We start from the raw sequence: 51,408 nt of genomic DNA, 5'->3' as shown, positions 1-51,408 counted from the left end.
TGTAGACCTTCCGCACGCAGCCGAACGTGCGCGACAGCTCGGCTGCCTGCGCGTCGGTCGGATAGAAGCGGTACTTGAACGCCCGCTTCACGTGGGTGGTCTTCACGGCTCACATACTACTGCATCAGTTTGTGACGGAGTGCGGGCGGTTGAGGGTGGACACCGGTCCACCCGCGGCGAACCGGCTTTTCCTTCCCTGCTCCGCAGGAGCTTCGTTTCTCCCCCGCAAGCGGGAGGTACCCCCACCCCTGCCTGAAGGCAGGGGTATCCACGAAGGAGAGACCCGATGAACGGCCGAATCTCCACCCCGGGTGTACACCCCCGGCGTCGACGTCGAATCCGCCCGTCCCGGCCCGTCTCAGCGGCGTACGGGGAGCGTGATGCCGTAGGCCCGCATCTTGCGGTAGATCGTCGTACGGGAGATGCCGAGCCGCTGGGCCGCGAGCAGTTTGTTGCCGTCCGCCTCCAGCAGGGCCTGGACCAGGGTGTCGCGCTCGGACGCCTCCCAGGCGCTCAGGGACCGGCCGCCCGTGCTGTGCAGGGACGGCGGCAGGTCGTGCAGCTCGATCCGGTACGTACGGCGGCCCGCTGCGGCCTTGCTCAGGACGGAACCCAGTTGACGGACGTTGCCGGGCCAGTCGTGCCGGCGCAGCAGCGGCAGGACCTCCGGGGCGCATTCCACGCCCGCGCCGACGCGTCGCAGCAGGCAGTCGATCAGGGCCGGGAGGTCCGTGAGGCGGTGCCGCAGGGCGGGTACCGCCGCCGCTTCGAGGAAGCAGTGCCGCAGCGGCTCCGGTACGCCCGGTGCGCGGTGGAGCGTGCCCACGACCCAGGTGCCCTGTGTCGCCGCGGCGTCCAGCGCCCGGGCGACGGCGGGCCCCTGCCCGGGGGCCACCGCGTCCACGTTCCGCAGGACCAGGGCGCGGCCCGGTCCGGTGGGCGCCGCGCGCAGGGCGGCCGACAGGTCGTCCCCGGTCTCGGCGGCGCCGGGGGCCGCGGCGTCCACGACGACGGGTGCCGAGGCCGCCCCGGTCAGCGCGTGCGCGGCACGGACCAGCGCGGACTTCCCCGTCCCGGTCTCGCCGTGGATCAGGAGCGGCGTCCGCTCGCGGGCGCAGCGCGACACCGTGCGGGAGACGGCGTTCCACGCCGGGTGTGTGCCGGCCAGGCCCGGCAGCGGCCACGGCCGGGTCGCGTCCCGGTCCTCACGGGAGCGGGGGCCGGCGCCGGTGGGGTTCTGGGCGCAGGGGCGGTCGGTGAAGGCCAGCTCCAGCAGGTATCCGGCCGCACCCGCCGGGCTGTCGACCTGGCGGCACCGCATGAGGACGGTCTCCCCGCCGGTCAACCGCACCTCCTTCCGGGCGCGTGGCGCGTGCCCGAGCTCGGCGGCGGCCTCGTGCAGCAGCCGGTGGTCGTCGCCGTCGAGCCTGGCCGAGGCCGCGGTGTTGGCGAGTACGAGGTCCTGGCCGAGGCACAGCACCGGCCGGTCGCCGTAGTGGGTGACCTGCTGGAACGCCTCCAGTAGGGCGCGCTGGTGCGCGCTGCTGGACTCGTACATCACGCGCTCGACGTCGTCGACGGCTTCCTGCACCAGGGCTGCCATGAGGGCGCGTGCCGGGCCGTTCCAGCAGGTCAGGTTCATGGCTCCCTCGACCCGTCCGGTGACCGGGTTGCGGATCGGGGCGGCGGCGCAGGAGACGTTCTGCAGGCGTTCGTTGAAGTGCTCGGTGCCCAGCACCACGTTGGGCCGGCGCTCCTCGAGGGCGACCCCGATGCCGTTCGTGCCGACGAACTGTTCGGCGTAGTTGAAGCCGGGCGCCAGATGGACCCGGTCCAGGTGCGCCGAGAGCCGTTCCTCGCCGACGCGGCGATCGCGTACCCAGCCGTTGCGGTCCGTCACGATCACACAGGCGTCCGAGCCCGCCAGTGCCTGCTCCAGCCGGTCCAGGACCGGCGTGGCGGCGCGTACCAGGCGGCTCTCCCGGTCGTAGTCCGGCTGGTAGGGGACGACCACCTCGTCCGTGCCGATCCCCAGGTACTTGGAACGCTGCCAGGAGTTGAGGATGCCCTCGGGCACGATCGCCGCGGGCAGTTCCGCGTCCTCGAGGAACCTCAGGCGCGCCTGCGCGATGGTCCGGTCCCGCGCTGTGCCGTCACTGAGCATGGCGCCTCCGATGAGCGTGTTTCCGCCATATTACGAAGGCGTTTGCGCCTGTCAACGGGTGGTTACCCACGACTTTCCCGTGGGTTTCCCGCGTCCTGGCCGAGGTCGGACCGGGTGTGTTCCACATTGAAAAACTCGACGGCACCCCCTGCCTCCACGCTGTTGGGCAGCGCCGCACGAAGGGTGCGGCTGCTCAGCGTCGAGCACAGGAGGACCCATGACGTCCGACCGGAACGAAGCCCGTATCGCCATCGTCACCGGCGCCGCCCGGGGTATCGGCCGCGGCATCGCGGAGCGGCTGGCCGCGGACGGGCTGGACGTGGCCGTCGCCGACCTCCCCGGCATGGGCGAGGAGCTGGGCGAGGTGGCGGCCGGCATCGAGAAGACGGGCCGCCGGGCCCTGGCCGTGCACGCCGACGTGACCAGCAAGGAGCAGACCGACGCCCTCGTCGAGGAGGTCGCGGGCCGTTTCGGCAGGGTCGACGTCTTCGTGGCCAACGCCGGCATCGCCCGGGTCACTCCGCTGCTGGAGACCGGGGTCGACGAGTTCGAGCAGATCATGGCGGTGAACCTGCGCGGTGTCTTCCTCTCCTACCAGGCCGCGGCCCGGCAGATGATCGCCCAGGGCGGCGGCGGCAAGATCATCGGTGCCGCCTCGATCGTCGCGTACCGCCCGTTCGCGCTGCTCGGCACCTACTCGGCGTCGAAGTGGGGCGTACGCGGGCTGACCCAGGCCGCGGCCATGGAGTGGGCGCGGCACGGCATCACCGTCAACGCGTACTGCCCGGGCATCGTCGGCACCGACATGTGGGACCTGATCGACGAGCGGCTGGCCGAGGAGGCGGGCATCCAGAAGGGCCAGGCCATCAAGAAGCACGCCGAGGCGATCGCGCTCGGCCGGGTCGAGGAGCCCGCGGACGTCGCGTCCTTCGTCTCCTACCTGGCCTCGCCGGACTCGGACTACATGACCGGCCAGTCCGTCATGATCGACGGCGGCATCCAGTTCTCCTGATCCGGGGCGCCGGGCACCCGCCCGGCCCGCCCGTCGTCGCGCACCGATCCGGCCGGCCACCCACCGCGAACCGAGGAGAGAGATGTATTCCAAGGACGGCGAGAACTACTTCATCGTGGACGCGCACGTCGCGCTCTGGGACGCGCGTCCCGAGAACCAGCTCAACATCCACGGCAAGCAGTTCATCGACTGCTTCTACGACTACCACCGGAACCTGAGCCCGGAATCGGAGCTCTGGCCGTACGAGGAGTACCTCTACTACGGCGGCGAGCGTCTGATGAAGGACCTCTTCGTCGACGGGTACGTCGACCACGCGATCTTCCAGCCCGCGCGGCTGGGCGCGTTCTACCGCAACGGCTTCGGGCAGACCGAGGAGGCCTTCGCACTCGCACAGCGGCACCCGGACAAGCTGACGTACAACCACTCGTGGGACCCCCGCTACGAGCAGAAGGGACTCGACCGGCTGCGGCGGGACGCCGAACGGTTCCAGCTCAAGGGCGTCAAGCTGTACACCGCCGAGTGGAAGGGCGACAGCCGCGGCTACAAGCTCGACGATCCGTGGACGTACCGCTACCTCGAGGTGTGCCAGGAACTCGGGATCGACAACATCCACATCCACAAGGGGCCGACCATCCGGCCGCTGGACCGGGACGCCTTCGACGTGGCGGACGTCGACAAGGCGGCCACGCGGTTCCCCGAGCTGAACTTCGTCGTCGAGCACTGCGGCCTGCCCCGGCTCGAGGACTTCTGCTGGATCGCCACGCAGGAGCCCAACGTGCACGCGGGTCTCGCGGTCGCGATGCCCTTCATCCACAGCCGGCCGCGCTATTTCGCGCAGATCATCGGCGAACTGCTGTACTGGCTGGACGAGAACCGCATCCAGTTCTCCAGCGACTACGCGCTGTGGACGCCCCGCTGGCTGATCGAGCGGTTCGTCGACTTCCAGATCCCCGAGGACATGACGGAGTACGCGCCGGTCACCGTGGCGCAGAAGAAGAAGATCCTCGGCCTGAACGCGGCCGCCATGTACGGCATCGAGGTCCCGGCCGGGCTGCGCCTGCGCGAACCGGCGGTGGCCTGAGATGCCCGCCGGCACACCGCGGACGCCGACTGCGCGGGAACGGTCCGCCCGCGCGGCGCTGGACACGGTGTACGACCCGGAGCTGGACGAGCCGATCACCGACCTCGGGTTCGTGCGCTCCGTGACGGTGGCCCCCGACGGGGCGCTCACCGTCCGTCTGCGGCTCCCCACCTCGTTCTGTTCGCCGAACTTCGCCTACCTGATGGCCTCGGACTCCAAGGACGCGCTGACCGCGCTGCCCTGGACCCGTCAGGTCGTGGTGCTGCTCGACGACCACCACGACTCGGACCTGATCAACCGCGGCCTGGCCGCGGACGCGGGCTACCGGGGGACGTTCGGGGCCGAGGCGGAGAAGGACCTCGAGGCGCTCCGGCTGACGTTCCGCCGCAAGGCGCACGCCGCGGCGATGGAGAGGGTGCTGACCCTGCTGCTCCGGGCGAGCCCGGACCTCACCGAGGAGGACCTCCACGACGTGGTGATCGGCGACCTGCCCGAGTCGGCGGCCACCGGCGCGCTGTTGCGGCGGCGGGCGGCGCTGGGCCTCGGGGTGGCACCGTCCGACCCGGTCCTGGTGGACGGGGACGGGCGGCGCTACGCGCCGGACGAGATCCCGCTCCGTCTCCGCTTCGCCCGCTCGGTGCGGGTGTCCATCGACGGCAACGCGCACTTCTGCCGGGGTCTGCTGCGCACCCGCTATCCGCGGTCCGCGGCCGACCAGAGTCCGCGCGAGGAGGAGTTCGCGGCAGCGGCGCCGCCCGCGCACGCCGGGGACCTCCGCCACCTCACCGTTCCACCGAAGGAGAACGTCTCGTGAAAGCAGTCCAGGTCGTCGGCTACGGCAAGAACCTCGAGCTGGCCGAGGTCCCGGCCCCGGAGGTCACCGGCCCGTACGACGTGATCGTCAGGATCGGCGGAGCCGGCGTGTGCCGCACCGACCTCCACATCCTGGAGGGGCAGTGGGCGGAGAAATCCGGCGTGGAGCTGCCCTACACGATCGGTCACGAGAACGCCGGCTGGGTCCACGCGGTCGGCGCCGCCGTCACCAACGTCCGCGAGGGCGACAAGGTCATCGTGCATCCGCTGATCACCTGCGGGCTGTGCCGGGCGTGCCGGGCGGGTGACGACGTGCACTGCGAGAGCAGCCTCTTCCCCGGCATCGACACGGCCGGCGGCTACGCCGAGTACCTGAAGACCTCCGCGCGCAGTGTCGTGCGGATCGACGACTCCCTGGAACCTGCCGATGTGGCGGCCCTCGCCGACGCGGGTCTGACGGCGTACCACGCGGCGGCCAAGGCCGCCCGGAGGCTGCGGCCGGGCGACCGGTGCGTGGTGATCGGCGCGGGCGGCCTCGGGCACATCGGCGTGCAGGTGCTCAAGGCCCTGACCGCCGCCGAGATCGTCGTCGTCGACCGCAATCCCGACGCGGTGGCCCTGGCCGTCTCCATCGGCGCCGACCACGGCGTCGTCGCGGACGGCGACCACGTGGAGCGGGTGCGCGACCTGTCCGGCGGGCAGGGGGCGGAGGCGGTCATCGACTTCGTCGGCGAGGGCGGTTCCACCGGGGACGGCGTCGGCATGCTGCGCCGGGCGGGCGATTACCACGTGGTCGGCTACGGTGAGAACATCGACGTCGCGACCATCGACATCATCTCCGCCGAGATCAACTTCATCGGTAACCTCGTGGGCTCCTACAACGACCTGTGTGAGTTGATGGTCCTGGCGGCGCAGGGCCGCGTACGCCTGCACACCGCCAGGTACTCTCTCGACCGTTTCCAGGACGCCCTGGACGATCTCGAGAGCGGCCGCATCCGGGGCCGGGCGATCCTCACCCCGTGACCCCACACCGAACGACGAAGGGAACACCCCCTTGATCTTCATCACCGCGAAGTTCCGTGTCCTTCCCGAGCACGCCGACCGATGGCCCGAGGTGGTGGCGGAGTTCACCCGCGCGACGCGCGCCGAGCCGGGCTGCCTGTGGTTCGACTGGTCCCGCAGCATCGAGGATCCGACGGAGTACGTCCTGGTGGAGGCCTTCCGGGACGACGAGGCCGGTGCGGCGCACGTGGGCTCGGCGCACTTCAAGGCGGCGCAGCAGACCTTGCCACCCCATCTCGCCGCGACGCCCAGGATCGTCAATGCGCAGGTGCCCCAGGACGACTGGTCCCTGCTCGGCGAGATGGCGGTCGGCGAAGGCTGACGCGGGGCGCGGGACGCGGCGGCAGGGAGGGGGCCGAAGCCGGCGTACGGGCTTCGGCCCCCTCCCCTGCCTGCCGCCTGCCGCCGGGTCGGGGGTGAACGGAGGAGGCGCCGTGCGGCCGGCTTCCGGCCGTCAGCGCGCATCGACGCCGCTCGGGGCGGGCGTGGCCGCCGTCGGAGACGCCTCGGCGGATGCCCGGGGCGTGCGCAGGCCGACGACGCTCAGCGCCGCGCTGACGGCGAGGGTCGCCACGGCCGAGAGCAGGGCGGCCCGCAGTCCTGACGGGAACTGGTCGGAGGCCGCCTCGCCGACGAGCAGGCCCATCACCGCGACCCCGATGAGTCCGCCCAACTGGCGGGAGGCGTTGAGGACTCCGGAGGCGATGCCGGCGTTGGCCGGGTCCACCGAGCCGAGCATGGCGTTCGTCATGGACGGGACGACCAGGCCGATACCGAACCCGGCGACGACGAACGGGACGGTCATCTGCGCGTACGCCCCGGAACCGACGACCGGCACGGTGGCCAGGTAGCCGAGGGCGGCCAGGGTGTTGCCGGTGATCAGCACGGTCCGGGCGCCGAAGCGCCTGACGAGCGGCCCGCATGCCAGGTTCGCGGCCATGATGGCGGCCGTCATCGGCAGGAACGCGAGTCCGGCGACGAGGGGTGAGTAGTCCCGGACCTGCTGGAAGAAGAGGCTGAAGACGAAGATCAGGCCGTAGAAGGCGAAGTTGAGCAGCACGCCGATGAGGGACGTGGAGGTGAACGCCTTCCGGCCGAACAGGTGCGGCGGAAGCATCGGGTCACCACTGCGGCGCTCCACCATGACGAAAGCGACGAGCGCGACGAGGAAGACGGCCCAGCAGGTGAGGACGACGGCCGAGGTCCAGCCCTGCGCGTTGGCCTCCACGACCGCCCCGGTGAAGGCGCCCAGGCCGACCACGGCGAGCACCTGACCGGGCAGGTCCAGCGAGCGTCGGACCGAGGTGTCGCGGGCGGGGGCGGGCCTGGCGTAGGCGCGGACGAGGACGATGCCGAGGGCGGCGACGGGAACGTTGACGTAGAAGATGGAGCGCCAGCCGAGCGAGTCCACCAGCAGTCCGCCCACGACCGGACCGAGCGCGAGGGCGAGTCCGCCGGCCGCCGCCCACAGGCTCACGGCGCGGGTGCGCTCGGCGGGGTCGGGGAAGTTGGTGTTCACGATCGACAGGGACGACGGCACGATCAGCGCGGCGCCGACGCCCTGGGCCACGCGGGCCGCGATCAGGGCGACCAGGGAGGGGGCGGCTCCGCAGGCCAGCGACGTCACGGCGAAGAGCGTGAAGCCCGTGACGAAGATGCGCTCGGGGTCGTACCGGTCGCCCATGGCGCCGGCGGTCAGGAGGAAGGCGGCGAAGGTGAGCGTGTAGCCGTTGATCACCCACTCCAGACCGGACAGACCGCCGCCGAAGTCCACGACGAGGACCTTGGTGGCCACGTTCACGACGCTGACGTCCAGGATGACGACCACGAAACCGAGACAGGCCGCGAAGAGCGTCGGTCCGGGCCGGGTCTTGTCGGGTCGGGCCTGTGGCACGGGGTCGTCCTCCTTGGCGCCCGAGGGCAGTGCGGGTGCGGAATGCGGGATGCGGGAGCGCCCGGCCATGGGCCACCGGCCCGCCGACCCCGATAGACTGTTCGCCCGCAAGCGAACACTCGGAGTGTACGCAGATCATCAAACACTCTGCAATCCGTGCGCGGCGCCCGTCGGGGACCGCGCGCGTACAGGACGGAGCAACCAGCCATGACGGCACCGCACCGGCAGTCGACGGCATCCACGGGCAGCACGGGCAGCCACCGCACGCCTCCGGTCCACACGCATCCCGGTGACGTCCCGCTGGAGACGGCGCTGCTCGCCCTCGCCGACCCGGTCCGGCAGACCCTCGTACGCGAGCTCGCCGGGGCCGGGGACTGGGAGCGCGCATGCGGCAGCTTCGACGTGCCGGTCACCAAGGCGACCCTCAGCCGCCATTTCGCGGTGCTGCGTGAGGCCGGGCTGCTGGAACAGCGCGACGCCGGCCCCAAGCGGCTCAACCGGCTGCGGCGCGCCGAGTTCGACGAGCGCTTCCCCGGCCTGCTCGACCTGGTTCTGCGGCAGGACGGCTGACGGGCCTACGGCTGGACCGCCCCGGGCGTCGCCGAGACGCGCCGTGGCCGGTTCGGTACGCGGCGCCGAAGGCAAGGCCGACAATCAGGGCATGACCTCCACAAGCTTCAACCCCCATGTGCTGCTCGCGAAGAGCCGGATCGGTGTGCTCGCGACCATCAAGGCGGACGGGCGGCCCCAGCTCTCCCCCGTCCAGCCGTTCTACGACGCGTCGGCGAACGTCATCCACGTGTCCACCGGCGCCGGAACGGCCAAGGTGGCGAACCTGCGGCGGGACGCCCGGGCCACGCTGGAGGTGACCAGCGCCGACGGGATGTCGTGGGCCACCGCCGAGGGCATCGCCACGATCACCGGACCGGGCGCCGACCCCCACGGACCCGAGGTCGAGGCGCTGGTGAACTACTACCGGGCCGCCGCCGGGGAGCACCCGGACTGGGACGAGTACCGGGCGGTGATGGTCTCCGACCGCCGCGTGCTCATCACGATGACGGTCGACCACGTCTACGGGGCCGACATCGGTTGACGGAACGGCGGGCACGGGAACGAGGGCGTGGCCGGCGGCCACGCCGGCAGCGGCTACGCGGCGATGATCGAGCAGTTCCGCAGGCCCGCCGCCTGACGGACGCGCCCCGCTGCCGCACGGACGGCGTTTCGCCCGTACCCGCGCGGTTACCCCTGAAGAGTCGTGCCCTCGCGCGTCCGCCGTGCACGGTCCGGACGCCGGAGGGCTGTGGATCGTCGACGGGATCGGGACGGAGCTCGCATGGCCAGCACCAAGGTGTCCGACTACATCCTCCAGCGGCTGCGCGAATGGGATGTCGACCACGTCTTCGGTTACGCGGGCGACGGCATCAACGGTCTGCTGGCGGCCTGGGGACGGGCGGACAACACGCCGAAGTTCGTCCAGTCCCGGCACGAGGAGATGTCCGCGTTCCAGGCCGTCGGCTACGCGAAGTTCTCCGGCAGGGCCGGCGTGTGCGCGGCCACCTCCGGCCCCGGCGCCATCCACCTGCTGAACGGGCTGTACGACGCCAAGCTCGACCACGTTCCCGTCGTGGCCCTGGTGGGGCAGACCAACCGCAGTGCCATGGGCGGCTCCTACCAGCAGGAAGTGGATCTCGCGAGTCTCTACAAGGACGTCGCCTCCGACTTCTGCGAGACGGCGACCGTCCCCGAGCAGCTGCCGAACCTGATCGACCGGGCGTTCCGCACCGCCTACGCCAAGCGCACCGTGACGGCGATCATCGTGCCCGCCGACGTGCAGGAACTGGACTACAGCCCGCCGACGCACGCCTTCAAGATGGTGCCCTCCAGCCTCGGTCTGGGCCGCTACGCGCCGGTGCCGGCCGACGAGGACCTCCAGCGGGCCGCCGACGTGCTGAACGCGGGCGAGAAGGTCGCCGTGCTGATCGGGCAGGGTGCCCGCGGTGCACGTGAGGAGGTCGAGCGGCTCGCGGACGTCCTCGGTGCCGGGGTGGCCAAGGCCCTGCTCGGCAAGGACGCCCTGCCCGACGACCTGCCCTACGTCACCGGCTCCATCGGACTGCTGGGCACCCGCCCCTCCTACGAGCTGATGCGGGAGTGCGACACCCTGCTGATGATCGGCTCCAGCTTCCCGTACACGCAGTTCCTGCCGGAACTGGACCAGGCGCGGGCCGTGCAGATCGACATCGACCCGCACATGATCGGCCTGCGGTACCCGAACGAGGTGAACCTCGTCGGTGACGCCCGCGAGACGCTCCGGCGGCTCCTGCCCAAGCTGCACCGCAAGCAGGACCGGGCCTGGCGGGAAGAGATCGAGAAGAATGTCGCCCGCTGGTGGGAGGTCATGCAGCGGCGCGCCGCCGTCGGCGCTGACCCCGTCAACCCCGAGTACGTCGTCCACGCCCTGGACGGCAAGCTGCCCGACGACGTGATCCTCGCCGCCGACTCCGGTTCCGCCGCGAACTGGTACGCCCGGCACCTCAGGCTGCGCGGCCGGATGCGCGGCTCCCTGTCCGGCACCCTGGCGACGATGGGCCCCGGCGTGCCGTACGCCATCGGCGCGAAGTTCGCCCACCCCGACCGGCCGGCGATCGCCCTGGTCGGCGACGGGGCCATGCAGATGAACGGCATGATGGAGATGGTCACCGCCGCCAAGTACTACCGCGAGTGGTCCGACCCCCGGCTGATCGTCGCCGTACTGAACAACGGCGACCTCAACCAGGTCACCTGGGAGATGCGCGCCATGTCCGGCGCCCCGCAGTTCGAGGAGTCGCAGCACATTCCGGACCTGCCGTACGCGGACATCGCCCGGCGCATCGGTCTGGACGGCGTGCGGGTGGAGAAGCCCAAGCAGGTCGAGGCCGCCTGGGACCGGGCCCTGGCCGCCGACCGGCCGTTCGTCATCGACTTCCGCACCGACCCGGCCGTGCCGCCCGTCCCGCCGCACGCCTCCCTGGACCAGATCGAGGCCGCGGCCACCGCGATCCTCAAGGGCGACAGCGACCGCGCCTCCGTGGTGAAGCAGGGACTGAAGGCCAAGGTGCAGGAGATGCTGCCCGGCAGCCGCCACCGCGACGACCGCCCCGGCGCGGGCAGGCACGACAGCACCGAAGAGAACAGGTGACCCGGAGGACACCGCACGGCCGGGCGCTCCACGACGGGCCCGTCGTGGAGCGCCCGGCCGTCTCCGTGTACCGGGTCCCCACCGATCTGCCCGGCGGCGACGCGACCCTGACCTGGGACGCGACGACCTTGGTGCTGGTGGAGGCCACCGCGGCCGACGTGACGGGCCTCGGTTTCACCTACGGCTCGTCCGCCGCCGCCCCCGTCGTCGCGCACGAGCTGGCGGACCTCGTCGTCGGACACGACGCCTTCGACGTGCCCGCCGCCAACGACCGGATGAGCCGGGCCCTGCGCAACGCGGGCAGGCCCGGCATCGCCGCCGGGGCCGTCTCCGCCGTCGACACCGCCCTGTGGGACCTCAAGGCGCGCCTGCTGGACCTGCCCCTGGTACGTCTGCTGGGCGCGGCCCGCGAGGAGGTCGCGGTGTACGGCAGCGGCGGCCTCACCCCCTACGACGACGCACAGCTCGAAGAGCAGCTGCGCGGCTGGAGCGGCCAGGGCATCGACCGCGTGAAGATCAAGGTCGCCGAGTCCTGGGGGCGCGACGAGTCCCGCGACCTGCACCGCACCGTGCTGGCCCGCCGTACCGTGGGCGACACCGCCGAACTGTACGTCGACGCGAACGGCGGCTACACCCGCAAACAGGCCGTGCGCATGGCGGCGTCCCTGGCCGGCCTCGGCGTCACCTGGCTGGAGGAGCCGGTCTCCTCCGACGACCTGACCGGGCTGCGCGCGGTGCGCGACGCGGTCACCCCCGATGTCGCGGCCGGTGAGTACGGCTACGACCTGCCGTATCTCACGCGGATGGCCGCCTCGGGAGCCGTCGACTGTCTCCAGGCCGACGTCACCCGCTGCGGCGGCGTCACGGTGTGGCTCCGCGCCGCGGCCGTGGCCGAGGGACTGGGGCTGCACATCTCGGGCCACTGCGCCCCGCACCTGCACGCCCACGTCGCCGCCGCCGTACCCAACACCCGGCACCTGGAGTGGTTCCACGACCACGTCCGCATCGAGACCATGCTGTTCCACGGCACCCTGGACCCGCGGGGCGGCACCGTCTCCCCCGGCGCCTCCGGTGAGCCGGGCCACGGTCTCACCCTGGACCGGGCGGCCGCCGACCCCTACCGCATCGCATGACCCGGCCCGGCACGCCCGACGACGCGGCCACGGCCGCCGGGGCGGACAGCCCCTGGGCACTGCGCGACTACGCCCTGATCGCCGACGGGGAGCGCGGGGCCCTCGTCGATCCGCGCGGAGGGATCGCCTGGCTGTGCGCGCCCGCCTGGCACGACGGCGCCGTCTTCAACGGCCTCCTGGGCGGCCCCGGCCGGTTCCGGGTCCGTCCCGCCGACCGGTGGAACGTGTGGGGCGGCTCCTACGAGGACGGCACGCTCATCCGGGTCAGCCGGTGGGTCACCGCCGACGGCATCGTCTCCTGCCGGGAGGCCCTGGCGGTCCCGGCCGACACCGGCCGCGTGGTGCTGCTCCGGCAGATCCGTGCCGTCCGGGGCGCCGCCGTCGTCGACGTCGACCTCGACGTGCGCGCCGACTACGGGGAGCGGCCCATGACCGGGCTGCGGCAGGAGAGCGACGGCACCTGGCGGGCGCGCTCCGGTGCCCTGCACGTGAGGCTCGCCGGAGCCGGGGAGGCCCGGCCGGCTCCGGGCGGCGGGCTGCACGCCCGGCTGCGCCTGCCGGAGGGCGGCACCCACGACCTGGTCCTGGACCTCGCCACCCGGCCGCAGAGCGCTCCCCTCGCCGCGCCGGCCCTGTGGAACGCCACCGAACGGTGGTGGGGGCGGGCCGTGCCGGACTGCTCGGACACCGCCGCCCCCCGCGACACCCGCATGGCGTACGCGGTATTGAACGGGCTGACCAGTACCACCGGGGGCATGGTCGCCGCGGCCACCACCTCGCTGCCCGAACGCGCCGACACCGGACGCGACTACGACTACCGGTACGCCTGGGTCCGCGACCAGTGCTACGCCGGCCTCGCGGTCGCCGCACACGGCCCGCACCCCCTGCTGGAGCGCGCGGTGCGCTTCGTCGCCGACCGCCTCCTGGAGGACGGCGGCGACCTGCGTCCCGCCTACACGGTGGACGGCGGGCCGTTGCCGTCCGAACGCCGCCTGCCCTACGCGGGCTACCCCGGCGGCATCGACCGGACCGGCAACCGTGCGGGCCGCCAGTTCCAGCTCGACGTCTTCGGGGAGGCACTCCAGCTGTTCGCCGCGGCCGCCCGTCACGGCGTCCTGGACGCCCGGGCGGCCGAGGCCGCCGCCCTGGCCGCCGAAGCGGTCGCGGACCGCTGGACGCAGCCGGACGCCGGGCTGTGGGAGCTGGAGAACCGCTGGTGGACCCACTCCCGCCTCTGCTGCGTCACCGGGTTGCGCGAGCTGTCCCGGGAGCTGCGCACTCCCGCGTCGGCCGACTGGGCGCGCCTGGCCGACCGCATCCTGGACGCCACCAGGTCACGCTGCCTCCATCCCGACGGCCACTGGCAGCGCGCCGAGGACGACACCGGGCCGGAGGCGGCGCTTCTGCTGCCGTTGGCCCGGGGAGCGGTGCCGCGTGACGATCCCAGCTTCTCCCGCACCCGCTCGCAGGTCGTGCGCCGGCTGGCGGAGGACGGCTACGTCTACCGCTTCCGGCACGGGGACGAGCCGCTGGGCGACGCGGAGGGCGCGTTCCTGCTGTGCGGCTTCACGATGGCGCTGGCCGCCCACGCACAGGGTGCGCACACCGAGGCGGCGCGGTGGTTCGAGCGGACCCGTTCGGCCTGTGGGCCCACCGGGCTGTTCGCCGAGGAGTACGACGTGGCGCAGCGCCAGTTGCGCGGCAATCTGCCGCAGGGGTTCGTCCACGCGCTGCTGCTGGAGTGCTCGGCACGGTTCGGCCGCGGCCCTCAGGCGCCGTCGTCCGACGGCTGGTGAACGTCACGCCCGGAGACGTCGGGCCACGAAGCCGGCCACGAGCAGGGCGGCGCCCGCGGCCGCCGGCGGCAGCAGTGCGCGTCGTCGTGGAGGAGCGGGCCGGTCCGCCACGGGCTCCCTCCCGTGCAGGCCGGCCGCGAGGACCTCCGCGAGGTGCAGGGGGGTGCGTCCGGTGCCGGCCTGATCGACCTGCGTACGGCAGCTGAAACCGTCGGCGAGGACCAGGGTCGAGTCGTCGGCCTGGCGCACGGCGGGCAGCAGCCCGGCCTCGGCACAGGCCATGGACACGTCGTAATGGCCTTTCTCGAAGCCGAAGTTGCCGGCCAGCCCGCAGCATCCGGCGTCCAGGACGTCGGCGTCGACCCCGGCACGCTGGAGTATCTCGCGGTCGGCGTCGAAGCCCATGACGGCGTACTGGTGGCAGTGGCGCTGGACGACCGCCCGGGCGTCGACCCGGGGCAGCCGCCAGTCGTCGGCGCGTTCCAGGAGGAGTTCGGCGAGCGTCCTGGTCCGGTCGCGCAGCCGCTCCACGTCCGGGTCCTTCGGCAGCAGTTCCACGGCGTCGGCACGGAAGACGGCGGTGCAGCTCGGTTCCAGACCGACGACGGGGGTGCCCCGGCGCAGGTCCTCGCGGAGCACGTCGAGGGTGTGGCGCAGAACCCGTCGCGCGACGGCCAGTTGCCCCGTGGAGATCCATGTCAGCCCGCAGCAGACCGCACGGTCGGGGACCTTGACCCGGAATCCGGCCGCTTCCAGGATTTCGACGGCGGCACGGCCGACGGCGGGGTGGAAGTGGTCGGTGAAGGTGTCGGGCCAGACCACGACCTCGCCCCGCCGCCCGTCACCGCGCGGCCCGCCCCGCTCACGCCACCAGTCGGTGAAGCGTTGTTCGGCGAAGACCGGCACGTCCCGCTCGGGCGCCACCCCGCCCAGCGCCTTCGCCGCCCGCGCCGTCCAGGGCACGGACGCCAAGGCGTTGACGGTGCGCGGAGCGAGCGCGACGGCTCGTGCGAGGGCGGGCAGCCAGCCCATCGAGTAGTGGGCGAGCGGCCGCAGCCGCCCCTTGTAGTGGTGGTGCAGGAACTCGGCCTTGTAGGTGGCCATGTCGACGTTGACCGGACAGTCCGTCTTGCAGCCCTTGCAGGCGAGGCACAGGTCGAGGGCGTCGTGCACCGCGTCGGAGCGCCAGCCGTCCGTCACCGGGGAGTCGCCCTCATTGTTGACCATCTCGAACAGCAGGCGGGCGCGGCCCCGGGTGGAGTGCTCCTCCTCGCGGGTGGCCCGGTAGCTGGGGCACATCACCCCGCCTTCCGAGGAACGGCACTTGCCCACGCCGACGCAGCGGGTGGCGGCCCGGCTGAACTTGCCGTCGTCGTGCGGGTAGGAGAAGACGGTGCCGGGTTCCCAGGGCAGGTGGTGGGCGCCGAGGCGCAGGTTCTCGTCGAGCCGGTAGGGCACGACGATCTTTCCCGGGTTCATGCGGTTGTCCGGGTCGAACAGGCCCTTCAGCCGCTCGAACCCCTCGATGAGTTCCGGCCCGAACATCTTCTCCAGCAGCTCGCCCCGGGCCTGGCCGTCCCCGTGCTCGCCGGACAGCGACCCGCCGTAGGAGACGACGAGGTCGGCGGCGCGTTCCACGAACGCCCGCATCCGGGCGATCCCCTCCTCCGATTCCAGGTCGAAGGGGATGCGGGTGTGGACGCAGCCGTGGCCGAAGTGGCCGTAGACCGAGGGGTGCCCGTAGTCGAACTCCTCGTACAGACGCTTGAGGTCGCGCAGGTAGTCGCCGAGGCGGTCCACCGGCACGGCCGAGTCCTCCCAGCCCTCCCAGGTGTCCGGCTGCCCGGGGACGTGCGCGGTCGCGCCGAGCCCGGACTCGCGCACCCTCCACAGTTCTCCGATGTGCCGCGGGTCGTCGTACCAGGTGTGGTCGACGTCGTCGGGTTTCGCGGCGATGAGCGCCCTGGCCCGCTCCTCCACCTCCTCGCGGGTGTCTCCGTTCAGCTGCACCATCAAATAGGCCCGTCCGTCGGGGAGTTCCTTCAGCGCGTCGGGGTTGAGGTGCTTCTTCTGCTCGAAGTGGATCAGTTGGTGGTCGACGCCCTCCAGTGCCGCCGGTTCGTGCCGGAGGACGGCCGGTACGTGGTCGGCGGCCTGGCAGATGTCCTCGTAGCCGAGGACGACCAGCGCGCTGTGCTGCGGGACGGGGACGAGTGCGAGTTCGGCGTGCAGGACGGTGACGAGGGTGGACTCGGATCCGGTGAGCAGCCCGGCGACGTCGAATCCGTGCTCGGGCAGGAGCGAGTCGAGGTTGTAGCCGGAGACCCGGCGCGGGATGTCGGGGTAGCGTTCGCGGACGAGGCCGGCGTACCGGTCGCGCAGTGCGGTCATGCCGCGGTACAGCTCCCCCACGCGCCCGTCGGTGGCCGTCAGCCGTCGCAGTTCGCCGTCGTCCGTCCGGCCCACCCACATGCGGACGCCGTCGTAGGTGAGGACCTCGAGGCGGTGCAGGTTGTCGACGACCTTGCCGTACGCCTGGGCGGTCGATCCGCACGAGTTGTTGCCGATCATCCCGCCGATCGTGCAGTTGGGATGGGTGGCCGGCTTGGGGCCGTACATCAGGCCGTGTGCGGCGAGCCGGCGGTTCAGGTCGTCCAGGACGATGCCCGGCTCGACCACGCAGCGACGGCTCCGCACATCGACGGAGACCAGTCGGTCGCAGTACTTCGTCCAGTCCAGGACCACGGCGGTGTTGCAGCACTCGCCGGCGAGGCTGGTGCCGCCGCCCCGTGACAGCAGCGGCGCACCGTGTTCCCGGCACACCGCCACCGCCTCCCGGGCCGCCTCGACCGTACGGGGGACGACCACGCCGACGGGCACCTGCCGGTAGTTGGAGGCGTCCGTCGAGTACGCCGCCCGGGTGCCCGCGTCGAACCGCACCTCGCCGTCGACGCGGGAGCGCAGGTCCCGCTCCAGAGCCGCCGCATCCGGCCGCTGCCGCGGGCGCCTGACGACGGGGAGGGGCAGATCGACCGGGTCCATCAACGACTCCCACCGGGTGACGAGGGGTGCGCCGGTATGCCACGGGCGGTCACCGGCCGTGTTGCCCCGGCCGGGTATCCAAAGCTCGGCCCGCACAAACCGGGAGACCCGTTCGGCCGGGGCGAGTGACGTGCCTCAGCTCCCGCCACGGCGGCGCAGCAGCGCGTACGTCGCGCCGGCCAGCCCCGCGACGGCCGCCGCCGTGCCCGCGTGGCGGCTCGCCCACACCTGCGGGTCGAAGGAGTGGGCCCGGTCGTCGAACACGCCGTGGGCCCCATAGTCCTCCGTGCCGTCCGCCGGCGTGAAGAGATTGCCGTCCCCTTCGGGCCGCGGGTGCGCGTCGGTCTGCTGGGAGTCGATCCCGGTACGGGCCAGATAGCGGTCGAGCAGGCCGGGTACGACGGCGTTGGCCAGCAGCGTCAGCGCGGTGGACGTCCCGACCCAGTACTCGCGCCGCTGAGGGTGGTCGGCGGCGCGCAGTACGGCGCGGGCGGCCAGCTCGGGCTGGTAGATCGGCGGCACCGGCTGGGCGTGGCGGGGCAGGTGGGTGCGCAGCCAGGTGAACTGCGGGGTGTTCACGGCCGGCATCTGCACCATGGTGACCCGCACCCGGGACCTGTCGTGCAGCAGCTCGCAGCGCACGGACTCGGTGAAACCCTGGATGGCGTGCTTGGCGCCGCAGTACGCGCTCTGCAGCGGGATGCCCCGGTAGGCGAGCGCGGAGCCCACCTGCACCACCGCGCCGCTGTCCCTCGGCAGCATGTGGTCCAGCGCCGCCCGGGTGCCGTGCACATAGCCGAGGTACGTCGACCGCGTGGCGTGCAGGAACTCCTCCGGTGTGACGTCGGTGAACTTGCCGAAGGCCGCCGTGAAGGCGTTGTTCACCCAGACGTCCACCGGCCCGAGCTCCTCCTCTGCACGGCGGGCGGCCGTCTTCACCTGGTCCCATTCCGCCATGTCGGTGACGATCGGCAGCGCCTGCCCGCCGGCCGCCCGCACGTCGGCCGCGGCGGCGTCCAGGCCCGCGCGTCCCCGGGCCAGCAGGGCGACCCTGGCGCCACGGGCGGCGAACATCGTGGCGGTCGCCCGGCCGATCCCGGCGCTCGCCCCGGTCACCACGACCGTCTGCCGTGCAGTGCCGTTCATCGCTCCTCCACATCGGTCGGGCACCCGACAGCGGCGTGCGGCCGGTGCCGCCGTTTCGGACACCTCATGAGTCGTCGCGGAGGCCGGAGTACCCGGCAAAAAGCTTTCCGCACCCCCGGTCGGCCCGCGGAGCCCCCGCGGAAGCAGTCGAACGGGGAACCAGGCCGACAGGAGCTCGGCAAGGGACCGGTACGCCATCGGTCAGCGTGACCGCGGGCGGTCGGACCCCGTCGACTTCGCCACATGCCCCGTGATGACCGGCGCGGCGAGCACGGCGAGCACAACATGATCAGGGCCCGCTCGGCTCCGGAAGTCGAGATGCCTGCCGCCATACGCGTCAACCCGCTGAACGGACGCCCCGCAGGACTGGACCGGCCCGCCCGGCGGATTGCCGGAAGCCGGCACCGCACACGGAGCCTCGTTCCGCCCCGAGCCTCACGACGTCGGACGTCAGAGCACTGGAAACCAGGCCGACAGGTGCTTCGCGATGACCGGTACATCGACGTTGTCCTGCGCGACGTCCTCGACGAACGGTCCGGCAACGGAGACGGGCGGCGGGACGGTACCGGCGCTCACGCCGTTGAACCGCAGGAAGACACGCATGGCGAGCCAGGCGGTGCGCTTGTTGCCGTCGATCAACGCGTGATTGCGGGCGACGGAGTGCAGCAGCGCCGCGGCCTTCTCGTGCAGCGTGGGATACAGCTCGGCTCCGAACACATTCGTCCGGGGCCGCTCGATCGCAGACACCAGGAGGCCCATGTCGCGCACGCTGTGCTCGGTGCCGTTGACCGCGCGGGCGATGGCCAGGATCTCGTCGATCTGGACGTAGCGCACGTTCGTCACTTCAAGTAGTCCAGAATCTCCGCATCGCTGTCCATCAGCTCGGCCAGAACGTCATCGACCTTCAGCTCGGCCCGGTCCTGGGCCTCACGGATGGCCTCGATGGCAAGTTCCTGCTTGCTGCGGCCCTCCCGACGAGCTCGCTCGGTGAGCTTCGCGTCAAGGTCGTCGGGAAGTCGGAGTGTCATCGCCATGCAGCCATGATACCTGTCTGGTATCAAACGGCGCGGTCGAGTGGCGTCCCCACTTTTCGAAGACGGCATGGTTACGCGGGCTCGGGTCGCCGTCGGGACCGGTCGCCCGCCCCGTCCGCGGCCCGCGCACTGGGTCACGATCCGGCACAGGGCCGCGGATGTGAGACTACGGGGATGCTCCTACAGTTCGTGACCGCCCTCGGTGTCCTGGCGGTGCTGACCATGGTGCCCGGGCCGGACATGGCCGTCGCGACCAAGCGGGCGGTGGCCGCCGGCCGGCGGGACGGACTCCGTACGGTGGGTGGCATCACCGCGGGACTGCTGGTGTGGGGCGTGCTCGCGGCGGCCGGCACGCGCATCTCGCCCGGCGGCTCGGCCGGGCCGCCACCTGTGCCACCGGAGTGACGACGTTCTCCTCCGTGCCCGCCGATCCGGACGCGGAGGACTGGGCCGGCTTCGACGTTCTGAACGCCGTCGCCGCCGTCCTGGTGCTGCCCGTGCTCGCCTTCTGAGCGGTCCTCATGCGCGCACGCTGAATCGGCCTTGAGCGTCAGCGTCCGGATGGTGCCGCGCCCGCGGCCGGCCGCCGCCGCGCCCTCGCCCGGCCGCGTGCGGCCCGCAGACGGCCGGTCGTCTGGTACCAGGAGGCGGCCAGCACGACGGCGAGAGCCGCTTCGACCAGGTCACCGCCGTAGTACATGATCTGGGCGCCGGTGTGCAGGTCGGCGGCCGTGAAGGCGGTGCCGGGCGGTCCGGCCGCATACAGGGACTTGGCGAGGACGGCGTGCGCGGCGCCGGCGACCAGCAGGGTCGCCCCGCGCGTGGTCGGGCTCCAGCGGCGGCGTACCGGGTCGAGCCGGCAGACCGCGAAGGTGAACAGCAGTCCGGCCGCCAGGACGTGCACATGCACCGCCGCGTGCAGCCACGCATCGTGCCGCATACCGGCGAAGATGCCGGTCCGGTACAGCAGCCACAGCCCTCCGACGTCGAGCAGAGCCGCCAGCGGTGGGCAGACGAGCCAGCCCGCGGCGCGGGAGTGGGCCAGCGCCAGCAGCCCCCGGCGCGCGCTTCCCGGGGCCAGGGAGCGCAGAGCCAGAGTGAGGGGACGGGCCAGGACGAACAGCAGGGGAGCCGCCATGCCGACGATCAGGTGCTGGACCATGTGGGCGGTGAACGCACCGCCCGGCAGCGAGCCCACCACCGCCCAGGCCAGGCTCGTGCCTCCGGCCGTGAACGACGCGTCGCGCCACCGGGGCCAGGCGTCGCCGCGGCGCCGCAAGCGGGCTGCGGCCGCCACGTAGACGACGGCCGCCGACAGCGAGGCCGCCGCGGTGAGCAGCGCGAACGGGCCCGGGCCGGGATGGACGTGCGCGAGCGTCACGATGCCGTCGAGGCCCGGCCGTGGCGGGCCGCGCGGACAGCCAGCCCGACGCCGATCAGCAACAGCACCAGTCCGGCGAGATTCCACGCCCAGTCGTAGGGGGTGACGTCCACGCCGTACCGGATCTGGTGCAGGCGCAGCAGTTTGTGGTCCACGATCCCGTCGTACAGCTGGAAGACGCCCAGGCCCAGGAAGAACCCGGCCCGGGCGTGGGCCGCGGCCAGGGCGCGGCGGCGGCGCAGATCGGCGAAGAGGAAGAATCCCACGACCAGGGCGAGCAGCTCGGCGGTGTGGAGCAGGCCGTCCGAGAGCAGTCCGACGCCGGAAGTGGAACGGTCGTAGAAGTGGTGCCAGCCCAGGATCTGGTGAAAGACGATCTCGTCGACCGCGGCCATCACCGCTGCCCCGATCACCCCGCACACCACCATCGACCTGCGCGGCTCGGGCCGTGCGCCAGGGACCTCGGACGGGTGGACCGGTGCGCTCATGAGTCTGCCTCCTGCCACGGACACGTCTGCTGCTTCGTACGCCTACCCGTCGCACCGGACACGAGCCCGCCACGCACCGCGTCGGATGGTATGCCGCAGAACCCGGCTGGAGCCGGCATCCACCCTGGGCGATCCAAGGGCCCGGCAGCGCCATCGACGCCTGACCGTCGCCTGGAGTGCCCTGCGGGTCGCCCACCTGGTGCCGTTCGCCTACGTCTATGCGAGGGACTCGGTCGTCGGACTGACCCTGCTCGGCACCTTCTTCAACAAGCCGACGCTGCTGATGATGATCGTCCTCACCGTTGTGGTCGTACGCCGCGGCGCGCGGCCCCGCCTGGACGCCACCGGCGCGATGCCGTGAGGGTGAGTCCGGCTGCGGCGAGGCATCCGTCGACGGTCTCGCCGGCCGCCGGGCTCGTGCGGGTCACACACCATCGGAAAGAGGCGGGTCTGGGCCAGCCACAGAAAAGACCAGGCCAGAGCCGGATTATCACCTCTTTGTCCCTACGGGCGCCCAGAGCGTCAAATGAGCGTCATGATCAACGGTCCATCCCTCCTCCTCGTGCGGAAGAGGCCGGCGCTACCAGCCCACCTGCACGAGCCCGCTCCCGCTCACTCCGGACGCAGGCTCGCACATCATGCCCCTCACCGCTTCTCCAACCGCCATAATGAGGTCCCTCCACACCCATGACGAGCGACCTCTTGAGCGCGGTCGCCGAGGACCTCGTGCTGTACCGGGAGAAGTTCCGGCGGCGTCTGCCGAAGTCGCCGGACGAGTTGCACGGCCCACCCCAGGGGGACAGTGGAGCTGCCACTTCGCGTGGTCTGGTCGGAGATGACCTCGTACGGCCCGGGCAAGCCCCGCCGGCGCATGGGCCTGTACCGCACCTCCTGCACAAAGGCCTGTGCGATGACCCGCCCCGGAACCTCGACCGGGACGTGTTCCTCCAACTGTGGCCGGTGCTGCGCACTCTCGTCGGTCGCACCGTGCGGGAGGACGCCTTCCCTCGGCTCGCCTCCTGCACCCTGGTGGCCGCGTGACGGACATGCCGGGGCTGCACACGTGGCTCCCGGCGGACGTGACCGCCCCCGGCCCCCGTACCCTTCGGTTCTCACCGGGGGTACGCCGTACGGGCGCACCGCCTCGTGAACCGCCCAAGCCAGGACCATCCGTTGTCAGAGACCCTCCCGGCGCTTCGTCGCCTCCGCATGAATCACGGGGGCGTCAAGGAAGCCGGCCCGTTCGTGGAGGATCGCCTGGGCGAACAAGGCACTGGTCAGGGCCGCTTCGTAGCGGCCCCCGAGCGCCGCGGCCTGCTCTCGCCGCAGTTCCACAGAGGCGTCGATGGCTTCGATCATTCGGTCGGTGGCCCCTTCGACATGACTCGCCGCCGCCGCTCGGGTGTGCAGCGCCCCCGCCAAGGACTCGACATGCGCCTGCTCATCGAGGTCCCCGATCGAGCGGTACACCGCCACAGCGTCGGCGGCGGTCTCCTCGGCACGGACCCACTGCTTTGCCCGTGCCAGCAGCGCCGCGAGATTGCCCAACGCGTGCGCGAGGTCCGCCGGGCGGCCCTCCGGGTCGGACCGACGGATACGGACCGCCTCGGCTGCTGCCTCCAGTGCCTCCTTGAGGTTGCCGGCCGCGCCGTGCCTGGCGGCCAGCGTGGTAAGCGCCACAGCCAGGCGCGGCCGGTAGACGCCGTGCAGGATCTCGGCCAAGGGCCGGTGGGCCTCTACCGCCTCCTCCGCGGAGGCCAGCGCCTCGGGGTGGAGACCGTTCGCAGCCTGCACAATCGACAGGTTGATGAGTGCCGAAGCCAGCCGGACGCCTGGATTGGAGGCGTCCTGGGCAAGTCCCGGATCCGTCTCGACGAGGCCGCGCAGCAGCCCCACCGCCTCGACTACAGGGGCGAGCGCCGCTGCGGGCCGGCCCGCCCTGACCAGGGCGGACGCCTGGTGGTTCAGGGCCTCGCCGTACTTGAGCAGGTGTGCGTCCGGGTTCTGGTCGGACAGGCGGCGCAGCACGTCCACGCAGCGCTCGGAGACCGCGCACGCCCCATCGAAATCGCCGAAACGTTCCCACTGGAGCGCCAGGTTGCCGAGGGCAGTGGCCAGTTGCGCCTCGTACAGCACCGGGCGCGCGACGGCGAGTTCTTCGAAGATCTGTACGGCCTCCTGGCCGGCCGCGAGACCCTCGGCCCTGTGCCCCCGCTCGGCAAGGTCGGCCCCGAGGACATCGAGCGAGAGCGCCAGCTCGGGCAGGTAGGCGTCGCTCTGCTCGCACAGTTCCCTACGTACCTCGACAGCGCGGCGGATCGTGCTCAGGCCACGCTCACGCTCGCCCGTCTCGTCGAGCATGACGGCGAGGCTGTGCAGGGCTCGGCCGAGGTCGGCCAGATGTGTCTGGCGGCTGTCCGCCACGAGCTGATCGAAGAGCCCGGCCGCCTCCTCGGCCGCTTCCAGCGCCTCCGGGCGGCGCCCGCTGCTCTTGAGGTGATAGGTGTAGCGCAGCAGCAAGCGGGCGGTGACGGCCGGGTTGACGGACGCGTGCCGCTTCGCGCTGTGCAGGGTGAGCTCGCTGGCGAGCACCGCCAAGTCGGCGAGAGCGACGCTCTCATCAGGCAGATGGTTGAGGACCAGGCCCACGGTGTGATCGTCGTCGTGCGTCTGCAGGCTGTTCAGCAGGGTCCGGGCGAAGGCACGCGGGTTCTCCAGCTGGGGCGCGACCTCCATGCCCAGGGGGAGCATGCGGCCGATGTCGTGGGCAAGCAGCGCGGTGACGGCGTCGACGGCGACCGGATGACGCACGGCTGCGCGGCCGAGGACGGTCAGAGCCCGGCGCGCCTGGCCGTCGTCCAGCCTCGGCAGCGGGGCGGTGACCACCTCGGGGAGGGAGGCCAGGACGTGCGAGACGTGTTCCTCGCCGAGCCGGTCGGGGCGCAGGGGGTGAAGTCCGTGGCCACTGTGGAGAACTGCCGAGGCCCAGCGGAGATGGCGGCGCAGGAACGACACGGACGCACCCTCGAACGTGGGGGTGTCCGACAGCAGTGCGAGCGCCCCCTCTTCGGTGTCGGCACCGAAGAGGGTTGCGACCGCGACGAGTGCGTCCGCGTGCAACGAAGTGTCCTCGGGGAGCCGGTGAACCGCCAACAACCTTTTCCAGTAACGGCGTTCATGGGCAAGCACCCGGGCCACCGGGTCGGAGGAAGTCGAGGATGCACTGTCTGGCGGCTCGTTCTGTTCGAGTAGCGCGACCACGGCGGCAGCGTGGACGTCCAGGATCCGGTCGTAGCGGGCAGCGCGCAGGTCGGCGGGAATCACTGCGGCCTCGGGGCGGGTACCGGTCAGGTGTGCCGAGAACTCCCGGGCCGCGCTGACGAACTCGGCCTGCCTCTGCGTCTCGGACGGCACCAGTGGGGCGAGCCGGTGCTCCGGCATGGCGGCGAACAGGACAGCGACTCGGTCGTCGGCGTCCTCGGCGAGCGGGCGCTGCCACTCCCCGCCGGCCCGACTGAGCAGCAGCAGACGCACCGGTCCGGCGCTGGGGTCGCGGCGTACGCACTCGGCGGCAAGGACGAGCAGTTGCTCGGCGCGGGCCTCGGCATAGTCGAGGACCAGCAGAAGGGGCGCGGTGCAGCGGGCCAGCACTGCGAGGTCGTCCGGCGCGCAGAACTCGTCGACGAACCCCGCCAGCCAGCCCCGCTCGGCGGCCTGTTGGCACAGATGCAGGGCGAAACGGGTCTTGCCCTGGCCGCCGGGCCCGGTGACCAGACGTACGGCCGATCCGGTCGGTTCCTCGCACCACGCATGAAACTCCTCCTGCTCGGTCTCCCGGCCGTGGAAGGGGACGACGCCGTACTCGGCGCGCAGCAGCATGCTGGGACCGGGCTCGGGGGGCAACTCTTCGGGGGGCAGCAGAACACGGTGGGCGAAGGTCTGCGGGGTCAGCACCGCGAGTTCCGCGAAGAGACGCTCCAGCCGCAGGTTCTGGTAGTGCATCCGCAGGTACTGGCAGCGTTCCAGCCGGGCGAGGTCGTCGGGCAGGTCGGCGGCCGAGGGTATCCGGATGCGTCGTCCCCGGTCGACCAGAACGGGGACGACGCTGATGTCGTGCTGGAAGGCGTAGGCGAGTTCACGCCGGACCCAGTCCTCCTCCAGCTGGATCCGCGGGGTGCCGTGAGCGTCGGTGACGGCCAGCCACTCCGGTCCGATCACGGCGATCAGCACGGAGGAGCGGGCGAGGCCCTCGGGGATGGCCTCGGTGAAGTCGGCGGACAACTGGATGGAACTACTGGCGAAGAACACCTGCTCGTCGCCGAACCGGTCAGCCAGCAGGCGGTGCAGCAGGGCAGCTTCCGTCTCGCAGTCACCTACCCGGTAGTTGACGAAGATGCCGGTGGACACAGGGGCGGTCATGCGGACGTACGCCGGGACGCATGGCTGGTGACGAGAGGCAGCAGCTCCGCGACGGCCGGATGCCGACGGTGCCGCGACAGGGCCCTGACACAGCCGCGCAGATCGGTGCGCAGGGTGGCGGAGTCGATGCCCGGCGCGACCGTGAGGACCTCGCGCAGCGTCGCACACGCGCGGTCGACGTCGTTGGCGCCGAGCGCGGCGAGCACGACCCTGACCTCGAACCGGGCCCGCGCGCGGTGCGCGTGGGCCGGGATGCGCTGCGCCTCGGCACCCAACAGGCTGAGCGCCTCGTCGTGGTGGCCGAGCACCTGGAGGCACCAGCCTCTCGCCATGGCGGCGGGATCAGCGACGTGCCGGGTGCCGTAGTGGCCGCTCCCATGACCGGCGGCGTAGGCGGTACCCGACGTGGTGCCGAGGGCAGCCCCGTCGTGAACCGAACTCAGGGCAGGCACCGGAGACGAGCCATGAGACACAGCCGTGCCCGGACCTGCGGCCGGACCGGAGAACGACGGGGAGGAGAGCAGGTTGTACGCGTCGTCGAGCGCCCGGCGGCAACGGAGGTCGTCGCCACTGAGAGCATGCCCCTGGGCCAGACGCAGCAGCGCCCGCACCCGGGTGGCCGGGAAGGCCGGGAAGGCGGCTGCCGCGGAGGCGAGTTCGACCGTGGCGGCGCCGTCGTCGCAGTAGAGGGCGAGCAGCGAGCGTCGCAGGATGGCGTTGGCTTCCATGTCCGGTGAGCCGACATGCCGGGCGAGGGAGGCCGTGGTGCGCGCCCAGCCGAGGGCGGACCGTTCGTCGTCGGCCTCCTGGCACATCCAGGCGATGAACTCCGCGTAGCGGCCGGCCAGGGACAGCAGGTGTCCTGCCTCAGGGTCGCGGGCGTGAGCCGCCATGCCACACAGGGCCCGCACCTGTGCGGACGCGCTTTCCAATACGGCCCCTGGGCCGGCGCTCTGCGCGGTCGCCCGCAGCCCGTCCAGGACGGTGGTCAGCGCCGCAATGATCGAAGCAGCCGCGCCATGAGTCAAGGTGGCGGGTGGTGCGGGCAGGCCGGTGTCATCCGGTAACTCCGCCGTGGGCGAACCTGCGGCCCTGTCCTCTCCTCGCGCCGCGTCGCCGGACCGCCCTGCGCCGAGCGCCGCGAGGAGATCACCCCGGGCGCCCAGCGCCGCATCACAACTCGCCGCCAGTTCCCGGGTCGGCGCGCGCAGGCCGTTCTCCACCTTGCTCAGGTGCCCCGCTGAGTAGTGCGTCCGGGCGGAAAGGGCTGACAAGGAGCACTGTTGTTCGCCCCGGTACCGGCGCAGTCGCGTGCCAAAGGATTCCACGGTGCGCTCCAAGGTGTTGCCTGTTGCCGGACGACAAGGCTAGCGGGCAACCCCTGGGCACGCGTCCGGTATCGCCCCATCCTGGAAGAACTGTCGATCATGGCGGCGGATCGCCCGGGCAGGAGCCTGTGAGATGCCGGAAACCAACGGTGAGGACTTCCTCCACCACAAGAAGGGCGCAGGTGGCATGCGAACCGGAACGCTCACCCTGGGCATCGCCGCTTCGGAGGGCGCTGGGGGGAACAGGATGCTCATCCGGGACCAGGACTACGTCTTGCTGAAGGACGGCCGGATCCTGGCGGTTCACGGCCACTGCCACCCGCCCGGACACCTGGTCGGGGAACTGGCCTTCGTGCCGTCCACCGCGGGCGGGTACGTGATGCTCGGGTCACGGTACCGCAAGGCATATGTGGCGAACGGACGGGGGATTTCCGAGCGAGAGCGGGAGCTGGTCCGCTTCCCGACGGGCACCTGCTTCGACCACGCGCACCCCTTCTCGGCGAAGTCGATCGTGCCACTCTCCCAGGTGGACCTGCATCTGTCCGCTGCCGTCGACCCGCGCACCGACACGGTGCCCGGCTCCTTCCTTCGCCGCTACGCCGAATCCCACCTCACCGAACTGGCCCGGGTCCTGGGCGGCACTCTGCCCACCGGCCCGCTCGGGCTCACGGGATCGGCCCGCCTGCTGCTCGGGGACCCCACCGTACGGAGCATGCACGACTACGACGTGGTGTTCGACGTGGGCCCGCAGACGGCCGTCCGTATCGCCCAGTGCCTGTGGTCCCACGGACGCTCCCATCCCGAAGCCCGTCTGCGCGAGCACGGCAAGGACTGGCGCATCCGGCTGCGCACCCGCGCCGGCATCCTGTGCCCCTTCTTCCGCTACGAGAACCCCACCGACGCGCCCCTCGCCGACCTCACCGCAGCCCGCACTCTGCTGCGGAAGGTGACGGTGAGCGGCCGGGTGGTGGCGGACGCGCACGGCGCGTACCTGCCGACCCTGCTCGGCATCGTCCCCGAACAGGTGTCGGCCGCGCTCCCCGGTGAGGTGGCACGTCGGCTCCCGGTCCTCGTCAGTCACCTGCGTGACCGCGGCGACTTCCACCGGGGAGACCGGGGCACGTTCACCGGGGATCTGTGCCATCTCAGCACTTCGGCAGGCGACTTGGTGGTCCTGTCGGTGGTGGACGGGGCGGACTCACGGCTGGACGACCCGCCCTGGCGGCTCCCCGGCAGCCCCGCGCCTTCGGCGGCCACTCGATGACCCCGCTTTCCCCGGATCTGGCCGCGCGAGCCTGGCGGCAGGCAGTGGCCGAGAGCTGGGGCGAGCGTTTCGGGGCGGTGGACGTGACGTGCGAACGGGTCGACCTCCATTCACTCGGTAGTGTGATCGAGCTGGTTGCGCCCGCCCCCTATACATCGGCCCAGGCACTGCTGCGCGCGTTCGGCCGATCCGGGATCGCCCCGTACCTGCCCGTCCTCACCGGCACACGGCCGGACGGCATGCTGCTGCTCGGTCCGCTGGTCGAGCGTCACCCGGGCGGACTAATGATCCTCGACGGGGTCCATCGCTGTCTGGCTGCCCTCCGGCAGGGTCTGGGCACCGTGTGGGTCTCGGTGCTGACCGCTGAGACCCATCCGCCTCCGGCAGGACCGACCGTGCCGCTCGCCGAGGTGACTCCTTCCGGCTCGGCGCGTACCCGAACCCCATTGTTTCGGCACACTGGAACCCCCGATTTCCGACCGTCCGATGTCTTCTTGTCCCGGGCACGGACCTTTGCCCGGCGGGAGATCGAACGCCTTCGCGGTCCTGGAACCCAACCGTCCTCGCGGACCGCGGAAACATCGAGCAGAAAGCAGAGAGAGGCCCCATGACCAACGCCGACTACTCCTGGGACCAGGACTCGGATCTCAACGACGAACGTCTGGACGCCGCCGTCGTCCCCCAGCGGTACGCGCTGACCGCCCCCCAGGTGGTCGTCAACAGCGCCAAGGAGATCCTCGTGGTGGACCCGCACCCGGCCGGCACCTGGGACACCTGGATGTTTCCGTACGCGTCGCTCATCCTCACCCGCGACGAGCTGGCCGCCGCCCCGGACGACGGCACCGGCCCGATCCTGGCCCTCGGCGAGGGATCGACGTTCCGCGCGCTCTCCGAGGCTCTCGGGCAGCTGCGCGTCAGCCACCAGGACGCCTACGTGTCGGCCATCCGGACCGGGGTGAACAACGTGATCGCCGATCTGAACGGCACCTGGAGCGGGACTCCGTTCTACACGAACTACTCCCTCAAGTTCTCCAGGACGTCGAACAGTTACACCGCCTACGAGTTCAGCTACTTCCTCAACCGCGTGGCAGCGCTCGATCTGGAGCTGCCGCACGTGTGGATCGAGCCCTCTCGGCTGGCGGAGGAACTCGCGCGGTCCGAGATGCCGTTCGGCCGCAAGGTGTCGTCCAACGTGGCGGACGCCCTGCCTGCCATCCGGTCGAGTATCTGAGTTCCCAGGCGGGCCAAGGGGTGAACAGAGAGTGAGCAGATGACCTACCAGGTCCTGACCGACGAGAGCCCGGGGAAGATGCCGCTCTCGGTGCCCCCGTCACAGGTGTGGATCATCTCGACGCTGGAGATCGCCGTCTCCTGGCAGGGTGATCACCACCTGATGCTCGTCCACCCGAGCTACCCGCTCGCCGGACAGCACAACAGCCCCCCGCACGATGAGGGGTACTGGGCGCCACCGTTCGTTGCTTACCCGGTCCCGATCGAGTTCTCGCCGCCCACGACGGCCGGATCTCTGCTGCGGCTCGCCACCGAGGCGGCGGACCGTATCGACATCGAGCGGGACCTCAACCACCTCGCTTACCAGATGGGCCTGCGGGACACCCAGCTCCGACGGCGCAGCCCTTTCCTGGAACTGAAGGTTTCCCCGCGGTCCCCGAGCATGGTGAAGGCGTACTACATCCTCCGGCACGGCCTGGTGGGCGTGGACGCTTCCAGTTCCCGCAACCTCGCCGACCCCGAGCAGCGGCGCGGCTACGTCTTCCTGCCGCTGCGCGACTACCTGACGGCGACGGAGGTACGTCCCGGCGAGGAACACGGCCGGAGCGAACGCTGGTTCCTCGGCAAGCCGTTGATGAGCAACGTCGAGCACGTCCTCCAGGACGAGATGCGCCGGCTCGTCATCAGCGAGGAGGGTCTCGACGTGCCGTCGGAGCTGTTTCACCGCGAAGAGCGCGGGGTGCTGTGCGTGGTGGATCTTGCCGGATACGGGACCGCACTGCGGTACGCGTTCGAGCACATGCACACCTTCTCCACCACGGCGGACCGGGCGCAGGACGAGTTCCGTAGGCGGATCGCACACGAACTGCACACCATGCTGGGCGACCTCGGCACCACTCAGGCCCAGTTCGCGGGCGACGGATTCGTGGCCGCCTTTCCCGAGCGGACGTTCACGAACACCACCGCACTGATCACGAACATCGCCACCCGATGGGAGTCTCTCGTGGGCCTCATAGAGCAGTTCAACGGCTCCATACGCACGCCCGAGAAGCGTGTAGGCACCCGGATGGTGCTCCACCAGGGCGACTACAGCTACGGCAGGATCGCCGGTACCCGCAGTTTCGCCGCCGCCTTCGACGGCACCGCGGTGATCGAAGCGGTCCGGCTGGAACAAGGACTGGCGACGGCCTCGAAGGAAAGGAGTGCACCCATGTTCGCGTCGCTTCCCCGGCGATCGCATCTGATCGCGATGAGCGGGCGACTCGCGGAGCAGGTAAAACCGTCGGAGTCGGGATCGCCGTTCGGTGACTGGACGGCGCTCGGCGAGACGTCCCTGACCGCCAAGGAATACGAAGGCGACGCCTTCGTATTCCAGAGGCGGGCTGCGGGGACCGAACGGCCCTCAACGGGAGAGACGCTGTGACGGCGCCCTCGGGCGGCGACCCCGCGGCCATCCCCGTACAGGTCCCCGGGCCCATATCCGCGACGAAGGGGGAGCCCGCACATCTGCGCTTCCTCGAAGAGGCCGCCGCCGTGACCGGGGATCTGCTGGCCGGCACAGTGAGCGCCATCCGTGCGGGCCGGCTGGGCCGCGGGCTGTGGCACCCCACCGGTTTCGCGACCTTCGAGATCGCCCAAGTGCCGTCGCTGGGCCTCGTCCGGGTCCACTTCTGGCCGGACGGGCTCCGTCGGGGTTTGCCGGGCCACCCGTCGATCCACCAGCACTGCTTCCGGCTGTACTCCCGCGTCCTGGCGGGCGAGTACCGGGAGTCGCAGTACGGGGTCGTCGATCCCGGGCTGCACAACACGCGCGAGGTGCCGCCCGACGCGCGACGCATGCGCGTCTACGAGGTCCGGCCGACGGGGGTGATGGGCAAGGACGAGCTGCATGAGACCAGCGAGCATCTCGACGTGGTCCCCACCCTGCGCGCCGCTCGTTTCCCGGCCGGGACCTGGCATGAGGTCCCGGTGCGCACGTTCCACGCGACACCCATCGCGCGCAACCGGTTCTGCGTCACACTGGCGGTGCTCAGCCTGCCGGTTCGCGGGGCCACCGACATTCTGCTCGGCCAGCCGGGCGGGGGTTCCTCGGTCAACATGCGGAGCGTAGTGACCGACGGGGAGAAGGAACTGATGTGCCACCAGTTCATTGCCGCCGCGGACGTGGCCACCCAGGCCCACGGCTCCCCGGACCCGCGATGACCAGCCCGGGACCTGACAGTCCGGAGTTCCACGCCTACGCGGGTCGGCTGCTGGCCGACGCCCGCAACGAGGTCCGGCAGGCCGACGCCAAAGCATCCCTGCTGCTGGCCGGGGCGGGGGTCGCGCTCGGGGCGGTCCTCTCCACGACGCTCACGGGCCGGATGCACGGGCGCCCCCTGACCGACGCCGCCGCCTGGCTGTGGTGGGCGGGCGTGTGCGCGGCGACAGCGGGGGTCACGTTCCTCGGCTGGGCCGTCTGCCCCCGCACCCGCCGCACCACACCGACCACGGCGCATCTGGTGAGCTACTTCGGCGATGTCGTCGCCCGCCCGAAGGAGGCGCTGGAGGAGCGGCTCTTGAGAACGCTGCGGACCCCCAGCGTCTCCCTCGTCGACCAGATTTACGAGGTGTCGCGTATCGCCGCCACCAAGTACACCCTCGTCCGGCGCGCGCTGCTCCTGTTCGGCACGGCGGCCGTCCTCTGCGCCACCGCCCTCCTGGTGAACCTGGTCGGATAGGCGGGCGGATTCCTCCCGTACCTTCGGTACCGAAGCCCACTGATCCGTCCTGTGTGACCGGAATGACCGACGCAGCCGGGAGGGTGTCTCGCGTGGCGATTTCCACGAGCTTCTTGTAGCAGGTCAGAGGCCCTTTGTCGCAGGTTCGAGAGGCGATCCGGGTACGGGGGGTCTGCGGACGCTCGCCCAGGGCCAGGGTGATGACGGGGTGGCGGGGGCGCAGGATGTCCTGCTCGCGCTGGGTGTAACCGGTGGACTCCAGGACGTCGAGCGGGTGGGTGACTGCGTTGCGCTGTCGTTCGCCTCGCTCGCCGGCGTCGGCCTCGGCCTGACGGATCCGGTTGCGCAGGACCTCGTGGTGCACGCCGAGTTCCTCGGCCATGCGGCGGATCACGGGCTTCGGCTCGGAAGCGCGGTACATCCGCACCGCACGCTCACGCAACTCCAGCGGGTACTTCCTCGGGGCAGGCATCGTCTGGGCTCCTCTCATGAACCCCATCCGACCTGTTGTCACCTCTCCCCACATCCCGGGGGAACCTCACCAAGCACCTTAGGCACTTTCCAGGCTGGGTCAGGAAGCGCCATCAGCATCCTCAGCAGCGTCGTCCGACTGACCACACTGTGCAGGACCACGGCCAGCCGGGCTCCCGCCCGACCGGCGAGCGCGACGGCCACGGCCTCCAGGAGCCGGCGCGAAGCAGACGTCCGTCTCCCATAACAAAACGTCAGCCCCTCGACCTGCTCGACGAACGTACGACGCCCGCACCGGTCGTTGTCGCAGTACAACCGTCGCACGGTCAGCTCGATGGCGACAACTCGTCCAACGGCTGGGGATACCTGGGAACGCGTTCCCTTGCGGCCATCGGTGCTCCGCTGGTACGCCACATAGTCCCCAAGAAGGCCGTCAGACGGCGCGATCGGAGGGGACAGCGTGTCCCTGGCGAAGGTGAGTGCATCCTCGGTCGCCTCAGGTTCGCCGCGGCAGGCCGCCTGCACTCCGGTCATCATGGCACAAGCCGACCGGGACACAGAGCGCTCGTCAAGGAGCCCCTGGTATTCGCGATCAGGCGCCTCAGCGCGACATCGGGCAGCTCGCCGGAGGTCAGCTCCGCGAAAGCCGCCAGATCCAACACCAGGGTGTTGTGCTCGACTCGCCCCGGACGACGGCGTACCGCTGATCCTCCTCAACCACCTGTCCGCAGTCCTGGACGACTGGGATCCCCGTGTCGTCGACGGACTCGCCGCCGGGCTCGGCGGTCCAGACAGCGAGCCGCTGTTCGGGGCGCCGGCGGACGCGGTCACCCCCCTCCGTCGGTTCCGGCGGCGTGCGGTGGCACGGGGGTGTGGGTCCCGTCCGGGGCGACCATCACCGCGTGCCCCACGCTGTGCAGCATCGGCAGGTCGGAGGGATGGTCGCCGTAGGCCCAGCAGTCGGCCGGGTCGATGTCGGGGTGGCGGGCGAGGAGCTGGCGCACCAGGGCGCGCTTGCCCTCGCCGATGGCCGGGGGGCCGATCAGTTCGCCGGTGAGCAGCGGCCCGCAGCGTTCGAGTCTCGCGCCGAGGACGAACCGCGCCCCGACCGCCTCGGCGATGACGGCCAGCAGCGGCGGGAAGGTGCCGGAGACCAGGGCGACGGACGCGCCCTCGGCCCGGTGCCGACGCAGCGCAGCCAGTGTGGTGGGGAGATAGAAGCCGTCGGCCCGGCTGTGCTCCCCGTACCACCGGCGGGCCGCGGCCTCGGCCTCCGCGGCCGGGCAGCCCCGGAAGGCCCGGTGGAAACGGCGGTTGGCTTCCGCGCGGGGCAGACCGGCCAGCGCGTCCAGCAGTTCACCGGCGCGGCGCGCTCCGTCCGCGCCGTACCTCCGCGCGAAGTGGTCGCGGAGGAAGTCCGGGCCGCTCTTGCGGCTGATCAGCGTCTCGTCCACATCGAAGAACACCAGCCGGCGGGGGCCCTCGGACCGCGTCCGCGCAGCGGGCCGGGAGGGTGTGGGGCGGGCAGGCGGCGTCGCGGGTCGCGGGGAACGCTCGCGCTCACTGCGGAGGTCAGTGGACACCGGCGACCACCTCCGCCGGTGCGGAGTGCGCCATGAACCGGGGCTCGTCCGCAGGCCCGGCCGCCTGCTCGGGACGGTCTTCGAAGTCGGCGAACACCGAGTCGGCGTACAGGGCCGCCGCGGTCTCCCGGCGCAGGGCCTGGTGCGCGGCCAGCACGTGGACGTCGCGCCAGGTGCGCTCCAGCGGCCCGGGGCCGCCGCATGCGTGGGTTCCGGCCGCGCGGAACAGCCGCTCGACGGCGGTGACCAGGTGCTGTGCGGCGGCCGCCGCGACCCGGCGGTTGCGGGCCACGTCCCGCTCGGCGCGGGTGCCCGAGTCGGCCCGCAGCGCCGCGTCCCCGAGCAGCAGTTCGGCGGCCTCGATGTCGTCGGCCGACTGCGCCAGCGTCAGCTGGAGCGTGGCGCGCTCCGTGGGCCGGCCGGCTCCCCTGCGCGCGGCCCACACGGTCCACTCCCGCAGGGCGTGGCGGGCCGCCCCGAGGGCGGGCGCGCACAGCAGCAGTCCCGTCCCCAAGTGCGCCGGGGCGGTGTGGCAGCGGGACCGTCCGGGCCCGGGAGAGCCCGCCAGCACGTCCGACAGCGAGCAGGTGCGGTGGTCGGGGATCACCACCGGGCCGTCGAGGACCGCGGTGTGGCTGCCGGTGCCGCGCATTCCGGTGCTGCGCCACGACTCCTGTACGTGGATCTCGGCGGCGGGGACGGCGAAGAGCCGGCACCGGCCGCCGGGTAACCGCGGTTCGTCCGGTTCCGGGGCCGCGAGCAGCAGCCAGTCCGCGTCCGCGACCCCGCTGACACACTCCCAGGTGCCGCTGAGCAGCCAGCCTCCGGAGCAGCGGGTGGCCGAGCCGGAGGGCCGCAGTCCGGCGGCGATCCGCACATCGGGCGAGCGGCCCCACAGGTCGAGCTGCCCTTCGAGGGGCAGGTGGGCGGCGTATCTGCCGTGGGTCGCCCACAGGGCGGCGCACCACGCGGCGGACGCACATCCCTCGCCGACGGCCGCCACCTCGGCGAGGAGGTCGCTGAAGGTTCCCTCGGTACCGTGCCAGACCCCGGGCACGAAGTGACGGGCGAAGCCGGCGCGGGTCAGCAGCGCGACGGTCTCCGCGGACAGCCGGCCGGTGGCGTCCGCCGCCGACGCGTGTGCCGCGGCGGAGGCCACGGCGCCCCCCATCTGTCCGCGCGCCCGCGGCGCGCCACCCTGTGCCCCCTGGCCTGTGCAGATTTGACGCTGGTTCACCTATCGCTCTCCTTTACTCCACGACTAGAATTCGTTCGGGAACGAATCTTTCTCGGCCGGTCCTTCACCACCGGGCCGGGGTGAAGGAGGTGATCAGCGTGGTCAAGCAGGCGCGTGCCCTTCGGACGCACGATCGCGTCCTCGATGCCGCCGCGTACGAGTTCGCACGCTACGGCTACGTGAACGCGAACCTGCAGCGCATCGCCGACCGGATCGGGTTGACCAAGGGCGCCCTGTACGGGCACTTCTCCAGCAAGGAGAAGCTGGCCGCCGCACTGGCGGAACATCTGTCCCGGAGCGTGCGGACGCTGCTGGACGAGGCCAGGACCTCGCCCGAGCCGGCCAGGAGCCGGCTGGAGGCCCTGGTGCTCGGACTCGGCCGGCTCTTCGAGACCGACCACAGGGCGCAGGCGGCCCTGCGGCTGGAGGTGGAGGCGGCTCGGGCGGCCGACACGGTGGCTCCTCTCCTGAGCGACACCCATGGCATCGCGCTCGAACTCGTGGGCGAGGTGCAGCGGGGGCGGCACTGGGACGAGGCACCGCCGGCCGAGGCCCTGGCCGATCTCATCGTCGCGGCGTTCTGCACCGCGCTGTGGACCGGCGCCTGCACCGGCCCGGACCGGCCCGGGCCCAGCGTCGCCGCGATGTGGGGCGTGCTGACGCGCGCGATGGGGACACGCGCGTCAGCCTGAGCCCCGACGGCCGTGCGGCCCCGGGTCCGGGCCGGTGGGCCGCCGCTACCAGGAGGCCGGGACGGCCGCCGCCGGGCGGGTGCCCACACAGGCCCAGGCGGTCCGTGCGCGGGCCAGTACGGTGTCGTCCTGGACCGCCGAGACGGACAGCTGAAACGTTTCCTGCGGACGGGCGCCCGACGCGCACTCGTCGACCACCAGCCGGGTGGGCCGGTCGAACTCGCCGAAGGCCAGGCACTGCACCGTGGTCCGGGCCAGCGCGAAGGACAGGTCGGCGAACGGGCCGTCGCACGCCTCGTGCACCATGAGGTGGCCGAGCTGGCGGAAGCCCTCCAGCATCACCATCATCGGGATGTGGTCGGTGGGGTGGTCGAAGAGCACCGCGTGGTCGCGGTCCACGCGTAACCGCCACTCGTCGGGCCTCGCGGCCTCTTCCAGGACGCAGTCCCGCCAGCGCAGCCGCCCCACCCGGTGCGGGGGCGTGCGCAGCGCCCCGGAGGCGGCCGTCCGCGCCGGTGCGGTGCCCGGCGCGTCCGCGGCACCGCCGCCGAGCCGGCGCAGCAGGCGGTAGCGCCGCTCGTCCACCATCAGCATGCTGATGGTGCCCCAGCCGCACGCGCGGCCGCCGACGACGAGCCGGAAGTCCATCCGGGCCCCGCTCCTGCCCCGCGCGTCGTCGCCGTCCCAGGTCCACTCGCCCACCAGGAACACCGAGAGCGGTACGCCCTCGACCCGCAGGGCGGAGGGGTCGGTGATCTCGAAGTCGAGGTCGCGGCCGATGAAGCGCCGGCCGAGCGGCACACCGCAGTGCCGGTGGGCGACGTAGACCATCCCCTGACGCAGGGTCTCCGCGAACAGCAGGGGATCGCTCAGACCGTTCTCGTCCGGGTGGTAGAGCGCGTGGTCGCGCGGCCACTGGGCGGCGACGACGAACTCGCGGTCACCGACACGGGCACCGTCGGTGACGAACACCTCCGCGACGGAGCTGCGGTGCACCAGCTCACGCGTCACGGGACGTGCAAAGCTCAACGAATCGCAGGCGTGGGCCATTGCTGACGCCTGAGAGATGCTGGGATGATTGAGCACGACTGACATCCGGGATTCGCCTCCCCCGTACTGGAAGAACCAGGACCATGCGAACTAACAGACGTGCGGCGCCCTTCGGCACGAAATTAATATACCTTCGGGAAGGTATCTTGCAAGGCTCGGGCAAGATGCGGCAAATGAACGGTCATCTCTGCTGGTCAGAGGGGCGAAACCCGCGAAGCGTCCGCACGTGCCCCGGTCCAGTCCCCCCACCAACCGGCCACCGAGAGCAGCGGACGGCACGGCACGAATGGACGTCATGAGCGAACACAGCGACGCGACACAGACCGCGCACATCTCCGGCGGAGCCTCGGTCGACGACACCTCGCACCTCAAGCAGGAGCGCGCCATCCGCACCCGGCGCACCATCCTCGACGCGGCCGCGGAGGTCTTCGCCCGGCACGGCTACCCGAACGTCACCATCAAGGACATCGCCGACGGCGCGGAGATGACCAAGGGCGCGGTGTACTTCCACTTCTCCAACAAGGAGGCCCTCGCGGCCGCCGTGACGGAGGAGTTCTACCGCAGGCTCAACGAGATCGTCTCCCCCGCGCTCGAGGGCGACCACTCCTCGCCCTCGACGGTGGCGGACGTACTGCTGCGCACCGCACGCGGGTTCCGCGACGACGCCTACGTCAAGGCGGGAGCACGCCTGCAGATCGAACGCCCCTACATCAAGGCGGAGATGCCGGTCCCGTACGTCGGTTTCACGTCACTGATCGTCGAACTCCTCCAGGAGTGCCGGGCCGCGGGCCGGCTGCCGGAGAGCGCGGTGCCCGAGGCCCTGGCCAGGGTCCTGGTCTCCGCCCTGTTCGGTGCCCAGCACATCTCCTGGGTGCAGAACGACCGGGCCGACATCGTGGAGCGGGTCGAGGAGATCCTCGACGCCTTCGCCCTGCTGTCCGTGCCGGCGCGGTAGAAGCGTGTGGCCGGGAAGGTGCGGCCGGAGCCGCTGAACCGCTCCGGTCGCCGCACCCGCCGTGCCGTGCGGCGGCCGGAGGGACGGTTCAGTCCAGGAAGGCGGCCTCTATCCAGCGACGCAGGGCGGCCGGACGCATGCGGTGCAGCCGGTCCACGCTGTCGGACACCTCGTGCGGGCCGCCGACCGACAGGAACTTCTCCCGCACCAGATCCGCGTGCCGGACCCGGGTCTCCGGGCCCGCCGCACCGACCGGAATCAGCCGGGTGCGCGACACCGTACGGCCGTCGGTCAGCCGGACGGTGACCCGGGCACCGGTGGCCTTCGCGGCGCGGGAGAAGTCCCGGTCGTCGGCGCTCAGCGGGCCCAGCAGGTCGACCAGCTCGTCCCCGCCGAAGCCGCGCAGCCACGGCACGGCACGCTCCCCCGCCTCCCGTACCGCCTCGCCGAACGGGGCGTCGGACAGGAACAGTTCGCGCGTCATCTCGGTGTCGTGCTCCAGGCGCACCCGCCGGGCCAGCGCCCAGCGGGCCGTGTCGTCCAGGTGCGGGGAGGAGAAGTCGTCCACGGTGAACTCGCCGGTGAGCAGGGTGGTCGCGACGGGGTAGGGCACGTCGAGGACCAGGGCGCCGAGCGGGGAGCCCGGACCGTTGACGTACCGGGCGGCACGCTCACCGGCGAAGAGGGTGTACAGGGACGCCTCGACGACCACCTCGGCCACGTCCTCGGGCCGCAGGCCGCCCAGTTCCCGGTGGATCTCGGCGGCGCAGTCCACGGCCGCGTCGATGCCCGGCCCGCCGGGGTGCATCTTGAAGGACAGCGTGTCGGTGTGCCAGCGTCGGCCCAGTCCCTTGGCCACCGCCTGCGGCAGCGGCACGGTGGCGAACCGGGCGAGGAAGCCGTCCTCGTGCTCGACGATGTCGGGAGCGCCGCGCAGCCCCGCGTACGCCGCGTCGCAGGCGTCCATGGCGGTGCGCACCGGGGTGAAGGTGTTGAACAGACGGGCGTCGCTGGCCAGGAAGGCGCGCATCAGGGGCCAGTTGGGCATGGCGAAGGCCAGCCCGAAGGCGTTCTCCCAGAGCGCGGCCGGGGCCCGGTCGCAGTGCAGCCGGCCGGCCACCGCGCCCGCCAGGTGCGTGTGCACCGCGCTCTGGCCACGCAGCGGGCCGAGGGTGGCCGAGGCGGTGATGCGGGCCGCGCACTCGTTGGCCGCGACGACGGCGGTCAGCAGGGACAGCCCGTCGAGCCGGCGGGTGTAGGCGAAGGCGAGCGGTACCGCGACGGTGGAGTTCGACAGGTGTCCGGCGTAGGCGGTGTCGTCGAGGTTGAGCCAGGACCCGAGGGCGGCGAAGACGCCCGCGGCGGTGCGCGGGTCGCGCTGCATGGGGTGCCCGAAGGCCGCCACCAGCCGCCGTCCCAGCGGGTGCTGGAGCCCGGCCCTGATGGATGCGGCCTGCGAGAGTACCTGACTGGCGGCGAGCTTCAGCACCCGGCACGGGATGTGCTCGGGGCGCAGCGTCGCCGCCCACTGGGACAGTTCACGCAGCGGGGTGTCGGTGGGCCGGCGAGGACGCCTGGGCGCCGTGCTCCCCCAGTCGTCGCACAGCGCCCTGGCCACGCTCTCACCGAGTACTGCCGTCATGGCGCGAGGCACCTCTCTTGCCGTACGCCGGCCGGGGCGTGCCGTGGCCGGCGGCTGGTCGCTCCGGGCGGGTGGAAGCGGCGGCGGGAGCACCGTCGGCCGGTGCTCCCGCCGCCGCGGGAGGGGTTCAGGCGGCCGGCACCTTGTCCAGGAAGCCGTAGACGGCCTTGATGCGGCCCGCCTCGTCGGCGACCAGGACGTCGAAACCGATCGCGATCGGCTCGGCGCCGGGCTCGGTGACCAGGCCCCACTGGAACCGGGCCTGGTTGTGGTGGGCGTCGACCGTGCCGTGCAGTTCAAAGGTCAGGCCCTTGAACTGCTCGCGGGCGCCCGCCACCACCGCGCCGAAGCCCTCGTGGCCCTCGACGGCGGCGAGCGGGTCGATGTACGGGGCGTCGGCGGTGAACAGCTCGGCGATGGCCGCCGCGCGCTTGTCGGCGTCCGCCTCGTTCCAGATGGCCAGGTAGCGGTCGACGGTGGTGGTCAGGTCGCTCATGTGTGTGTTCTCCTCGTTTCCGTTGGTGCGGGTGACCCGACGTGCCGTCGCCAGGCGTGCGGTACGACGGGGGTTCTGGATGTCTCAGAGGGTCTCGGGGCGGTCGTGGGCCGGGGCCCACACAGGGAGGGCGCCGGGGAGGACCTCGAAGGTGGCCGTGGAGCCGATGCCGTGCTGGTACTCGCCGTCGTGCTCCAGCGGCAGTCGGCGGCCGTCGGTGCGCTCCACGGTGATGGTCCGGCCGCGCGCGTACCGCGTGGCGGGGTGGCCGATGTGGGCGGCGGTCAGGGTCAGCCGCGGTACGTCGGCCGCGGCGATCCCGTCTCCGATGACGCAGACGTCGAGCAGGCCGTCGTCGAGCAACGAGTCGGGCAGGACGTTGAACCGGCCGCCGCGGTAGGGGCCGCCGCCGACGTTCGCGAGGACGGTCGGGCCCTCGTGCACGACCCGCCCGTCGACGGTGACCCGGCCCGGGTACGGCGCGTAGCCCGCGGCGGTGTCGGCGAAGGCGCGAGCGTACCGCTCGCGGCCGGTCAGCGGCAGGTCGCGGGCGGTGATCAGCGCGTCGGCGATCACACCGGAGCAGGCGCCCAGGTAGACGTACTGACGGGTCTCGGCGAGACGGGCCAGGTCCAGGCGGCGCGGGCGGGCACTGCCGCCGATGCCGGAGTCGGTGAGGATCGCCTTGATGGACTCCGTCCAGGGGCGGTCGCCCCACAGCATCTTGTAGCCGGAGTTGCCGGTACCGCCGGGCACCACCGCGAGCGTGGCGCGCCCGGAGGCGGGCACCAGGCCCTGGACGGCCTCCCGGACGGTGCCGTCGCCGCCGATGACGACGACCAGGTCGGGGGCGCCGGTGTGCCGTTCGAGGGCCCTCCGCACCGCGACGGTGGCGTCACCCGGTCCGGTGGTCGGGTGCACCTCGGTGTGTTCCAGATACGAGTCGCACAACTGGCGTACCTGTTCCACCAGTTCCGGGCTGTGGCTGCCGGAGGCCGGGTTGGCCAGGACCAGTGCCCGGATCGGGACCGGGGCTGCTGTATCTGCCATGCGGGCGTACTCCTTCGTCGGACGGCGCCGGCGGGTCCGGGGCCAGGGCCGCGCCTGCGGCTCCGGACCCACGACGTCGACTCTGCCACCGACCGCTGTCACGGCGCTGACGTGCGGCTGACGCCGACGAGGCGCACGGGCACGGGGAGGCAGGGCAGGGACACGCCGGGCACGGGGACGCGGGGCCGAGGGCACGCCCGGCCCGTCGCGGACGCCCGCGGTGCGCCGGGCCGGGCGCCGCGGGCACCCTCGGCGGGACTCCGGGCGCAGCGCCCGGAGTCCCGCCCCGGCGCCCCGGTCCGCGGGCGTGTGAGGCACGTGTGCGAGGTGGGCCGGGAGTGGGAGGGAGGGCGAGGCGCGGGCCGGCCGGTATGCCCGGCCGCCGCCCGGCCGGGGGCCGGGCGGCGGCCACGCGGGAGGCGCCGCCCTCGCGGTCACTGCTTGGCGAAGGCCAGCAGGTCCGCGTTCAGACGGTCGGCGTGGGTGGCGAACAGGCCGTGGGCCGCGCCCTCGTAGGTCAGCAGGGTGCTGCCGGGAATGAGCTCCGCGGTGCGGGGAGCGCACAGCGGATACGGCGCCGCGAGGTCGGCGGTGCCGTGGACGACCAGGGTGGGCACCCGGACGGCCGCCGTCTCCGCTCGCTGGTCGGTGGTGAACAGCGTGCGGTAGATCTCCGTGGCAGCCCGCGGCGAGGTGTCCATGGCCAGGTCCATCAGCCACTCGGCCAGTCGGGGCGAGAGTGGCGTGCTCGCCGGATCCGCCTCGGGGCCGGCGAAGAACGGCCAGGTCAGTGATCTCAGCCAGGCGGCCCGGTCGGTCCGGATGGCCTTCTCGATCTCCTCGAACAGCGCCATCTCCAGGCCGTCCGGGTTGTCCGGGGTCCGCAGCAGAAACGGCGTGGTCGAGGAGACCAGCGCCAGCTTCCCCACCCGCCCGGCGCCGTACCGGGACAGGTAGCGCACGGCCTCACCGCCGCCCGCCGCACAGCCGACCAGCAGGACGTCCCGCAGGTCGAGGTGGTCGAGCAGGTCGGCGAGGTCCGAGGCGAGGGTGTCGTAGTCGTAGCCGCTCCAGGGGACGTCCGAGCGCCCGGTGCCGCGCCGGTCGTAGGTGACGCAGCGCAGCCCCTGACCGGCCAGGAACGGCGCCTGGAACTCCCACATCCGCGAGTCCGCCATGGCGGCGTTGAGCAGCACCACGGGACGTCCTTCGCCCCAGTCGGTGCAGTGGAGCCGGGTCCCGTCCCGGGTGGTGACGTACGGCATGACGCCTGCCTTCCTTGGGTGGTGGGGACCCTCAGCGCCGTGCGGTGCGGCCCGGCGCCGCCAGCACCAGGGCGGAGGCCAGGAGTCCCAGGGCGATGAGCGGGACGAGCGTGACGGCGAACGCGTGCGGGTAGGCGCCCGCCGAGCCGCCGGCGTCGGCCAGGGTGGGGAAGAAGACCGCTCCGGCGATCGCCACGCCGACGGCCGCGCCGCCCTCCTGGGCGGTGTTCAGCAGCCCGGACGCGGAGGCCGCGTGCTCGGGCGCGGCCGCGCCCAGCACCAGGTTGGTCAGCGGGCCGGTGGTCAGGCCCATGCCGAGCCCGGCGACGAGGAGGGCGGGCAGCAGCCACAGCACGTGCCCCATCGTGTCGAGGCGGTCGGCGGTCAGGGCGACCGCCGCGTAGCCGATCGCGAGGGTCAGCGGGCCGACGGCCACCCTGCGGGCGGTGACCGAGGCGGCCTTGCGCGACGACACCACCGAGGCGCCGAAGTAGCCCGCGCCCAGAGCCAGGAAGACGGACCCGGACTCCAGGGGCGACAGGCCCCGGCCCAGTTGCAGGTAGAGGGCCAGGACGAAGAAGAAGGAGCCCATCGCGAGGAAGTAGACCACCGTCGCGGTCAGCCCCACCGAGAACACCCGGCCCTTGAACAGGGCGGGTTCGATCAGCGGGCCCCGGTCGGCCGCCGCCCGCCGGCGCAGGTGCCAGACGGTCACCGCCAGCAGGACGGCAGCACCGGCCAGCGCCTCCCACACCCACAGCGGCCAGCCGCTCTCCTGGCCCTCCAGCAGCGCGAAGACGATGATGCCCAGGGACGCCGTGACCAGCAGGGCACCCACGAGATCCAGCCGGGTGCCGCCCTCGCCGCGCGACTCGGGGATCGTGCGGCCGACGAAGGCCAGGGAGACCAGACAGAGCGGGACGTTGATCAGGAAGATGGTCCGCCAGCTCAGTCCCGCGATGTCGACCGTGATCAGGGCACCGCCGATGAACTGGCCGAAGACGCCGGCGAGTCCGATGACCAGGCCGTAGGCGTTGAAGGCGCGGTCGCGGGCGGCGCCGGTGTACACCGTGCCGATGATGCCGAGCACCTGCGGCACCATCAGCGCGGCGGCGGCGCCCTGAGCGATGCGGGCGACGACCAGGACGGTCGCCGTGGGTGCCAGGCTGCACGCGGCCGAGGCCAGCATGAACAGCACCATGCCGAGCGTGAACATCCGCCGGCGGCCGAAGAGGTCGCCGAGCCTGCCGCCGGTGATCAGTCCCGCGGTGAAGGCGACGCCGTAGCCCACGACGAACATCTGGGCCTGGGCGGCGCCGGCGCCCAGGTCGGCCTTGATGGCGGGCACGGCCACGTTGGCGATGAAGAAGTCCAGCACCGTGATGAACGTGCCCACGAGCACCACCAGGAGCGCACCGGCCGAGGGGGCGGCGGCCGGTGCGCCGCCGGGGGGCGTCGGCGTACGCCCCTCGACGACGACTTCCGTGCTTGTCTCAGAAGTCATGACGACTCCGTTTCTCGATCATTTCGGGTGGTTGGCCGGTGGTGCCGGTACCGTGGCCGGTCACCAGGTCACGGGAAGGTGTGTCACCCCGTGGAAGACGGTGCCGCGGCGGAAGACCGTGCGCGGGTCGGCCGCCAGCCGCAGGTTCGGGAAACGCCGCAGCAGGGAGCGCAGCGACAGCTCCATCTCCAGCCGCGCCAGCGGGGCCCCCTGGCAGTAGTGCGGGCCGAAGCCCCACTGCAGGTGGCCGCTGGTGTCGCGGTGCGGGTCGATCCGGTGCGGGCAGGTGAAGACCGACTCGTCGTGGTTGCCGGCGGGCACGGAGATGACGACGGCGTCGCCCTTGGAGACGGCCACACCGCCGAGTTCGAGGTCCTCCACCGCCAGCCGGACCATCGCGTCCTGGGAGATCGACCAGTAGCGCATCGACTCCTCGATGAAGTTCGGTATGAGCGCGCCGTCGTCGGCGGCCACCCGCGCCCGCAGGTCGTCGTCGCGCAGCAGCGCCAGGATGTTCAGGGCGATCTGGTTGGTGGTGGTCTCGTGTCCGGCCACCAGGACCAGCCGGGCGATGCCGACCAGCTCGTCCAGAGTGATGGCGCCCTTCGCGTGGTGGTTGACCGCGAGGCGGCTGATCAGGTCGTCACCAGGGCTCTCCAGCTTGCGCAGCGCCAGTTTGGCCAGGTACTCGGACATCTCCTCGAAGGCGGCCAGGGAGACCGCCGGGTCCTCCTGGGAGATGGTGACGCGGGTCTTCTCGATGAAGAACGCGGAGTCGTCCTCCGGAACGCCCAGCAGCCGTGCGATGACGAGGGTCGGCAGCGCGCGGGAGAACACCGCGTGCAGGTCGGCCGGCCGGGGCAGTGCCTCCAGTTCGTCCAGCAGCTCGTCCACCAGCCGCTGGACCGGTTCGCGCAGCCGCTTCACCCGGCGCGCGGTGAACTCGGTCTGGATCATGCGGCGGAGCCGGGCGTGCTCGGGGTCGTCCATGCGCAGGAAGGAACTCGGGTTCCCGCCGGGCGGGACCTGGATGCGCACCGGTGCGCCGGGCAGCCGTTCGTCGGCGCTGAGGCGGGGATCGCCCAGCGCCTGCCGTACGTCGGCGTACCGGGTCACCAGCCAGGCCAGGCGGGACTCGGCGGCTCCCGCCGGGAGGCGCACCACGCACGGGGGCGCGTTGCGCAGTTCCGCCAGGATGGGCGGCGGGTCTCCGTCCTCGGTGCGGGAGAAGGGCCAGTCCAGGACATCGGTGTGGTCCGCGAGCGACACGTCGGCCTCCAGGGATGAGGGGTCAGGCAGGTGGATCCCGGGCACCGGCTCTCTTCCGTGGTCGGACTCGGACGCGCTGACGCCGCCGGGGCCGAGGGGACATGGGTGGTGTCCCGTCCAAGGCCGCGGACGGTCGTGCGCCACTGTCGCGCAGTCCGCTGACACGGCGCTGACACGGGTGCCGGCCGTGCTGTGGAACCCGGGCACTCGTGTGGAGCCGGTGCTGGGCGTGTGGTGCAGACCGGGAAGGCGCCGGAGCGGGGCGCCTTCCCGGTGCCGCGCGGGTGCTGTGGCCGGGGAGGCCGCCGTCGGCCTCTCCGGTCGCGGCGCCAGGGCCTGTCGTTTGGATCGGGTCGGCCGAGAGCGACTGCGCCTCTCGGCCGACCCGGAGCGGGGCGTGGTGCGTGCAGATGCAAGGCGGAGGAGGGCGGCAACGCGATGGGGGTCCCTCCCGCGCGAGCGCAGCCGAGCGTGGGGGAGTTGACAACCGACGACAACGCGGCTGGGGGTCCCCCCTCTGGGGGAGTGCGTGCCACGCCCCGCGACGCCGGCATGATCCAAACGACAGGCCCTAGCGCGCGGGTCGGGCGGCGATCCGCTGCAGGCGGTGCGCGAAGTGGGCGGTGACGGCCTGGGCGTGGGTGTCGATGTAGAAGTGGCCGCCGGAGTACTCGTTGTGGCCGAGGTAGGCGGGGGTGCGTCCGGCCCAGTGGGTCATGGCGTCCGGCTCCTCCTGCAGAGGGTCGGAGCGCCCGCCGTAGGAGGCGAGCGGGCAGGCGACCCCGGCGCCGTCGTCGACGTACTGGGCGGCGACCCTGAGGTCGGCGCGGAGCGCGGGGACCACGAGGGCGAGCATCTCGGGATTGTCGTAGATCTCGGCCGGGAAGGAGCCCAGCTTCTTGATCCACTCGACGAGCTCGGACTCGGGCATCCGGCTCTGCTCCTCGGTGGGCTGGAAGAAGCCCACGGGCGACCAGCCGGACATGCCGACCATGACGGGCGCCGGGCCGCCCTCCTCCTCCATGCGGATGGCCAGCCGGAATGCCAGCTGGGCGCCGAGGCAGTGCCCGAAGAACGCGAACGGCCGGTCGTCCAGGTCGTCGAGCACGGCCTCGTGCAGCGCTTCGAGCAGCGGCCAGAACTCCTCGTACGTCGGCTCCTCCCGGCGGTTGTGACGGCCCGGCAGGGTCACCGCCTGCGCGGCGATGTCGGGCGGCAGCAGGCTCTCCCAGTCCCGGTAGATGATGGCGCCGCTGCCCGCGTGCGGGAGCAGGAACAACCGGATCGAGGCGTCGGGCGAGGGCTCCACCGGGTGGAACCACTGGCCCGCACGGGACATCCGGCTGCCGGCGGTGACGGTGGCGCCGGTGTCCGTTGCGTTGGTGGTACTGGTCACGACTGTGTACTCCCCACGGTGGTGGACGGGCCGAGGGCGCGTACCGCGGGCAGCAGCACCTCGGCGATCTCCTTCAACTGCGGTTCCGGGTCGAGCGATCCGATCCTCAGGACCAGGTGGCGGGCGCCGGCCCGGACGTAGCCGCCGAGCCATTCGGCGCACTTCTCGGCGCTGCCCCAGGCGTAGGCCTGGATGGTGCGCATCTGGTCGAGGGAACGGCCGTAGTAGTGGCTGATGTAGTGCTCCAGTTCGGCCTCGGCCGCCCGCTCGTCGCGGTTCACCGTGATCGTCGCGTACAGGGCGGGGGTGACGGCGCCGGCGGGGCGGCCCGCCTCCTCGGCGAGCTCGGCGATCCGGCGGCGAGCCCGGCCGTAGGCGTCGGGGTCGGGCAGGAACGGCAGCCAGCCGTCGTAGCGGGTGGCGGCGCGGGCGAGCACCTTGGGGGTGTCGCTGCCGGCCAGCCACAGCGGCGGGCCGCCGGCGGTGGCCGGGGAGGGCAGCCGGTCGAGGTGGTCGGCCTGCCAGTACCTGCCCTGGAAGTCGGCCGGTTCGCCCTCCTGTCCGGCGCGCCAGGCCGTGCGCCACAGGGCGGTGATCTCGTCGAGGCGTCCGACGCGGCCGGTGAAGCCGGCGCCGACCGAGGCGAACTCCTCCTCCGTCTCGGGCATGGGGAAGCCGGAGCCGAGCCCGAGGACCAGCCGGCCCGCGGCCACGTGGCTGAGGCTCGCGACCATGTTGGCGCCGATCAGCGGGTGGCGCAGGGCCGGGGTCAGGGCGGCGGTGCCGACGGTGATCCGCTCGGTGGCGGCGGCAGCGGCGGCCAGGACGACGAGCGGGTCCAGGCGGGGGCGGGCGGTGAGCGAGTCGCCCGCCCAGAGGGAGTCGAATCCCAGAGCCTCGGCCTGCCGGGCGAAGCCCAGCAGCGGGGCCGCCGCGTAGGTGCCGTTGATGGCCTGTTCCCGGGTGGGCAGCAGGATGCCGACGTGCAGGGGCCCGTTCATGGGCGACGAAACCTTTCTGTCCGTGGTGGCTGACGCGGTGTCATGCGACCGTGCCGGCCAGCGGGTCCCGGGCCGGTGCCGTCAGCCGCTCCCGCACCGCGCGGCGCAGGATCTTGCCGGAGGGGTTGCGGGGCAGGGAGTCGGTGAAGTGGTAGGCGGTGGGGATCTTGTAGTCGGCGAGCCGGCCGCGCAGGGAGAGCAGCAGTTCGCGCGGGTGCGCCTCGGCGCCGGGGCGCAGGACGACGACCGCGTGCACGCTCTCGCCCCAGTGCTCGTCGGGCAGGCCGACGACGGCGGCGTCCGCCACGGCCGGGTGCGCGGCGAGAGCCTTCTCGACCTCGGCCGGGTAGATGTTCTGCCCGGCGACGATGATCGTGTCGTTGATGCGGTCGCACAGGTGGAGGTAGCCGTCCTCGTCGAGGTAGCCGGCGTCCCCCATGTGCAGCCACTCCCCCACCAGGGTGCGCGCGGTGGCCTCGGGCAGGTTCCAGTAGCCGAGCATCCGGGACGGGGCGCGCACGCAGATCTGGCCGATCTCCCCGGGCGGGAGGGGATCGCCGTCGGGGCCGATCACCTTGACCTCGTTGCCGGGGCACGGCCTGCCGACCGAGTCCAGCACCGGGCTGCCCGGGTGGTGCGCTTCGGGCGGCAGGCACACCGCCACACTGCCGGTCTCGGTACTGGCGTAGATCTGCGCGAACTCGCAGCCGTAGGTCTCCAGGCACTGCTTGAGCAGAGTCTCGGACATGGGCGCCGCGCCGTAGGCGATCTTGCGCAAGGAGGTGAACGCCTCCGGCCCCGCGCCGCGTTCGGCGGCCATCATCTGGAGCATGGCGGGGGCCGCGAAGGTGGTGGTGACCTTGTGGGTGCGGATCAGCCGGACCGCTTCCTGCGGGTCGAACTGCGGCATGATCACGTTGGTGCCGCCCGCGTTGAAGGTGTGCAGGAACCAGCCGATGCCCGCGACGCCGAAACCCGGCAGCGAGATGAGGCTGACGTCGTCGGGCAGCCAGTCGATCCAGGCGACGCCGTGCTCGCGCATCGCGTGCGGCAGGGTGAAGAAGCTGCGGTGGGCGAGGACGGCGCCCTTGGGCAGTCCGGTGGTGCCGCTGGTGTAGATCTGCACCACGGCGTCGTCGGGGCCGGTGCCCGGCACCGGCTCGGAGTCGGGCTGGTCAGCAGCCCAGGCGGGCAGGCCCGCGCCGCGGGCGGGTTCGCCGTCGGCGTCGGTGCCGTCGACGCGGATCACCCGCCGCAGACCGGGCAGTTGGTGGCGCACCGCGGCCACGGTGTCCCAGAACTCGTCGTCGACGAAGATCAGGGCGGCGCCGGAGTCGCGCAGGATGTGGTCCACCTCGGTCGGGGTGAGCCGCCAGTTGACCGGCACCAGGACCGCGCCCGCCTTGGCGCAGGCGAGCATCACCACGTAGTAGTTCTCCGACTCGCGCCCCAGGTAGGCGACCCGGTCGCCGCGCCGCACGCCGCCGGCGCGCAGGGCGTGCGCGGCACGGCTGCTGTCGCGGTGCAGCTTGTCGTAGGTGGTGATGCGGCCCTCGCAGATGATCGCCGGGTGGTCCGGCCGGCTGCCGGCGTGGGCCCGTGAGGAGTGGGTGAGCGTCCAGCGCTCCCTCGGTGTGCCGCTGGGTATGTCAGTCATGATCCGTCCTTGTGTGCGTCAGGCGGCCTGCACCGGCTCGAGCTGCCCGCAGAGGAACTGGGCCAGCTGCCGCACGGTCGGGTGGTCGTGGGTGAGCGAGGCCGGCAGGGGCAGCCGGAACGCCTGCTCCAGGGCGGCCTTGACCTGCTGGGCCATCAGCGAGTCCAGACCCAGGGAGACGAACTCGGTGTTCGGGTTCAGTTCGTCGCCCTCCTCCAGGTGCAGGACGTCGGCGACCTTCTCGCGGACGACCCCGGTCACGGCGGCGGTCCGCTCGGCCGGCGGGAGGGCGGCGAGCGCGGTGAGGTCGGGGCCGGTGTCGTCGTCGGAGGCGTTGCGGGCGAGCCGGTCGTAGAACAGGTCGCCGGTGACGCTGCCCGCGACGTAGCGGTCCCAGTCGAACTCGCCGACCACCCGCTGGGTGCGGGGTCGTCCCCAGAGCCTGGCCAGGGTGTCCAGGGCGCGGGTCGGGGAGAAGAAGCGCACGCCGCTGCGTTCGATCTCCTGGCTGAGGTGCTCCTCCAGACGGGCCGACATGCCGACCCGTGCCCAGGCGCCCCAGTTCACCGACAGGCCGGGCACGCCCCGCCGGCCGCGCCACTCGGCGAGGGCGTCGAGGGCGGCGCTGGCCGCGGCGTAGTGGCCCTGGGTGGCGCCGCCGAGGACCGAGGCGATCGAGGAGTAGGTGACGAAGAAGTCCAGTTCCGGGAAGGAGGACTGGGCGGCCTCGTGCAGCAGCCAGCCGCCATACGCCTTGGCCTCCAGCTGGGCGTCGATGGCCTCCCAGGTCAGCTCGGCGACGAGCTTCTTGTCGTAGGCGCCCGCGGCGTGCACGATCCCGCCCACCGGGTGCGGGCCGGCCGCGAGGTGCCGCACCAGCCGCCGCACGTCCTCGGCACGGCCGATGTCGGCCCGGACCAGGTCGAGTTCGGCGTGCTCGGCGAGGTCGGCGAGGACGGGGGCGGCCTCCTCGGTGGGCCGTCCGCCGCGGCTGACCAGCGTCAGGTGGCGGGCGCCGAGGGCGATCAGCTTGCGGGCGGTGACCAGGCCGAGGCCGCCCGTACCGCCGGTGATGAGGTAGGTGCGGTCCGGGCGCAGGGCGGCCGGGACCTCCTCGGCGGGGGCGGCGGGCTCCGCCTCGGGGGCGTCCGGGAGGGTCACCCAGGACTGGCCCGACGGGTCCGACAGGGCGGTCCGCAGCGCCTCGCCGGTCTCGTCGAGGCGGAAGTGCCGGGCGCCGTCGTCCTCTTCGGCGGGCGGGGCGTGCACCACGGCCGCCGCGGGGACGGTGAGCGTGGAACGGAACGTGCCGTCGTGGCGCACGAGGACGTCGTCGCCCGGCGCGAACCCGGTGCCCTCGGCCGCCGCGAGGACCGTGCCGGTGGCCGCGGTGCCGAGCAGCGGCGGGGGCTCCTCCTCCGCGCCGAGCAGTTCCTCGCGCTCCGCGCGGCCGGTGTCCAGGGCGGTGCGGGCGTCGCCGGCGGTCAGGCCGACCGACCGGACGCGGATCTGGACCTCGCCGGCCCCCGGGGGCACGTCCGCGGCGGCGACCAGCGCAAGGTCGGACAGGTCGCCCGAGTCGGGGGCGCGCAGTTCGAAGCCGCCGGACCAGGTGAGCGGGGCGTCGCCGGAGAGGAGCCGGCGGACGTAGCGGCGGCCCGGACGGTGGGCGACCTGGTACTCGCCGGGCGGTTCGGCGTGCCACTCCTCCAGCAGCGGGGCCAGGCCGCTGCCCGGGGCGACGTCGACCAGGGTGGCCCGGTACTGGGGGTACTCGGTGAGCAGCACCCGGCCGAAGCCCCAGAGCGTGGCGGCGGCCAGGTGTCCGCCGTCGCCGGCCGGGTCGCCGGGCAGCCACTGGGCCCCCTCGGTCACCAGCCACAGGCGGGGCGGCCGGGGGGTGCCCGCAGCGTCCAGCGCGGTGACCAGGGCGAGCAGTTCGCGGTAGTTCTCCT

General features: G+C 72.2%; 43 protein-coding genes and 3 pseudogenes (1 of these 46 cut by a window edge). 20 read left to right on the top strand and 26 right to left on the bottom strand.

The annotated features are described in order from the left end of the window. Together IH50_RS39840 and IH50_RS0117480 are read right to left on the bottom strand one after the other, a co-directional pair. A partial coding sequence (locus IH50_RS39840; protein WP_158801264.1) for a helix-turn-helix domain-containing protein occupies nucleotides 1–106 on the bottom strand: 106 nt, incomplete at its 3' end. A gap of 252 nt (nucleotides 107–358) precedes the next feature. Further along, nucleotides 359–2,164: a sigma-54-dependent Fis family transcriptional regulator gene (locus IH50_RS0117480; protein ID WP_030862470.1), complete on the bottom strand. Its 1,806-nt coding sequence runs from the start codon at nucleotides 2,162–2,164 to the stop codon at nucleotides 359–361. A 217-nt stretch (nucleotides 2,165–2,381) separates the two neighbouring features. On the opposite strand from IH50_RS0117480, the gene IH50_RS0117475 reads away from it, so the two are divergent. The 5 genes from IH50_RS0117475 to IH50_RS0117455 all read left to right on the top strand — a co-directional run bounded on the left by IH50_RS0117475 (nucleotide 2,382) and on the right by IH50_RS0117455 (nucleotide 6,454). Next, nucleotides 2,382–3,176, top strand: coding sequence for an acetoin reductase (locus IH50_RS0117475; RefSeq protein ID WP_030862469.1), 795 nt, complete (start codon nucleotides 2,382–2,384; stop codon nucleotides 3,174–3,176). Between the two features lie 82 nt (nucleotides 3,177–3,258). Next, nucleotides 3,259–4,257: an amidohydrolase family protein gene (locus IH50_RS0117470; protein ID WP_030862465.1), complete on the top strand. Its 999-nt coding sequence runs from the start codon at nucleotides 3,259–3,261 to the stop codon at nucleotides 4,255–4,257. A gap of 1 nt (nucleotide 4,258) precedes the next feature. Further along, nucleotides 4,259–5,071 (top strand): metal-sulfur cluster assembly factor, encoded by an 813-nt coding sequence (locus IH50_RS0117465; RefSeq protein WP_051767350.1) that lies wholly within the window; start codon nucleotides 4,259–4,261, stop codon nucleotides 5,069–5,071. Next, nucleotides 5,068–6,093: an NAD(P)-dependent alcohol dehydrogenase gene (locus IH50_RS0117460; protein WP_030862460.1), complete on the top strand. Its 1,026-nt coding sequence runs from the start codon at nucleotides 5,068–5,070 to the stop codon at nucleotides 6,091–6,093. The genes IH50_RS0117465 and IH50_RS0117460 overlap by 4 nt, the downstream gene beginning before the upstream one ends. A 31-nt stretch (nucleotides 6,094–6,124) precedes the next feature. Continuing rightward, the gene (locus IH50_RS0117455) at nucleotides 6,125–6,454 is read left to right on the top strand and encodes a putative quinol monooxygenase (protein ID WP_030862457.1); all 330 of its coding nucleotides are present in this window, start codon (nucleotides 6,125–6,127) and stop codon (nucleotides 6,452–6,454) included. 132 nt (nucleotides 6,455–6,586) lie between these two features. Here IH50_RS0117455 and IH50_RS0117450 read toward each other — a convergent pair whose 3' ends face one another. After that, the gene (locus IH50_RS0117450; protein WP_037872511.1) at nucleotides 6,587–8,026 is read right to left on the bottom strand and encodes an MFS transporter; all 1,440 of its coding nucleotides are present in this window, start codon (nucleotides 8,024–8,026) and stop codon (nucleotides 6,587–6,589) included. 207 nt (nucleotides 8,027–8,233) lie between these two features. On the opposite strand from IH50_RS0117450, the gene IH50_RS0117445 reads away from it, so the two are divergent. The 5 genes from IH50_RS0117445 (at nucleotide 8,234) to IH50_RS0117425 (ending at nucleotide 14,133) form a co-directional block, all read left to right on the top strand. After that, complete coding sequence (locus IH50_RS0117445) at nucleotides 8,234–8,596, top strand: ArsR/SmtB family transcription factor (RefSeq protein ID WP_030862452.1); 363 nt, start codon at nucleotides 8,234–8,236, stop codon at nucleotides 8,594–8,596. Nucleotides 8,597–8,687: 91 nt separating this feature from the next. Further along, entirely contained in the window at nucleotides 8,688–9,119 is a 432-nt protein-coding gene (locus IH50_RS0117440) for a PPOX class F420-dependent oxidoreductase (protein ID WP_030862449.1), read from the top strand. A gap of 240 nt (nucleotides 9,120–9,359) precedes the next feature. Then, nucleotides 9,360–11,204, top strand: a complete 1,845-nt coding sequence (locus IH50_RS0117435; RefSeq protein WP_030862445.1) for a thiamine pyrophosphate-requiring protein — start codon at nucleotides 9,360–9,362, stop codon at nucleotides 11,202–11,204. Then, nucleotides 11,201–12,337, top strand: a complete 1,137-nt coding sequence (locus tag IH50_RS0117430) for an enolase C-terminal domain-like protein (protein WP_030862441.1) — start codon at nucleotides 11,201–11,203, stop codon at nucleotides 12,335–12,337. Before IH50_RS0117435 ends, IH50_RS0117430 begins: the two co-directional genes overlap by 4 nt. Next, nucleotides 12,334–14,133 carry a glycoside hydrolase family 15 protein gene (locus tag IH50_RS0117425; RefSeq protein ID WP_030862438.1) on the top strand — a complete coding sequence of 600 codons (1,800 nt, stop codon included), beginning with the start codon at nucleotides 12,334–12,336 and terminating at the stop codon, nucleotides 14,131–14,133. Before IH50_RS0117430 ends, IH50_RS0117425 begins: the two co-directional genes overlap by 4 nt. 3 nt (nucleotides 14,134–14,136) lie before the next feature. Here the strand turns inward: IH50_RS0117425 and IH50_RS0117420 are convergent, their stop codons facing one another. The 4 genes from IH50_RS0117420 to IH50_RS0117405 all read right to left on the bottom strand — a co-directional run bounded on the left by IH50_RS0117420 (nucleotide 14,137) and on the right by IH50_RS0117405 (nucleotide 19,355). Further along, entirely contained in the window at nucleotides 14,137–17,175 is a 3,039-nt protein-coding gene (locus tag IH50_RS0117420; RefSeq protein ID WP_030862435.1) for an FAD-binding and (Fe-S)-binding domain-containing protein, read from the bottom strand. Nucleotides 17,176–17,310: 135 nt separating this feature from the next. Next, complete coding sequence (locus IH50_RS0117415; protein WP_030862430.1) at nucleotides 17,311–18,321, bottom strand: SDR family oxidoreductase; 1,011 nt, start codon at nucleotides 18,319–18,321, stop codon at nucleotides 17,311–17,313. 450 nt (nucleotides 18,322–18,771) lie between these two features. Further along, entirely contained in the window at nucleotides 18,772–19,164 is a 393-nt protein-coding gene (locus IH50_RS0117410; RefSeq protein ID WP_030862428.1) for a type II toxin-antitoxin system death-on-curing family toxin, read from the bottom strand. Beyond that, nucleotides 19,161–19,355, bottom strand: a complete 195-nt coding sequence (locus IH50_RS0117405; protein WP_030862426.1) for a ribbon-helix-helix protein, CopG family — start codon at nucleotides 19,353–19,355, stop codon at nucleotides 19,161–19,163. The genes IH50_RS0117410 and IH50_RS0117405 overlap by 4 nt, the downstream gene beginning before the upstream one ends. 174 nt (nucleotides 19,356–19,529) lie before the next feature. Between IH50_RS0117405 and IH50_RS0117400 the strand changes: the two are divergent. Continuing rightward, nucleotides 19,530–19,706: pseudogene (locus IH50_RS0117400) on the top strand (LysE family transporter); the annotation flags it as partial. A 199-nt stretch (nucleotides 19,707–19,905) separates the two neighbouring features. On the opposite strand, the gene IH50_RS0117390 reads toward IH50_RS0117400, so the two are convergent. Both IH50_RS0117390 and IH50_RS0117385 read right to left on the bottom strand, forming a co-directional pair. Beyond that, entirely contained in the window at nucleotides 19,906–20,736 is an 831-nt protein-coding gene (locus IH50_RS0117390) for a cytochrome c oxidase assembly protein (RefSeq protein ID WP_030862423.1), read from the bottom strand. Continuing rightward, nucleotides 20,733–21,224: a DUF2243 domain-containing protein gene (locus IH50_RS0117385; RefSeq protein ID WP_030862421.1), complete on the bottom strand. Its 492-nt coding sequence runs from the start codon at nucleotides 21,222–21,224 to the stop codon at nucleotides 20,733–20,735. Before IH50_RS0117385 ends, IH50_RS0117390 begins: the two co-directional genes overlap by 4 nt. An 85-nt stretch (nucleotides 21,225–21,309) precedes the next feature. On the opposite strand from IH50_RS0117385, the gene IH50_RS41680 reads away from it, so the two are divergent. Further along, nucleotides 21,310–21,585: a hypothetical protein gene (locus IH50_RS41680; protein ID WP_158801262.1), complete on the top strand. Its 276-nt coding sequence runs from the start codon at nucleotides 21,310–21,312 to the stop codon at nucleotides 21,583–21,585. Between the two features lie 815 nt (nucleotides 21,586–22,400). Here IH50_RS41680 and IH50_RS0117365 read toward each other — a convergent pair. The 3 genes and pseudogenes from IH50_RS0117365 to IH50_RS43560 form a co-directional block, all read right to left on the bottom strand. Next, a complete protein-coding gene (locus tag IH50_RS0117365) occupies nucleotides 22,401–25,643 on the bottom strand; it encodes a toll/interleukin-1 receptor domain-containing protein (protein WP_078914000.1) in 3,243 nt (1,080 codons plus the stop codon). Then, the gene (locus IH50_RS0117360; protein WP_030862418.1) at nucleotides 25,640–26,536 is read right to left on the bottom strand and encodes a tetratricopeptide repeat protein; all 897 of its coding nucleotides are present in this window, start codon (nucleotides 26,534–26,536) and stop codon (nucleotides 25,640–25,642) included. Before IH50_RS0117360 ends, IH50_RS0117365 begins: the two co-directional genes overlap by 4 nt. 252 nt (nucleotides 26,537–26,788) lie before the next feature. Continuing rightward, nucleotides 26,789–26,971 (bottom strand): annotated as a pseudogene (locus IH50_RS43560) (helix-turn-helix domain-containing protein); the annotation flags it as partial. Between the two features lie 133 nt (nucleotides 26,972–27,104). Here IH50_RS43560 and IH50_RS0117355 point away from each other — a divergent pair. The 6 genes from IH50_RS0117355 (at nucleotide 27,105) to IH50_RS42610 (ending at nucleotide 32,185) form a co-directional block, all read left to right on the top strand. Next, complete coding sequence (locus IH50_RS0117355) at nucleotides 27,105–28,235, top strand: hypothetical protein (RefSeq protein WP_030862410.1); 1,131 nt, start codon at nucleotides 27,105–27,107, stop codon at nucleotides 28,233–28,235. A gap of 122 nt (nucleotides 28,236–28,357) precedes the next feature. Beyond that, nucleotides 28,358–28,846 carry a hypothetical protein gene (locus IH50_RS41675; protein WP_158801258.1) on the top strand — a complete coding sequence of 163 codons (489 nt, stop codon included), beginning with the start codon at nucleotides 28,358–28,360 and terminating at the stop codon, nucleotides 28,844–28,846. Next, entirely contained in the window at nucleotides 28,843–29,466 is a 624-nt protein-coding gene (locus IH50_RS0117350; protein WP_030862407.1) for a hypothetical protein, read from the top strand. The genes IH50_RS41675 and IH50_RS0117350 overlap by 4 nt, the downstream gene beginning before the upstream one ends. 39 nt (nucleotides 29,467–29,505) lie before the next feature. Next, nucleotides 29,506–30,888, top strand: coding sequence for a hypothetical protein (locus IH50_RS0117345; RefSeq protein ID WP_030862405.1), 1,383 nt, complete (start codon nucleotides 29,506–29,508; stop codon nucleotides 30,886–30,888). After that, nucleotides 30,885–31,667 (top strand): hypothetical protein, encoded by a 783-nt coding sequence (locus IH50_RS0117340; RefSeq protein WP_030862400.1) that lies wholly within the window; start codon nucleotides 30,885–30,887, stop codon nucleotides 31,665–31,667. Before IH50_RS0117345 ends, IH50_RS0117340 begins: the two co-directional genes overlap by 4 nt. Continuing rightward, on the top strand, nucleotides 31,664–32,185 hold the full coding sequence (locus IH50_RS42610; RefSeq protein ID WP_051767349.1) for a Pycsar system effector family protein: 522 nt from the start codon (nucleotides 31,664–31,666) through the stop codon (nucleotides 32,183–32,185). The genes IH50_RS0117340 and IH50_RS42610 overlap by 4 nt, the downstream gene beginning before the upstream one ends. Nucleotides 32,186–32,492: 307 nt before the next feature. On the opposite strand, the pseudogene IH50_RS43555 reads toward IH50_RS42610, so the two are convergent. The 3 genes and pseudogenes from IH50_RS43555 to IH50_RS0117320 all read right to left on the bottom strand — a co-directional run. Then, nucleotides 32,493–32,657 (bottom strand): annotated as a pseudogene (locus IH50_RS43555) (transposase); the annotation flags it as partial. 826 nt (nucleotides 32,658–33,483) lie between these two features. Continuing rightward, the gene (locus tag IH50_RS0117325) at nucleotides 33,484–34,239 is read right to left on the bottom strand and encodes an HAD family hydrolase (protein ID WP_234328185.1); all 756 of its coding nucleotides are present in this window, start codon (nucleotides 34,237–34,239) and stop codon (nucleotides 33,484–33,486) included. Next, a complete protein-coding gene (locus IH50_RS0117320; RefSeq protein WP_234328184.1) occupies nucleotides 34,229–35,476 on the bottom strand; it encodes an acyl-CoA dehydrogenase family protein in 1,248 nt (415 codons plus the stop codon). Before IH50_RS0117320 ends, IH50_RS0117325 begins: the two co-directional genes overlap by 11 nt. Nucleotides 35,477–35,574: 98 nt before the next feature. Between IH50_RS0117320 and IH50_RS0117315 the strand changes: the two genes are divergently transcribed. After that, nucleotides 35,575–36,168, top strand: a complete 594-nt coding sequence (locus tag IH50_RS0117315) for a TetR/AcrR family transcriptional regulator (RefSeq protein WP_037872507.1) — start codon at nucleotides 35,575–35,577, stop codon at nucleotides 36,166–36,168. 45 nt (nucleotides 36,169–36,213) lie between these two features. On the opposite strand, the gene IH50_RS0117310 is transcribed toward IH50_RS0117315, so the two are convergent. Then, entirely contained in the window at nucleotides 36,214–37,179 is a 966-nt protein-coding gene (locus IH50_RS0117310; protein WP_037872487.1) for a ScbA/BarX family gamma-butyrolactone biosynthesis protein, read from the bottom strand. Nucleotides 37,180–37,513: 334 nt separating this feature from the next. Here IH50_RS0117310 and IH50_RS0117305 point away from each other — a divergent pair, with 334 nt between their 5' ends. After that, entirely contained in the window at nucleotides 37,514–38,173 is a 660-nt protein-coding gene (locus tag IH50_RS0117305) for a ScbR family autoregulator-binding transcription factor (RefSeq protein ID WP_234328183.1), read from the top strand. 88 nt (nucleotides 38,174–38,261) lie between these two features. On the opposite strand, the gene IH50_RS0117300 is transcribed toward IH50_RS0117305, so the two are convergent. The 10 genes from IH50_RS0117300 to IH50_RS0117255 all read right to left on the bottom strand — a co-directional run. Then, nucleotides 38,262–39,815 carry an MmgE/PrpD family protein gene (locus IH50_RS0117300; RefSeq protein ID WP_030862384.1) on the bottom strand — a complete coding sequence of 518 codons (1,554 nt, stop codon included), beginning with the start codon at nucleotides 39,813–39,815 and terminating at the stop codon, nucleotides 38,262–38,264. 127 nt (nucleotides 39,816–39,942) lie between these two features. Next, entirely contained in the window at nucleotides 39,943–40,311 is a 369-nt protein-coding gene (locus IH50_RS0117295) for a nuclear transport factor 2 family protein (protein WP_030234889.1), read from the bottom strand. A gap of 84 nt (nucleotides 40,312–40,395) precedes the next feature. Beyond that, nucleotides 40,396–41,361 (bottom strand): diacylglycerol/lipid kinase family protein, encoded by a 966-nt coding sequence (locus IH50_RS0117290; protein WP_030862381.1) that lies wholly within the window; start codon nucleotides 41,359–41,361, stop codon nucleotides 40,396–40,398. Between the two features lie 434 nt (nucleotides 41,362–41,795). Next, nucleotides 41,796–42,626, bottom strand: a complete 831-nt coding sequence (locus IH50_RS0117285; protein WP_030862378.1) for an alpha/beta fold hydrolase — start codon at nucleotides 42,624–42,626, stop codon at nucleotides 41,796–41,798. A 31-nt stretch (nucleotides 42,627–42,657) separates the two neighbouring features. Then, a complete protein-coding gene (locus IH50_RS0117280; protein WP_030862375.1) occupies nucleotides 42,658–44,130 on the bottom strand; it encodes an MFS transporter in 1,473 nt (490 codons plus the stop codon). Nucleotides 44,131–44,190: 60 nt separating this feature from the next. Then, the gene (locus IH50_RS0117275) at nucleotides 44,191–45,399 is read right to left on the bottom strand and encodes a cytochrome P450 (RefSeq protein ID WP_030862373.1); all 1,209 of its coding nucleotides are present in this window, start codon (nucleotides 45,397–45,399) and stop codon (nucleotides 44,191–44,193) included. Between the two features lie 571 nt (nucleotides 45,400–45,970). Beyond that, nucleotides 45,971–46,738, bottom strand: coding sequence for a thioesterase II family protein (locus IH50_RS0117270; RefSeq protein ID WP_030862368.1), 768 nt, complete (start codon nucleotides 46,736–46,738; stop codon nucleotides 45,971–45,973). 53 nt (nucleotides 46,739–46,791) lie between these two features. Next, complete coding sequence (locus tag IH50_RS0117265; RefSeq protein ID WP_037872486.1) at nucleotides 46,792–47,796, bottom strand: LLM class flavin-dependent oxidoreductase; 1,005 nt, start codon at nucleotides 47,794–47,796, stop codon at nucleotides 46,792–46,794. 40 nt (nucleotides 47,797–47,836) lie between these two features. After that, complete coding sequence (locus IH50_RS0117260; RefSeq protein ID WP_030862362.1) at nucleotides 47,837–49,453, bottom strand: fatty acid--CoA ligase; 1,617 nt, start codon at nucleotides 49,451–49,453, stop codon at nucleotides 47,837–47,839. 18 nt (nucleotides 49,454–49,471) lie between these two features. Beyond that, nucleotides 49,472–51,408 carry the end of a type I polyketide synthase gene (locus IH50_RS0117255; RefSeq protein ID WP_030862360.1) on the bottom strand. Its footprint extends 3,772 nt past the window's final position, so only the last 1,937 of its 5,709 coding nucleotides appear in the window; its start codon lies beyond the right edge, outside the window; the stop codon is at nucleotides 49,472–49,474.

It is taken from the genome of Streptomyces sp. NRRL S-37, from assembly GCF_000721605.1.
In the GTDB taxonomy this organism is placed as follows: Bacteria; Actinomycetota; Actinomycetes; order Streptomycetales; family Streptomycetaceae; genus Streptomyces.
The sequence above is the reverse complement of the archived record's forward strand: the minus strand, read 5'-3'. Positions and strand labels throughout refer to the sequence as shown.

Coding starts and splice junctions, on each gene's coding strand:
- IH50_RS0117480 (WP_030862470.1), bottom strand. CDS start 2,164: ATGCTCAGTGACGGCACAGCGCGGGACCGGACCATCGCGCAGGCGCGC.
- IH50_RS0117475 (WP_030862469.1), top strand. CDS start 2,382: ATGACGTCCGACCGGAACGAAGCCCGTATCGCCATCGTCACCGGCGCC.
- IH50_RS0117470 (WP_030862465.1), top strand. CDS start 3,259: ATGTATTCCAAGGACGGCGAGAACTACTTCATCGTGGACGCGCACGTC.
- IH50_RS0117465 (WP_051767350.1), top strand. CDS start 4,259: ATGCCCGCCGGCACACCGCGGACGCCGACTGCGCGGGAACGGTCCGCC.
- IH50_RS0117445 (WP_030862452.1), top strand. CDS start 8,234: ATGACGGCACCGCACCGGCAGTCGACGGCATCCACGGGCAGCACGGGC.
- IH50_RS0117440 (WP_030862449.1), top strand. CDS start 8,688: ATGACCTCCACAAGCTTCAACCCCCATGTGCTGCTCGCGAAGAGCCGG.
- IH50_RS0117435 (WP_030862445.1), top strand. CDS start 9,360: ATGGCCAGCACCAAGGTGTCCGACTACATCCTCCAGCGGCTGCGCGAA.
- IH50_RS0117425 (WP_030862438.1), top strand. CDS start 12,334: ATGACCCGGCCCGGCACGCCCGACGACGCGGCCACGGCCGCCGGGGCG.
- IH50_RS0117420 (WP_030862435.1), bottom strand. CDS start 17,175: ATGGACCCGGTCGATCTGCCCCTCCCCGTCGTCAGGCGCCCGCGGCAG.
- IH50_RS0117415 (WP_030862430.1), bottom strand. CDS start 18,321: ATGAACGGCACTGCACGGCAGACGGTCGTGGTGACCGGGGCGAGCGCC.
- IH50_RS0117405 (WP_030862426.1), bottom strand. CDS start 19,355: ATGGCGATGACACTCCGACTTCCCGACGACCTTGACGCGAAGCTCACC.
- IH50_RS0117385 (WP_030862421.1), bottom strand. CDS start 21,224: ATGAGCGCACCGGTCCACCCGTCCGAGGTCCCTGGCGCACGGCCCGAG.
- IH50_RS41680 (WP_158801262.1), top strand. CDS start 21,310: ATGGTATGCCGCAGAACCCGGCTGGAGCCGGCATCCACCCTGGGCGAT.
- IH50_RS0117365 (WP_078914000.1), bottom strand. CDS start 25,643: ATGACCGCCCCTGTGTCCACCGGCATCTTCGTCAACTACCGGGTAGGT.
- IH50_RS0117360 (WP_030862418.1), bottom strand. CDS start 26,536: ATGGCGGCTCACGCCCGCGACCCTGAGGCAGGACACCTGCTGTCCCTG.
- IH50_RS0117355 (WP_030862410.1), top strand. CDS start 27,105: ATGCCGGAAACCAACGGTGAGGACTTCCTCCACCACAAGAAGGGCGCA.
- IH50_RS0117350 (WP_030862407.1), top strand. CDS start 28,843: ATGACCAACGCCGACTACTCCTGGGACCAGGACTCGGATCTCAACGAC.
- IH50_RS0117345 (WP_030862405.1), top strand. CDS start 29,506: ATGACCTACCAGGTCCTGACCGACGAGAGCCCGGGGAAGATGCCGCTC.
- IH50_RS42610 (WP_051767349.1), top strand. CDS start 31,664: ATGACCAGCCCGGGACCTGACAGTCCGGAGTTCCACGCCTACGCGGGT.
- IH50_RS0117305 (WP_234328183.1), top strand. CDS start 37,514: ATGAGCGAACACAGCGACGCGACACAGACCGCGCACATCTCCGGCGGA.
- IH50_RS0117300 (WP_030862384.1), bottom strand. CDS start 39,815: ATGACGGCAGTACTCGGTGAGAGCGTGGCCAGGGCGCTGTGCGACGAC.
- IH50_RS0117295 (WP_030234889.1), bottom strand. CDS start 40,311: ATGAGCGACCTGACCACCACCGTCGACCGCTACCTGGCCATCTGGAAC.
- IH50_RS0117290 (WP_030862381.1), bottom strand. CDS start 41,361: ATGGCAGATACAGCAGCCCCGGTCCCGATCCGGGCACTGGTCCTGGCC.
- IH50_RS0117285 (WP_030862378.1), bottom strand. CDS start 42,626: ATGCCGTACGTCACCACCCGGGACGGGACCCGGCTCCACTGCACCGAC.
- IH50_RS0117280 (WP_030862375.1), bottom strand. CDS start 44,130: ATGACTTCTGAGACAAGCACGGAAGTCGTCGTCGAGGGGCGTACGCCG.
- IH50_RS0117270 (WP_030862368.1), bottom strand. CDS start 46,738: ATGTCCCGTGCGGGCCAGTGGTTCCACCCGGTGGAGCCCTCGCCCGAC.
- IH50_RS0117265 (WP_037872486.1), bottom strand. CDS start 47,796: ATGAACGGGCCCCTGCACGTCGGCATCCTGCTGCCCACCCGGGAACAG.
- IH50_RS0117260 (WP_030862362.1), bottom strand. CDS start 49,453: ATGACTGACATACCCAGCGGCACACCGAGGGAGCGCTGGACGCTCACC.